Source organism: Ensifer adhaerens, assembly GCF_013283195.1.
Taxonomy (GTDB): Bacteria; Pseudomonadota; Alphaproteobacteria; order Rhizobiales; family Rhizobiaceae; genus Ensifer; species Ensifer adhaerens_G.
Window position 1 is genome coordinate 582,797 of the sequence record NZ_JABEKT010000001.1, and the last position, 55,030, is coordinate 637,826.

56 protein-coding genes, 1 tRNA gene and 1 other RNA gene (1 of these 58 only partly in view) are annotated in these 55,030 nt (G+C 62.2%); 34 read left to right on the plus strand and 24 right to left on the minus strand.

What is annotated here, in order from left to right; genetic code table 11:
• Nucleotides 1–426, minus strand: partial view of a polyphosphate kinase 2 gene (gene ppk2 / locus LPJGGPFB_RS02620; protein ID WP_173418610.1) — the 5' portion only. It extends 420 nt beyond the left edge of the window; the window shows 426 of its 846 coding nt (coding positions 1–426); its start codon is at nt 424–426; its stop codon lies beyond the left edge, outside the window.
• Nucleotides 427–876: 450 nt separating this feature from the next.
• Here ppk2 and LPJGGPFB_RS02625 point away from each other — a divergent pair, with 450 nt between their 5' ends.
• Complete coding sequence (locus LPJGGPFB_RS02625; protein WP_173418611.1) at nt 877–1,479, plus strand: helix-turn-helix domain-containing protein; 603 nt, start codon at nt 877–879, stop codon at nt 1,477–1,479.
• A gap of 159 nt (nt 1,480–1,638) precedes the next feature.
• The gene (locus LPJGGPFB_RS02630) at nt 1,639–2,118 is read left to right on the plus strand and encodes a DUF2721 domain-containing protein (protein ID WP_345790937.1); all 480 of its coding nucleotides are present in this window, start codon (nt 1,639–1,641) and stop codon (nt 2,116–2,118) included.
• A gap of 39 nt (nt 2,119–2,157) precedes the next feature.
• Here the strand turns inward: LPJGGPFB_RS02630 and LPJGGPFB_RS02635 are convergent, their stop codons facing one another.
• Together LPJGGPFB_RS02635 and LPJGGPFB_RS02640 are read right to left on the minus strand one after the other, a co-directional pair.
• The gene (locus tag LPJGGPFB_RS02635) at nt 2,158–2,505 is read right to left on the minus strand and encodes a hypothetical protein (protein WP_234902754.1); all 348 of its coding nucleotides are present in this window, start codon (nt 2,503–2,505) and stop codon (nt 2,158–2,160) included.
• A 73-nt stretch (nt 2,506–2,578) separates the two neighbouring features.
• On the minus strand, nt 2,579–4,345 hold the full coding sequence (locus tag LPJGGPFB_RS02640) for a hypothetical protein (protein WP_173418612.1): 1,767 nt from the start codon (nt 4,343–4,345) through the stop codon (nt 2,579–2,581).
• 488 nt (nt 4,346–4,833) lie between these two features.
• On the opposite strand from LPJGGPFB_RS02640, the gene LPJGGPFB_RS02645 reads away from it, so the two are divergent.
• The 5 genes from LPJGGPFB_RS02645 (at nt 4,834) to LPJGGPFB_RS02665 (ending at nt 7,443) form a co-directional block, all read left to right on the plus strand.
• Nucleotides 4,834–5,112: a hypothetical protein gene (locus tag LPJGGPFB_RS02645; RefSeq protein WP_210264339.1), complete on the plus strand. Its 279-nt coding sequence runs from the start codon at nt 4,834–4,836 to the stop codon at nt 5,110–5,112.
• A 12-nt stretch (nt 5,113–5,124) separates the two neighbouring features.
• Nucleotides 5,125–5,652, plus strand: coding sequence for a Clp protease N-terminal domain-containing protein (locus LPJGGPFB_RS02650; protein ID WP_173418613.1), 528 nt, complete (start codon nt 5,125–5,127; stop codon nt 5,650–5,652).
• 336 nt (nt 5,653–5,988) lie between these two features.
• The gene (locus tag LPJGGPFB_RS02655; RefSeq protein WP_173420931.1) at nt 5,989–6,327 is read left to right on the plus strand and encodes an ArsR/SmtB family transcription factor; all 339 of its coding nucleotides are present in this window, start codon (nt 5,989–5,991) and stop codon (nt 6,325–6,327) included.
• A gap of 1 nt (nt 6,328) precedes the next feature.
• Nucleotides 6,329–6,808 (plus strand): SRPBCC family protein, encoded by a 480-nt coding sequence (locus LPJGGPFB_RS02660; RefSeq protein ID WP_173418614.1) that lies wholly within the window; start codon nt 6,329–6,331, stop codon nt 6,806–6,808.
• Nucleotides 6,809–6,819: 11 nt separating this feature from the next.
• Nucleotides 6,820–7,443: a dihydrofolate reductase family protein gene (locus LPJGGPFB_RS02665; protein WP_173418615.1), complete on the plus strand. Its 624-nt coding sequence runs from the start codon at nt 6,820–6,822 to the stop codon at nt 7,441–7,443.
• A 234-nt stretch (nt 7,444–7,677) separates the two neighbouring features.
• Here the strand turns inward: LPJGGPFB_RS02665 and LPJGGPFB_RS02670 are convergent, their stop codons facing one another.
• The 4 genes from LPJGGPFB_RS02670 to LPJGGPFB_RS02685 form a co-directional block, all read right to left on the minus strand.
• A complete protein-coding gene (locus tag LPJGGPFB_RS02670) occupies nt 7,678–8,607 on the minus strand; it encodes a hypothetical protein (RefSeq protein ID WP_173418616.1) in 930 nt (309 codons plus the stop codon).
• A 30-nt stretch (nt 8,608–8,637) separates the two neighbouring features.
• Nucleotides 8,638–9,441: a MerR family transcriptional regulator gene (locus LPJGGPFB_RS02675; RefSeq protein ID WP_173418617.1), complete on the minus strand. Its 804-nt coding sequence runs from the start codon at nt 9,439–9,441 to the stop codon at nt 8,638–8,640.
• A gap of 166 nt (nt 9,442–9,607) precedes the next feature.
• Nucleotides 9,608–10,798 (minus strand): CmlA/FloR family chloramphenicol efflux MFS transporter, encoded by a 1,191-nt coding sequence (cml, locus tag LPJGGPFB_RS02680; protein ID WP_427858190.1) that lies wholly within the window; start codon nt 10,796–10,798, stop codon nt 9,608–9,610.
• A gap of 382 nt (nt 10,799–11,180) precedes the next feature.
• A complete protein-coding gene (locus tag LPJGGPFB_RS02685) occupies nt 11,181–11,453 on the minus strand; it encodes a BON domain-containing protein (protein ID WP_173418619.1) in 273 nt (90 codons plus the stop codon).
• A 163-nt stretch (nt 11,454–11,616) separates the two neighbouring features.
• Here LPJGGPFB_RS02685 and LPJGGPFB_RS02690 point away from each other — a divergent pair, with 163 nt between their 5' ends.
• Entirely contained in the window at nt 11,617–12,561 is a 945-nt protein-coding gene (locus tag LPJGGPFB_RS02690; protein WP_173418620.1) for an AEC family transporter, read from the plus strand.
• A gap of 83 nt (nt 12,562–12,644) precedes the next feature.
• On the opposite strand, the gene LPJGGPFB_RS02695 is transcribed toward LPJGGPFB_RS02690, so the two are convergent.
• The gene (locus LPJGGPFB_RS02695; RefSeq protein WP_173418621.1) at nt 12,645–13,328 is read right to left on the minus strand and encodes a c-type cytochrome; all 684 of its coding nucleotides are present in this window, start codon (nt 13,326–13,328) and stop codon (nt 12,645–12,647) included.
• Between the two features lie 156 nt (nt 13,329–13,484).
• Here LPJGGPFB_RS02695 and LPJGGPFB_RS02700 point away from each other — a divergent pair, with 156 nt between their 5' ends.
• The 3 genes from LPJGGPFB_RS02700 to LPJGGPFB_RS02710 all read left to right on the plus strand — a co-directional run bounded on the left by LPJGGPFB_RS02700 (nt 13,485) and on the right by LPJGGPFB_RS02710 (nt 15,391).
• Entirely contained in the window at nt 13,485–14,240 is a 756-nt protein-coding gene (locus LPJGGPFB_RS02700; RefSeq protein ID WP_173418622.1) for a 3-deoxy-manno-octulosonate cytidylyltransferase, read from the plus strand.
• A 13-nt stretch (nt 14,241–14,253) separates the two neighbouring features.
• A complete protein-coding gene (locus LPJGGPFB_RS02705; RefSeq protein ID WP_173418623.1) occupies nt 14,254–15,108 on the plus strand; it encodes a prephenate dehydratase in 855 nt (284 codons plus the stop codon).
• A gap of 145 nt (nt 15,109–15,253) precedes the next feature.
• Nucleotides 15,254–15,391 carry a DUF1127 domain-containing protein gene (locus tag LPJGGPFB_RS02710; RefSeq protein WP_065784874.1) on the plus strand — a complete coding sequence of 46 codons (138 nt, stop codon included), beginning with the start codon at nt 15,254–15,256 and terminating at the stop codon, nt 15,389–15,391.
• A 59-nt stretch (nt 15,392–15,450) separates the two neighbouring features.
• Here LPJGGPFB_RS02710 and LPJGGPFB_RS02715 read toward each other — a convergent pair whose 3' ends face one another.
• From LPJGGPFB_RS02715 to LPJGGPFB_RS02730, 4 genes are all read right to left on the minus strand, one after another.
• Nucleotides 15,451–15,819 carry a VOC family protein gene (locus LPJGGPFB_RS02715; protein WP_173418624.1) on the minus strand — a complete coding sequence of 123 codons (369 nt, stop codon included), beginning with the start codon at nt 15,817–15,819 and terminating at the stop codon, nt 15,451–15,453.
• A 128-nt stretch (nt 15,820–15,947) separates the two neighbouring features.
• Complete coding sequence (locus LPJGGPFB_RS02720; protein WP_173418625.1) at nt 15,948–16,658, minus strand: helix-turn-helix transcriptional regulator; 711 nt, start codon at nt 16,656–16,658, stop codon at nt 15,948–15,950.
• 31 nt (nt 16,659–16,689) lie between these two features.
• Nucleotides 16,690–17,670 carry an NAD(+) diphosphatase gene (nudC, locus tag LPJGGPFB_RS02725; RefSeq protein WP_173418626.1) on the minus strand — a complete coding sequence of 327 codons (981 nt, stop codon included), beginning with the start codon at nt 17,668–17,670 and terminating at the stop codon, nt 16,690–16,692.
• Nucleotides 17,671–17,672: 2 nt separating this feature from the next.
• Entirely contained in the window at nt 17,673–18,077 is a 405-nt protein-coding gene (locus LPJGGPFB_RS02730) for an HIT domain-containing protein (RefSeq protein ID WP_173418627.1), read from the minus strand.
• Between the two features lie 107 nt (nt 18,078–18,184).
• Here LPJGGPFB_RS02730 and ffs point away from each other — a divergent pair.
• The 6 genes from ffs (at nt 18,185) to LPJGGPFB_RS02760 (ending at nt 23,490) form a co-directional block, all read left to right on the plus strand.
• An RNA gene (gene ffs, locus LPJGGPFB_RS02735) (signal recognition particle sRNA small type) lies at nt 18,185–18,282 on the plus strand.
• Nucleotides 18,283–18,423: 141 nt separating this feature from the next.
• The gene (locus tag LPJGGPFB_RS02740; RefSeq protein ID WP_173418628.1) at nt 18,424–20,295 is read left to right on the plus strand and encodes a DNA polymerase III subunit gamma/tau; all 1,872 of its coding nucleotides are present in this window, start codon (nt 18,424–18,426) and stop codon (nt 20,293–20,295) included.
• A gap of 46 nt (nt 20,296–20,341) precedes the next feature.
• Nucleotides 20,342–20,665, plus strand: a complete 324-nt coding sequence (locus LPJGGPFB_RS02745) for a YbaB/EbfC family nucleoid-associated protein (RefSeq protein ID WP_029742357.1) — start codon at nt 20,342–20,344, stop codon at nt 20,663–20,665.
• Nucleotides 20,666–20,866: 201 nt separating this feature from the next.
• Nucleotides 20,867–21,478, plus strand: coding sequence for a LysE family translocator (locus LPJGGPFB_RS02750; RefSeq protein ID WP_173418629.1), 612 nt, complete (start codon nt 20,867–20,869; stop codon nt 21,476–21,478).
• Nucleotides 21,479–21,585: 107 nt separating this feature from the next.
• Nucleotides 21,586–22,191, plus strand: a complete 606-nt coding sequence (gene recR / locus LPJGGPFB_RS02755; RefSeq protein ID WP_173418630.1) for a recombination mediator RecR — start codon at nt 21,586–21,588, stop codon at nt 22,189–22,191.
• A gap of 60 nt (nt 22,192–22,251) precedes the next feature.
• Nucleotides 22,252–23,490, plus strand: a complete 1,239-nt coding sequence (locus LPJGGPFB_RS02760; protein ID WP_173418631.1) for a lytic murein transglycosylase — start codon at nt 22,252–22,254, stop codon at nt 23,488–23,490.
• A gap of 84 nt (nt 23,491–23,574) precedes the next feature.
• On the opposite strand, the gene LPJGGPFB_RS02765 is transcribed toward LPJGGPFB_RS02760, so the two are convergent.
• A complete protein-coding gene (locus LPJGGPFB_RS02765; protein WP_173418632.1) occupies nt 23,575–25,209 on the minus strand; it encodes an MFS transporter in 1,635 nt (544 codons plus the stop codon).
• Between the two features lie 275 nt (nt 25,210–25,484).
• Between LPJGGPFB_RS02765 and rimP the strand changes: the two genes are divergently transcribed.
• The 12 genes from rimP to LPJGGPFB_RS02825 all read left to right on the plus strand — a co-directional run bounded on the left by rimP (nt 25,485) and on the right by LPJGGPFB_RS02825 (nt 39,531).
• A complete protein-coding gene (gene rimP, locus LPJGGPFB_RS02770; protein WP_173418633.1) occupies nt 25,485–26,105 on the plus strand; it encodes a ribosome maturation factor RimP in 621 nt (206 codons plus the stop codon).
• A 48-nt stretch (nt 26,106–26,153) separates the two neighbouring features.
• Complete coding sequence (nusA, locus tag LPJGGPFB_RS02775) at nt 26,154–27,770, plus strand: transcription termination factor NusA (protein ID WP_173418634.1); 1,617 nt, start codon at nt 26,154–26,156, stop codon at nt 27,768–27,770.
• Nucleotides 27,770–28,468, plus strand: coding sequence for an RNA-binding protein (locus LPJGGPFB_RS02780; RefSeq protein ID WP_173418635.1), 699 nt, complete (start codon nt 27,770–27,772; stop codon nt 28,466–28,468). Before nusA ends, LPJGGPFB_RS02780 begins: the two co-directional genes overlap by 1 nt.
• A gap of 105 nt (nt 28,469–28,573) precedes the next feature.
• Nucleotides 28,574–31,282, plus strand: coding sequence for a translation initiation factor IF-2 (gene infB / locus LPJGGPFB_RS02785; RefSeq protein ID WP_173418636.1), 2,709 nt, complete (start codon nt 28,574–28,576; stop codon nt 31,280–31,282).
• 73 nt (nt 31,283–31,355) lie between these two features.
• The gene (gene rbfA / locus LPJGGPFB_RS02790) at nt 31,356–31,763 is read left to right on the plus strand and encodes a 30S ribosome-binding factor RbfA (protein WP_173418637.1); all 408 of its coding nucleotides are present in this window, start codon (nt 31,356–31,358) and stop codon (nt 31,761–31,763) included.
• Nucleotides 31,764–31,771: 8 nt separating this feature from the next.
• Nucleotides 31,772–32,707, plus strand: coding sequence for a tRNA pseudouridine(55) synthase TruB (gene truB, locus LPJGGPFB_RS02795; RefSeq protein ID WP_173418638.1), 936 nt, complete (start codon nt 31,772–31,774; stop codon nt 32,705–32,707).
• A gap of 268 nt (nt 32,708–32,975) precedes the next feature.
• Nucleotides 32,976–34,697: a sensor histidine kinase gene (locus LPJGGPFB_RS02800; protein ID WP_173418639.1), complete on the plus strand. Its 1,722-nt coding sequence runs from the start codon at nt 32,976–32,978 to the stop codon at nt 34,695–34,697.
• A gap of 39 nt (nt 34,698–34,736) precedes the next feature.
• The gene (locus LPJGGPFB_RS02805; RefSeq protein ID WP_173418640.1) at nt 34,737–35,078 is read left to right on the plus strand and encodes an SH3 domain-containing protein; all 342 of its coding nucleotides are present in this window, start codon (nt 34,737–34,739) and stop codon (nt 35,076–35,078) included.
• A 170-nt stretch (nt 35,079–35,248) separates the two neighbouring features.
• Nucleotides 35,249–35,518 (plus strand): 30S ribosomal protein S15, encoded by a 270-nt coding sequence (gene rpsO / locus LPJGGPFB_RS02810; RefSeq protein ID WP_025425494.1) that lies wholly within the window; start codon nt 35,249–35,251, stop codon nt 35,516–35,518.
• 357 nt (nt 35,519–35,875) lie between these two features.
• The gene (pnp, locus tag LPJGGPFB_RS02815; RefSeq protein ID WP_173418641.1) at nt 35,876–38,017 is read left to right on the plus strand and encodes a polyribonucleotide nucleotidyltransferase; all 2,142 of its coding nucleotides are present in this window, start codon (nt 35,876–35,878) and stop codon (nt 38,015–38,017) included.
• Between the two features lie 82 nt (nt 38,018–38,099).
• Entirely contained in the window at nt 38,100–39,116 is a 1,017-nt protein-coding gene (locus LPJGGPFB_RS02820) for a class I SAM-dependent methyltransferase (RefSeq protein ID WP_173418642.1), read from the plus strand.
• A 199-nt stretch (nt 39,117–39,315) separates the two neighbouring features.
• On the plus strand, nt 39,316–39,531 hold the full coding sequence (locus tag LPJGGPFB_RS02825; RefSeq protein ID WP_234902755.1) for a hypothetical protein: 216 nt from the start codon (nt 39,316–39,318) through the stop codon (nt 39,529–39,531).
• 67 nt (nt 39,532–39,598) lie between these two features.
• Here the strand turns inward: LPJGGPFB_RS02825 and fabI are convergent, their stop codons facing one another.
• From fabI to fabA, 3 genes are read right to left on the minus strand one after another with little or no spacing between them, the layout of a single operon-like run.
• Entirely contained in the window at nt 39,599–40,405 is an 807-nt protein-coding gene (gene fabI / locus LPJGGPFB_RS02830; protein ID WP_173418644.1) for an enoyl-ACP reductase FabI, read from the minus strand.
• Between the two features lie 4 nt (nt 40,406–40,409).
• A complete protein-coding gene (gene fabB, locus LPJGGPFB_RS02835; RefSeq protein WP_173418645.1) occupies nt 40,410–41,633 on the minus strand; it encodes a beta-ketoacyl-ACP synthase I in 1,224 nt (407 codons plus the stop codon).
• A gap of 46 nt (nt 41,634–41,679) precedes the next feature.
• Nucleotides 41,680–42,195, minus strand: a complete 516-nt coding sequence (gene fabA, locus LPJGGPFB_RS02840; protein WP_077499331.1) for a 3-hydroxyacyl-[acyl-carrier-protein] dehydratase FabA — start codon at nt 42,193–42,195, stop codon at nt 41,680–41,682.
• A 321-nt stretch (nt 42,196–42,516) separates the two neighbouring features.
• Between fabA and irrA the strand changes: the two genes are divergently transcribed.
• Nucleotides 42,517–42,942 carry an iron response transcriptional regulator IrrA gene (irrA, locus tag LPJGGPFB_RS02845; RefSeq protein WP_077499560.1) on the plus strand — a complete coding sequence of 142 codons (426 nt, stop codon included), beginning with the start codon at nt 42,517–42,519 and terminating at the stop codon, nt 42,940–42,942.
• Nucleotides 42,943–42,953: 11 nt separating this feature from the next.
• On the opposite strand, the gene LPJGGPFB_RS02850 is transcribed toward irrA, so the two are convergent.
• From LPJGGPFB_RS02850 to LPJGGPFB_RS02870, 5 genes are all read right to left on the minus strand, one after another.
• Nucleotides 42,954–43,589, minus strand: a complete 636-nt coding sequence (locus LPJGGPFB_RS02850; RefSeq protein ID WP_173418646.1) for a trimeric intracellular cation channel family protein — start codon at nt 43,587–43,589, stop codon at nt 42,954–42,956.
• Between the two features lie 70 nt (nt 43,590–43,659).
• Nucleotides 43,660–44,475 (minus strand): YdcF family protein, encoded by an 816-nt coding sequence (locus LPJGGPFB_RS02855; RefSeq protein ID WP_173418647.1) that lies wholly within the window; start codon nt 44,473–44,475, stop codon nt 43,660–43,662.
• Between the two features lie 78 nt (nt 44,476–44,553).
• Nucleotides 44,554–45,729 (minus strand): TMEM43 family protein, encoded by a 1,176-nt coding sequence (locus tag LPJGGPFB_RS02860; protein WP_173418648.1) that lies wholly within the window; start codon nt 45,727–45,729, stop codon nt 44,554–44,556.
• A gap of 169 nt (nt 45,730–45,898) precedes the next feature.
• Nucleotides 45,899–45,974: transfer RNA gene (locus LPJGGPFB_RS02865), tRNA-Ala, on the minus strand.
• 200 nt (nt 45,975–46,174) lie between these two features.
• A complete protein-coding gene (locus LPJGGPFB_RS02870; RefSeq protein ID WP_173418649.1) occupies nt 46,175–46,567 on the minus strand; it encodes a TIGR02300 family protein in 393 nt (130 codons plus the stop codon).
• Between the two features lie 283 nt (nt 46,568–46,850).
• Here LPJGGPFB_RS02870 and aroA point away from each other — a divergent pair, with 283 nt between their 5' ends.
• From aroA to rpsA, 3 genes are all read left to right on the plus strand, one after another.
• The gene (gene aroA / locus LPJGGPFB_RS02875; RefSeq protein ID WP_173418650.1) at nt 46,851–48,197 is read left to right on the plus strand and encodes a 3-phosphoshikimate 1-carboxyvinyltransferase; all 1,347 of its coding nucleotides are present in this window, start codon (nt 46,851–46,853) and stop codon (nt 48,195–48,197) included.
• A 126-nt stretch (nt 48,198–48,323) separates the two neighbouring features.
• Complete coding sequence (cmk, locus tag LPJGGPFB_RS02880; RefSeq protein WP_173418651.1) at nt 48,324–48,959, plus strand: (d)CMP kinase; 636 nt, start codon at nt 48,324–48,326, stop codon at nt 48,957–48,959.
• 166 nt (nt 48,960–49,125) lie between these two features.
• The gene (gene rpsA, locus LPJGGPFB_RS02885; protein WP_077499319.1) at nt 49,126–50,832 is read left to right on the plus strand and encodes a 30S ribosomal protein S1; all 1,707 of its coding nucleotides are present in this window, start codon (nt 49,126–49,128) and stop codon (nt 50,830–50,832) included.
• 215 nt (nt 50,833–51,047) lie between these two features.
• Here the strand turns inward: rpsA and LPJGGPFB_RS02890 are convergent, their stop codons facing one another.
• The gene (locus LPJGGPFB_RS02890) at nt 51,048–52,655 is read right to left on the minus strand and encodes a midas domain-containing protein (RefSeq protein WP_173418652.1); all 1,608 of its coding nucleotides are present in this window, start codon (nt 52,653–52,655) and stop codon (nt 51,048–51,050) included.
• 418 nt (nt 52,656–53,073) lie between these two features.
• Between LPJGGPFB_RS02890 and LPJGGPFB_RS02895 the strand changes: the two genes are divergently transcribed.
• Nucleotides 53,074–53,406, plus strand: coding sequence for a DUF6665 family protein (locus LPJGGPFB_RS02895; RefSeq protein WP_173418653.1), 333 nt, complete (start codon nt 53,074–53,076; stop codon nt 53,404–53,406).
• On the opposite strand, the gene LPJGGPFB_RS02900 is transcribed toward LPJGGPFB_RS02895, so the two are convergent.
• Together LPJGGPFB_RS02900 and LPJGGPFB_RS02905 are read right to left on the minus strand one after the other, a co-directional pair.
• On the minus strand, nt 53,407–54,180 hold the full coding sequence (locus tag LPJGGPFB_RS02900; protein ID WP_173418654.1) for a hypothetical protein: 774 nt from the start codon (nt 54,178–54,180) through the stop codon (nt 53,407–53,409).
• 172 nt (nt 54,181–54,352) lie between these two features.
• Nucleotides 54,353–54,859: a BA14K family protein gene (locus LPJGGPFB_RS02905; protein ID WP_173418655.1), complete on the minus strand. Its 507-nt coding sequence runs from the start codon at nt 54,857–54,859 to the stop codon at nt 54,353–54,355.
• Nucleotides 54,860–55,030 lie beyond the last annotated feature (171 nt).

Genomic DNA, 55,030 nt, shown 5'->3' on the forward strand with positions numbered 1-55,030 from the left:
GCGTCGCGCCTGCTTGTCCGAACAATAGCCCATGACGCGCTCGACGCCGGGGCGGTTGTACCAGCTACGGTCGAAAATGACGATTTCGCCGGCTGCCGGCATATGAGCGATATAGCGCTGCATGTACATCTGTGACTTTTCGCGGTCGGTCGGCGCCGGCAGGGCAACGACCCGGAAAACGCGCGGACTGACACGTTCGGTTATGCGCTTGATGGTCCCGCCCTTTCCGGCTGCATCGCGGCCCTCGAAGATGATGACGATCCGGGCACCCGCCTTCTTCACCCAAGCCTGAAGGTGCGCGAGCTCCACTTGAAGGCGGGCCATCTCCTTTTCATATCGCTTGCGCCCGTCCTTCCGTCCCTTGTTCTTCTTCGTTCCTTTTGCCGCTGATTCCAGCAGGGCTTCGTCGTCCTCAGATCTGTCCATGACTTCCCACTCCTTTAGTCAGGCAAAGAAACGATGAAATACACTGCGAACAAACTCTGCATCCGAGGCGCGCGGACACGTCAGGGCGTACGGCGCTCAAAGTCCCCGCTCAAACAGGTGTGGCTCCCGCCACTCAGCGAGCGACATGATAACCATCGGCCATCTCTTCGTTGTCAGGCGGTTTCGATAATAACGCCAATCCGCCTTTCTTTCGTTGATCGCAATCAAACGGAAATGGCTTCTTTCGCTGGCGCAAGGTGGCGCGAGGTAAGGAACAGGGGACACTTGGTATGTTCGCGTATCTTACGCCTCACGGGACTGCGGCTGTACTATCATCGCCAACGAGACAATCGATTAAACCGAAGAAACCTCTGGCTGCCAGAAAGGCAGTTGCGATGTGAAATTTTCGAAGCGGCATTTCGAGATCACACCCAACCGTGTTGAGGTCACATGACTACCGGAATTGCAATTACCAGGCGAACAGACCAGCAGCAGGCATCTCGAATCGCGATATTCGCCAACGGCCAGACCATCTACGCAGACGGAGAGAAGTGCGATTGGGCCTACCGCATCGCATTCGGTGCGGTGAGCCTCTATAGGGTGCTTGCCTGCGGCAGGCGACAGATTGTTTCCTTCCACCTTGCGGGCGAGTGGTTCGGAATTGAACAGGGGCGTCGGCGGCAGTTCACCGCGGAGGCCATAGGACCGACAGGGATCCTGTGTGCAAATCTCGCGGCAGATCAGTGCCCGGCCTTGTTGCCCGCCGTGCTGGACGCTCTGTGGTCCGCTCGAGAACATCAGCTGGTCATAAGTCGACAGAGTTCGCATGAGAGGGTTGCTGCGTTTCTCCTGGAAATATCAGAGCGCACGCAGGACAAGCGCAGGTTCGATCTGCCGATGCCGCGGGCTGATATCGCCGACTACCTTGGTTTGACGATTGAATCCGTGTCCCGGGCAGTCACGAGATTGAAGTGCAGCAATGCGATCAGGCTGGTTGGCCCAAGGGGGATCGAGATCCTCGATAGGGACCGATTGAGATCGTTCTGCGACTAAAGCGCGTCGCGATCTTTCAGATTCGCTTGGCGCGCTTTAAGCTCTTGTCTTTGCGTATGTCGTTATCGCAAAACCGCGGCACATTTTGCGCGACCTACTTTAGGCTGCCGATGATGCATCGCGCGTCGTTCGCGGACCAACTGTTTATCGGAGCCACTGGTGGACCCCAACGTCACAACCGTCGTCGAGGCGATCGAAACAGCGCTGACACCGGTGTTCCTGCTTGCGGGCACGGGCGGGTTTCTCAATGTTTTCGTCGCGCGACTGGCTCGCATCTCCGATCGTGTGAACGAAGTCGTCGACATCGTTGCAAGTCGCGAGGGGGAAATCCGTTCACGACAGATCCAGTTGGCCCATCTGCGGCGACGTACCTTGGCCTTGGAAATTGCAGTTATTCTCGCGTCATTGTCCGGTGTTTGCACGTGTATTTCAGTGATAGGATTGCTGGCGGGTGCCATTCGCGAGCACGTCCGCGACCAGTTGCTGTTCTGGTTTTTCGGCGCGGCTGTGGCGGGTCTCATCGGCGCACTGCTCGCCTTCCTGTTTGAAATGCTTGTCGCCGGATACAGCATGATTCGGCAAATGGCCGGCCGCGATGTCTACCACTCTCCACCGAACCGCCAGCACACGCCGGATTGAGCACGCGCCAGGCATCGATCGTTAACGCCTCCGGAGCGGCTAGGTCAGAAACTGCTTCAATTCGTCGGCGAGGCTGACGATCAGTTCTTCGAACTCGCGGCGGCGCTCTTCGCGAACATCCGCCTCGAACGTATCGATCTTTTCCAAAGCTCCCTCGGCCAGCGCCAAATCTTCGCAAAGCCCCCTGAAGCTTTCGCTGCCCAACATGAGTTGTCTGATCCTGAGCGGCTTGTCCGGGAAACGCCTCAAAGCCGCTTGCAGGCCGTCATTGTTCAGGCCGCCCCTGGATTGCGTTTCCATGGCCCCCTCCAGAACCGAGAGCTTTCGCGTTACTGCCATATTACGGTGGAGCTTTGAGTTTGAAAGGTATGTTACGCGACGATACATCAGGTACACGCCAAGCCATGCCCGGCTCCCCGTCGGAAGGGTGACGCCATTTTCAGGTCAGGTCTCGACGATCCTACCTTGGGACAGGCGCTCGACCCGAATCCGCCTCCAGGTCCGCCGGGATCGAAACCCCTGCCTGCCGCAGACCTTCAAGGATATGGTTTTGGTCCTCGTGCCGTCTGATTCGAAGGGCGACTTCGTGTCTTATGTTCGTCAGGTAGGAAGGTGCGTGTGTCTCAAGCCACTGGCGCTCGTGAGCAGCTTCTTCCATTTTTCTCACCTTCCCGAGAATCGCCAAGAGGATCACATGGTAGATTGGATTGGCCTGCAGGTCGGCCATATGCACCCAGCGTTCGGCCGCGACATAGTCATCCTTCATGTAACGACACACGGCCATTGCCGCCTCGAAATATCCAACTGGTCCCGGGTTCAGCGACAGCGTCTTGGAAATCAGCACGCAGCCCTGATCCCATTGGCCAGATAGCGCCAGCCGGAAGCCGTATTCACCCACCAGTTCAGTATCGTTGGGGTTGAGCGCGGCCGCCCGGGCGCCGACGGCGAGTGCGGCGTCCAGGTGGCCGCGAAAGAACAGCACAAGCATTTGCGCCTGGAGGCCCCTCACATTCTGCGGATCGAGTTCGACCGCACGTGCGGCTGCTTGCGAGGCGAGATCCAGCGAGACGGTCGGGGTGCGGCTCGCGCGATACCTGAATCGCATTTCGTCCAGATATGTGAGCGACAGGAGCGCCCATGCGGTCGAGTAATTCGGGTAATGCCTTGTCGCCTGTTCAAGGCAACTCTGGACTGACTGGTGCGTCTGCGAATTCAGGTCACTGCGATAGCCGTAATAGGCGAGCGTGCAGGCATAGGCGTCCCAATTGTCCGGAGCCGAGTTGGTCAACTGCTTGGCATTGGCCTGGAACAGGATGCCGTATGGCTGCGCGATGGCCGTTGCGACCGATGCGGCCGCCTTTTCCTGGAGCCTGATGATCTTCTCAACCAACAAGCTTTCATCGTAGCTTTCGGCCCAAATGACGGCTCCGTCGGATTGGCGCAGTACCCGCACACTCAGCCTCAGTTGCTGGCCTTCTATCCGCACCCTCCCTTCCAGCGCAAAGGTGGATGGGGCATCTGTTGCCGCGCCATCAGGGCGTTCGCTGGCGATGACGGTGATTTCCTTGAACTTTGCGATGTTGCGAACGACCTCGTCCCCGAGACCGCGCGTAATCATCGCGGAGTTCCCGACCGCAGTCAGGTCTTCAAACGTTCCGACGACCAGCGTTGGTTGTATCGGTTGGGGCGCGTCGGCGCCCGCGCGCAGAGACCAAAGCGTTGCCATAGCGAAACCAGCAAGACACCCCAGCAACGCGGCGATGATCAAGTTGATCGTGGTGTGTTTGGAGACATGAGGTACTGCCGGGCTCTGGGCGGAGCGGGGAGCGGCGTTCGTCGAGTTCGCATTGGCGATTGCGTGCCGACTGAAGCTGGGCGCGTAGCCGCCTTTGGGTATGGTAATCAGCACCGGGTCCTCGATCCCGCAAACAAGGTAATAACGCTCAAGGGCGCGACGAACGCGCCCCGCCTCAATCCTTACGACCGGATCGAACTGCGCGTTGAACGATGTGTTCCGGCCAAATACCGTGGTTGCAATCGAATATGCCTTGATCCGTTCCGCTCGACCTGCCAGCGCCTCATGAACGACATATGCCAAGAAATTGCGCGCACGTTCGGGCACGCCGAATTCCGGGCTACGCCGGATACGGTCCAGTTGCTCCAAGATCTCGTCGCTTGTGGGGTCGAAGGTTCCCTCACCTTCAATCCCCTTTTCCACGTCCGCCATGTAGCCCCCAATGCCACAGAAGTCGGCTAGTACGTCGTGAAAGTTGTGCGCAGTCTACCTTTTGAAATCGTACTACCTGTCCGCGCGAACGTCTATTCGTAATACATAATACTTGCGGTGGTCGCGATGCGGACACGTTGCCTGACGAAGCTCGGCGTTTAGGATGGGGGCTTGCTGAAGGTCGATACGGACGCCGTCCCATACCCATATTCAACCTGTAGGTCACGAGGCGTGTTTCAAGGCGTCGCGTACGACATCTTCTGATCCTTGAAGAGCCGCTCTCGATATTTCTGAACCCGGTTCGAATCCTTCCCGCGTGCCGGCAATCGGCTATTCTCCTATGCAATCGAAGATGAGGTGGTTGTTCGGCAAATCCACAATCGCCCTGTCTCGATTAGATCGTCGCCGGCATCGTCAGCGATACGGAGTTGCCCGCAACCGTCTGTGTGTTTGTGCGTGTAACGGAGCGAGGCCGTGTCCGCGGGAAAATGCTCGTCAGGCGTCGTCAACATTGGTTGATGTTTCAGCCGCCGTCAACTAATGTTGACGGTATGATTGATCCCGACGCCTTTCAGCTCTCCGACGATCCAGCAGAAACGCTTGCCACCGTTGTCGCTCTCAGGCGGCTGGCAGATAGCCTGGAGCGCCAGGCCGTCGCATCGGCGTTGGGAAAGGGATGGTCATGGGCGAGGATTGCGCAAGGTCTCGGCATCTCCAAACAGGCCGCGCACAAGCGCTTGTCGGATCTCGTCACAGGCAACGAGTGATAGGATATCTCCATGTTTAGCCGTATCAAGCAGCGCTTCAACGACATGGGCACGATCAAGGCACTTTGCGAACGTGCCGAATATCATGCCTTGCAAGACCAGCAGAGCGAGCCGGGCGCCGAGCACTTTCTGTTGGCTGCTCTCGATCTTCCGGATGGCACGGCGCGCCGGGCATTTGCGCGGGTGGGGGCCGACGCGTCCGATCTGCCGCAAGCCATTGCGCGCCAATACGCCGAGGCGCTTCGTCCTCTGGGTCTCGATCCCCGGCTTTCCGAGCAGCTTGCGCAGGGGCAGGAACCGTTGCCGCGCAACGGTGGAACCTATGCGGCAGCGCCCTCGGGCGACCATGTCATGCAGGCATTGGCTGCCGACCGCGCAAGCCACCGACCGTTGCTCGGTGCCGATGTGGTGGCAAGGGTTGTGGATCTTCGTGAAGGCGTCGCCGCGCGCGCCCTGCGCATGATGGGCGTCGATCCCGATGCACTGAAAGCCGCAGCCGAGGCCGAAGGTGATGCCTTTCGCCAAGCTTCGAAACACTGATCCGACAGCCACGGATCTCGATGGCGGCAGCGCCGTTGCAGCCAGCATGCGGAAGGGGCTGGTGAGGTGGTCGTCGAGGTCGGCGGTAACCTCTGAGGAAAAAGCCGACCCGTCTTCACTGCCTCTCAGTGACACCAGCCCGCCCTGCTTGCCGAAGCGAGAAACGCGATCGATGGCAAGCCGGAAGGGCACAAGTGGAACACAGTGTCCCATAAGGTGGGGCAGCTGGCTGCGTCCCCTTGTGGGGCCGATGCCCACCTTTGCAATGGCGGCGCTGAATTACGAGGGAGGATACTTATCCATTGCGCTAAGTATTCGATCGTGATACTTAGCCTTATGGGACAGTATTCGGATCCGCTCGACGGAATTTTTCAGGCGCTGGCCGACCCGACGCGCCGTGCCGTGCTCGCAAGGCTCGGCAGCGGCCCGGCCAGCATCAGCGATCTGGCAGGGCCTTTCGACATGGCGCTGCCGTCGTTCATGAAACACATCCATTTTCTCGAAGGCAGCGGCCTGATCCGCACGGAGAAGCAGGGCCGGGTGCGCACCTGCACTATCGACAAGAACCGGTTCGCGGCCATCGAAGCGTGGATGTCGGCGCAGCGCCTCCTTTGGGAAGGGCGCACCGACCGGCTTGAGCACTTCGTGATGGCAGCGCAAAACAAGGAGAAATGACATGATCCGATCTCCTGATCCCGATCTCGACCTGACGATAGCGCGCGTGATCAAGGCGCCGCGTTCGGTGATCTGGAATGCCTGGACCGATCCCGCGCGCTTCGAGCAATGGTGGGTGCCGGCGCCGGCCAGATGCCGGGTGGTGGATATGGATCTTCGGCCGGGCGGCGCCTTCGTCACCCGGATCAGCGAAGGCGGCGGCGCATTCACCCCGCATCTGGATGCATGCTTCCTCGCAGTCGACGATCACGAGCGCATCGTCTTCACCAATTCGCTGGTCGCGGGATGGCGCCCCGCCGAGAACCCTTTCATGACGGCCATCATCACGCTCAAGGATCATGCAGACGGCACGGACTATGCCGCCCACGTCATGCACAGGAGCAATGCCGACCGGACCATGCACGAGGAAATGGGCTTTTACGACGGCTGGGGCACGGTGATCGGGCAGCTCGCCGGCCTCGTCGAGGGCAAGGTCCAATAGGGGAGGCGGGTATGCGCAAGATTGTCCTGCAGATGATGACGACGCTCAATGGACGCCTTGACGATCCGCTCGCCTGGATGGGCACCGTCGGTGAAGACCAGTACCGGGCGATCGATCGGCTCTATGCCACCTACGACACCGTGCTCGTCGGCCGCGTGACCTACGAAGAGATGGCAGCCTATTGGCCGGGTGCCCTTTCGGAAGACGTCGGAACCGAAACCAATCGCAAGATGGCGCGCCGGATGAACGACTATCGCAAGCTGGTCTTTTCGCGCTCGGGGTCCGAGATGCTGACCAAATGGAACAATGTCGATCAGGTTGTTGTCGCCGATGACGATGCGCTTGCCGCCTATCTCCTTCAGTTGAAGGCGCAGCCGGGCGGGGATATCCACCTCTCGGGCGGTGCGAGCCTGGCGCGGACTGTTATTGGCCTTGGTCTCGTCGACACCTTCCACTTCTTTGTCTACCCCGTTACGTCCCCGGGCGTCGCCTGGTTTTCCGGGCTTCCGCAACGCTATGATCTGCAACTGATGGGCACGGACACCTATGCGAACGGCGTGGTCGGGCTTCACTACGAACCGCTCCACGGGCAGAATGCGGAGCGGGCTGGCGGCTTTTCCGAGCTGCTCGCTTGACGCTGGCTCGCTCCTGCAGTTGGCCCTGCCTGGGCGAAACCCGCCCGCAGGGCACCTGATCCGGCGTGTCGCAAAAGCCTGATATCATTCGTGCGGTTTGCTACAGTCGATGACGCCGATATCCTTCAGCAACATGGCGGAAAGAGCAGCAAGGACGCAAAGCGAAGACACCCAGCGTCGTTGTCTCGGGGCGCATCTGGCCGGAGATCCACTCGGCACAGTCTTGGAAATGCCTTAGCCGCCGTGCTCCAGCGCCACCTTCAGCCGGTCATAGGTCGGGGCTAGGGCCCGCAAGTTGGCTGCCGCATCGGCGTCCTTTCGTGCCACCAATGGATGCTGCAGCGCGCCGATGAGCCGGGCCTGGTCGTCGGCGATGCGTGCGGCCTGGTGGTAACCGGCCCGTGCAAGGCAGGCGGCGGCGTCGGCTGCGCGGCGCGCGCCGACGCGGACGGCGAAGTGGATCATGTGCGCTCTCAGTCCCTTGTCGCAAGCGGTCTCGATGCGGGCGGCGAGCGTTTCGGCGGCTTCGGCGTTGCCAAGGGTTCTCGGGGGAACGGGCCGGTCCGTTTCCATCGACAACCATTGGATGGCGGCTGGGACCGACGCCCGTATGGTTTCGATCTCCGACATCTCGGCGACACGGACAAAGTCGGTCCGCATCGTGTAGGCATCACCGTAGCTCAACGTGTCGGCGCGCCATGCGGCCATGAAGTTGGCAAGCGGCAGGCGCGCATAGGGGTGACCCTGCGGATCGTGCATCAGCACGCTGTCCTCGTCCATCTCGAGCACCACGACGTAGTGGTCGGCATCGATCGGTCCGCTCATTCCCGGCTGGTGGCGCAGATGCCCCATCTCGACCGGGCCAATCCACACTGGTCCATCCTTGAGGGCTGCGCGCAGGCGGGAAAGCGCATCGTCCGCGTCGCCACCCTTGCTCAGGGTGGATGTCCAGCCGAGGGCCGCAAGCGCACCGTCGAATCCGGCTTCCGGATCCCAGCCATAGGGGTCGAAGAAAGGCAGGGTGCCGCCGATGAGCTGCATGCCGAACGGGCTGCCGGTGGCAAATTCGATCACCGCGGTGGAGGGCGCCTGTGCGCCGAACATCATGGCAAACGAGTTGGCGTAACAATAGGGACCGGAGCCCGTATAGGCAAAATGCATCATGATCGTCTGTCCTGTTGGTCGTCTGTAAAGTCAGGTGATGGGGTAGGCGACATCGAAGGCGGCGCCCTGGCTTCCGGGGTAGATTTCGTAGGGGCTGCCGATGCAATGGACGTCGCTTCGCGCGTCGAGCCAGCTCTCGATGGCGTCGTAGACGCGCAAGATCTGCGGGAAGTTCTCACAAGTCGGCGCTACCGGCAGAAAGACCTCGCGCCGTTTCGCCTGAAAGCGGATGCGCAGGTCTTCGGCAGGCTCGACGCTGCCTTCATAAGCAATGGCGACCTCCACCAGTCCTTCGCTGTCTCGGCTGACGGTCTCGTGGAAATGCACGGTCATGGCACCGCCGTCGGCGACCCCGCAGTCGCGGAGGTATCTTCGAATATTCGCCTCGGCACTTGCCATGAACCCATCGAGCGCCTCGATAGTGAGTTGCCGCTCGCAGGAAATCAGCTTGCAGGCCCCAACCTCGCGCATCGCAATCTTCGAGACCATCCCGGCGCCGCGGTCATCGCTCTGGCGTGCTATGGCATCGACAAGCTCGGTCTGCTCAACTAGTCGCTCGCCTTGGGCTTCGAGCCAGGACCGCAATTCGACAAGCCGGCTGTCCGCATCGAGCTCGATCAATTGGGCAATGCGCGCTATCGGAAGGCCAAGTCTGCGCAGGCGCGCGATCAGCCGCGCCCGGGCTGCCTGCTCGGGCGCATAGTAGCGGTAGCCGGTCGCTGGATCGGTATAGGCAGGCACGAGGATGCCCTGCTCGGCATAGAGCCGCAGCGCCTTCGGCGACAGTCGCGTGGCCGCACCGAAGCGGCCGGCAAGAAGATAAGAATCGCTCATGGATCCGACTGTGGGGCTCGCCCCTGGGGCGAGGTCAAGAGGCATTCTTGGCCGATGTGCTTGTCTCTGACCGGCGCTCCTTTTTACGTCATTGGGTGCGGGCGGAGGAGGGGGTGCCGCAGGGCGTCGCGACATGGCCGGAACGCCCTGTGGCGGTTTCAAGGGATCAGGCTTCCGCAGCCCGTCGCCGTGTCAACCGGCCGAGAGCGATCAGCGTGCCTATCGCCATGATCGACGAATAGCCAGCTAATGGAAATGCACTATCGCCCCCGAGCAGCACCACGGCAACAGTGCCGAGCACCCCGACGATCAGGCTTTGGATGCAGAAGTAGAGTGCGACTGCCGTACCCGCCATGTGGCCGAAGGCCTGCAGCGCTCCATTTGCGGTGACCGAGCCGGTGAAGACGATGCCGACGGCAATGACCCACATTGGAGGCACGAAGCTCCAGAACGACGGCGCGCCCACGCTCTCGCCGGTGACGAGCAGCGCCGCGCCGAGAATGAGCAGCCCCATCCCGCGGGCAAGACTGCCGGCGATGCCCCAGAGCGCCACGAAGCGTTTGGCGAAGCGGGTGGTCACGATCATCACCATCGCTACCGTTGCAAAGACCAGGCTGAAGCCGAGTTCAGAGTAACCCGCCCGATCGATGAGCACGCGCGGCGCCGTCGAGAAGAACACGAAGAACGAGCCCATCGCCGCGCTGAAGCCGAGCGTATAGGTCCAGAACGTCCCGTTCGTGAGGATCGGGCCAAAGGCCCGCCTGTGGCTTTCTGCGCCGACAGGTCGTGTTTCGTGCCATCGCAGCATGGCGTTCGCCGTCGCGACGATCGCGAGAACGCCAAGCGTGACGAAGATCGCTCGCCAGCCGAAGTGGCTGGCCAGAAGCGCGCCGGCAATCGGCCCGAACGCCGGGACGAAGGCGAGCGTCGCGCTGAAGAGCCCGTAGATGGTCACGCCCTCCGGCCGCTCCGCATAGACGTCGCGGACCGTCGCAAAGGTGGCGACAAGGGCCGCCGATGCGCCGATCGCCTGGAGGAGGCGCAGCGCGAGGAAGGCCGGCGCCGACGCGGTCGTGGCCATTAGCAGCGAGGCCGCCGCAAACAGCAGCGCCCCGCCGATCAGTACCGGACGCCGTCCGATGCGGTCGGAAACCGGCCCGAAGACGATTTGGCCGACGCCGAGAACGATCATGTAGAGGCTCAGGCTCAGCTGGATGATTGCCGGGGTGGTGCCAAGAATGCCGGGCATGGCAGGCACTATGGGAAGATAGATATCCATCGCCAGCGAGGCGAGGATGTCGAAGGGTGCCATCAGCAGCAACGCTGCCGGCACCAAATAGGTCCAGGTTGGTGATATATGGTTGGGCACGATGGAACATCCGCTCAAATGAATGACATTCGGCGGCGCTCTGCCTTGGTATCGGTGGTGTGAAATGACCGGACAGACGCCGCAACAACGATTGAAGTGTTGTTGCGGCTTACCTGGTTGCTGACTCGGTGGTCCCCATTCCGGTCTCCAAAGAAATTCTGCGCGCGTTGGTTTATGCGTGACCCGTTTACCAGCCAAGGCAGCAAACGACAACCACTTGCTGTCTCGTGACCATGATCACGACGGCGCCTTGCATCCAGAAGAATGCACGAGGCACGCTCCAGCACGTTGATTCCAAAACATGCTATCCGCCCTGAGCGAAATCACCTCAAACCGCGATACTCTGCTGATGTGTCGCCTCGCGCTGGCGTTATGGGTGTTGGCCCGGTTTCACCGTCAGCCGGTTCTCGACGGTCGTCACACCGATAACCGACCTTGCGGCGTCACCGGCGCAAGCCACGTCGGACTCGCTCTGAACCTGACCCGACAGCACGATCATTTCGCCGAGCGCAAACACGTCCATATCGGTGATATCGATGAAGGTGGCGTAGCGGATGAAGCGCAGGACCTTGCCCGCCAGATCGTCATCCTTCAGATGAGGATCGTCGTCCTGGTGGGAGTAAATGGGCTTCTCTGTTGGCATTGGCTTTATCCCGGTGCTGTTCGGGAACGCCCCGGACAAGGGAATGTTCCGGTCTTCTTGCCCCGGATCTGCGGCCTCGACCGATGCACGCAACGGGTCGCGCAACCTTGCGGGGGTGACGCGAACGGGTCTATTCCTGTCGAACCGTTCCCAAGGTTGACGCATGTCCGATATTTTTCTGAACGTTCTGCCCGTCTTCATCCTGATCCTCACAGGCTGGTTGATCGTCCGGTTTGGCTACCTGAAGCCGACCGTCGGCGATGCGCTCGGCGATTTCGTTTTCCGGGTCGCGGTGCCCGTTCTTCTGTTTCGAACGATCGCCGAGGCGGATTTCAAGGACGGCTCGCCCTGGCCGCTCTGGGTCGCCTATTTCTCCGGCGTCGCCGTCACCTGGACCATCGGCCATCTCGCAGCGACGCTCGTCTTTGGCCGCGATGCCCGCATGGGGGTGCTCGCCGGTGTTTCCTCGGCCTTCGCCAACACCGTCTTCATCGGCCTGCCGCTGGTGTCGCGCATCGTCGGCGAGGAGGGGATCGTGGCGCTCTCCATCCTGCTCTCCGTTCATCTGCCTGTCATGATGATCGCCGGCACGGTGCTGATGGAGCGCGCCGAGCGCAAGGTCAGCGGCAAGCCGGGGCAAAGCCCGCTGACGCTTTTGGGGGGTGTTGCCCGCAACCTGGCGCGCAATCCGCTGGTCATCGGCCTTGCCTGTGGCGCCGCCGTCCACCTTATCGGCCAGCCGCTGGGCGGACCGGTCAAGAGTGTTGTCGATCAGCTTGCCGCCGTTGCCGCGCCGGCCGCACTCGTGTCGATCGGCATGGCGCTCGACAAGTATGGCCTGGTCGGCAATCTCGGTCTGGCGACGGTGACGAGCGTCTTGAAGCTCGTGGTCCTGCCGGGTGTCGTCTTTGTTGCCTGTCACCTGCTCGGCCTCAACGACGACTGGACGGCGGCACTTGTCCTCACGTCCGCAGTGCCGACCGGCGTCAATGCCTGGCTGATCGCCAATCATTTCAACGTCGGTCACGCACTGGCGTCATCGACCATCACGCTGACGACCGCACTTGGTGTGGTCAGCGTTTCGGCGTGGGCCTACCTCCTGATGTAGAGCCGGTCGCCCGGGCGCAAGACAGCAAAAAGCCCGGCGCGATGGCCGGGCTTCTCGAAATCAGATCGATTGCACGCTCTGGCTTATTGGGCCGGTGCGGGCTGGCCTTCCGGAGCAGCCTGGCCTTCAGCCGGCTTGGCTTCCGCTGCGGGCGCTTCGGCCGGCTTCTCGGCGGCGCCTTCGGTGGCCGCAGCGGGAGCTGCTTCCGCAGAGGCGGCTGCATCCGGGAGAGCGGCCGGAGCGTCGGCATGTTCGCGCAGGTAGGCAATCAGGTTGGCGCGTTCGTCAGGCTTCTTGACGCCGGCGAAGCCCATGGCGGTGCCCGGAACGTGCTTCTTCGGTGCTTCGATGAAGAAGCTGAGGTGGTCGTAATCCCAAACGACCTTGCCGCCTTCGGAGAAGGTCTTCATGCCAGCCGAGTAGCTGAAGCCTTCATGCGAGGCGATCGGGCGGTTGACGAGACCCCACAGGTTGGGACCGACCTTGTTGGCCCCTCCCTTATCCACGGTGTGACAGCTTGCGCATTTCTTGAACACGGTTTCGCCGGCTGCAACGTCTGCCTTGAGGAGCAAGGGCTTGATATCGACTTCAGCCTCTTCCTGGGCGCCCGCACCAGCGTCCGCCGTGCCTTCTTCGGCAACGATCGCGAAGCCTTCCTTCTCGGGAGCCTCGGAATGGAAAATGCCTTCCGACGCAATGGATACGGACATCAGAACGAAAACCGTACCCAGAAAGGCACCCACGCCCATGTTCACATATGAGTTCATCTGCAAACGCTCCCTTTGCCACCGGCGTAAACAAAAACCCGGCCCATCTTGAAATCGCGCGGAACCTATGTCTTTTGGCTCTGCGTTGCAACAGAGATTATGGACCCCGAACTGAGACTTTTTGACACCTTCGGCGGGGTTCTTGAAGGCCACATCATGAAACGCGAAAATTCAGGCAAAGCCATCGTGCTCATTCCGGCACGCATGGCCTCCACCCGTCTGCCGGGCAAACCGCTCGCCGATATCTGCGGCCTGCCGATGATCGTCCAGGTTGCCAAACGTGCGGCGGAAGCCGATGTCGGACGCGTCGTCGTGGCCGTTGACGACCAGACTGTGTTCGATGTCGTGCGCGATGCCGGTTTCGAAGCGATCATGACGCGGATCGATCACCAGTCCGGATCAGACCGGATCTATGAGGCGCTGACGAAGGCCGATCCGCACCGTGAGGCGGAATTCGTCATCAACGTCCAGGGCGATCTGCCGACGATCGAGTCCGCTCCGATCCGCGCCTCGCTAAAGCCGCTCGTCGACAATGCCTCGACCGATATCGCCACTCTCACGGTGGCAATCACCGATGAGGAAGAGAAGAAGAGCCCCAACATCGTCAAGATCGTCGGTTCGCCGTTGTCGGCCACGCGCCTGCGCGCTCTCTATTTTACCCGCGCCACCGCGCCCTACGGCGAGGGGCCGCTCTACCACCACATCGGCCTTTACGCTTACCGGCGCCAGGCGCTCGAAAACTTCGTCGCTCTGAAGCCGTCGACGCTGGAAAAGCGCGAATCGCTCGAGCAGCTCCGGGCGCTCGAGGCCGGCATGCGCATCGATGTCGAAATCGTCGATACGGTTCCGCTTGGCGTCGATACGCCGGTCGAGCTGGAAAAAGCCCGCCGCATCCTTTCCGAAAAAGCCTGAGAAGGAAGACAGTGTGACCACGAAGACCAACAGGATCTCCTTCCAGGGCGATTACGGCGCCAACTCCGACATGGCCTGCCGCGACATGTTTCCGTCGATGGAGCCGCTTCCCTGCCAGACATTCGAAGATGCCTTCGTCGCGGTGGAGAACGGCGAGGCGGATCTGGCGATGATCCCGATCGAAAACACCATTGCCGGCCGCGTTGCCGACATTCACCACCTGCTGCCCGAATCGCGTCTTCATATCGTCGGCGAATACTTCATGCCGATCCGCTTCCAGCTGATGGTGCTGCCGGGCGTGACGCGCGACGAGATCCGCACGGTTCACAGCCACATTCATGCGCTCGGCCAGTGCCGCAAGATCGTGCGCGCCAATGGCTGGAAGCCGGTGGTTGCCGGCGATACGGCAGGGGCTGCCAAGCTGGTATCGGAACAGGGCGACCGCTCGATGGCGGCACTGGCGCCGCGGCTTGCTGCCGATCTCTACGGGCTCGAGATCGTCGCCGAGAATGTCGAGGACACGGAAAGCAACGTGACGCGCTTCGTCGTGCTGTCGCGCGAGGAAGAGCGGCTCGCCCGCAGCGCCGACGATGAACTGATCATCACCACCTTCGTGTTCAACGTGCGCAACATTCCGGCCGCCCTCTACAAGGCGATGGGCGGTTTTGCCACCAACGGCATCAACATGACGAAGCTCGAGAGCTACCAGCTCGGCGGCAAGTTTGTCGCCACGCAATTTTATGCGGATATCGAGGGCCACCCGGATGATGTCGGCGTCCGTCACGCCATGGACGAGCTGCGCTTCTTCTCCGAGAAGGTTCGCATTCTCGGCACCTACAAGGCGCACCCGATGCGGGGCGTGCTCTAAGTGTGCCCGAAGCGCGATTGCAGATAAGGCTTACCGGTTGGTTAACCGGCTACGCGTCTGGTGCATGCCTAGTCTGCAATCGCGGCGGTACCTAAATAATGTGCAAATGCCTATTTGACGCTCGTTCACATATGGAGTGTTAAAAATGAAGATCCGTCAGAAGATCGTTGAATATGCAAAAATGCGCCGTGCGATCCGCGAGCTGAATTCGCTGGATGACCACGCCCTGAGCGATATCGGTATTTCCCGTTCGCAGATCCAGGCCGCCGTTTACGGCCGCTAATCAGCACCATTCGCCGTATCCCGCCACCCAAGCTGGCGGGATACGCGCAAACCCTTGATCTAGTCATCGAAGAGGCACACGCGCAGGCGGTGTCCATCCGGGTCAAGCGCCACGAAGGTCGGTCCGAAATCCATCTTCGTCAGCTCCTGCGCAATCGTCAGGCCAGCACCTTTCCACTTTTCATAGTGCTCCCGCACCGCCTCTTCGTCTTTCACCATGAATGCCAGTTCGCAACGGTTGCCCATCTTTGATGGCTCCGGCGTCACCGTGTCCTGCGCCCAAAGCCCGAGGACGAAGCCGTCCTGCAGTTCGAACGACGAAAAGGTCGGGTAGGAGACGAGTGGCTCCTTGTCGAGCAGCTTGCTGTAAAAGCCGACGCTTGCCAGCGGATCGGCGACATAGAGAATTATGAGATTTGCCTTGGCCATGATCTGTCTCCTTTTTGGGAGTTGCAGATTAGCGTGCACCGCTGCCAGTTTCTGTCAGCATTGATTGCCGTCTTCGTTGCGCGTCTTGTCGATGGAAGATGCGCTCCAAGCATTTCGCTCGAAATGCCTCAGGCCGAACCGACACGCCTGCCTTCGGGCGGGCCGATGTTCTGGGTCTCCCGCCATTCCCGAAGCAACACCTGCCGCCGTCGCCCATAGCGCGTCTCGCTGATGTCGGCCTGCCGGATTCGGTCGGTCCGGAAGTGCCGGAACCCCTGGCGTAGCTCGCACCATGCAACCAGCACCCGAACATTCTCGAAGAAGCCGAGCGCAAACGGCCAGACGGTGCGACGCGTCTCGCCGCCATCCGTATCGATATAGCTGAGATCGAGCTTGCGCTCGTGGCGTATCGCCTTGCGCAACAGCGAAACGTCGATGCGATCGGCGACGGGCGCGACTGGCCCGACAAGCAGCGTCGAGGCATCGAGTTCTTCACGAAGATCTGCCGGCAGAACCGCCGCGATCTTGGCGAGCGCATCGCCGGCTGCCGTCGCCAGATGGGTGTCTGCGCGTTTTGCCACCCAGCGTGAGCCAAGCACCAAGGCTTCGATCTCCTCCTGCGAGAACATCATCGGCGGCAGCATGAAACCGGGTTTGAGGACATAGCCGAGCCCCGGCTCGCCCTCGATATCGGCGCCCTGGGCCTGCAGGCTGGCGATATCGCGGTAGAGCGTCCTGAGGCTGACGCCGGTTTTCTCCGCCAGCCGCCGGCCGCTGACGGGCTGACGGTAGCGTCTGAGAACCTGCAGCAGGTCGAGCAGCCGTTCGGAGCGGGACAAGGCAAGTCTCCTCGTATCGGCCGGTCTGTGCTCAGCCGTGCTCGCCCCAGGCCAGCCAGTCGCGCATCAGCCGGTGGGCGATGGCGCCCTTCGGCGGCGGGATATGCTCGTTGCCGGTGTCGGCGACACCCGTCGTGCGCTCCAGCATCGCCGCCGTCTCGTCGCGCGTGAACCAGCGAACGTCTTCGAGTTCCTGCTCGTCGCGCTTGATCACTGTGGATTTCGCTTCGGCATAGCAGCCGATCATCAGCGTGTGCGGCATCGGCCAGGGCTGCGAGGCATGGTAGCGCACGCGGCCGACATGGATGCCGGATTCCTCGTGGGTTTCGCGGCGCACGGCATTTTCGATAGTCTCGCCCGGCTCGACGAAGCCGGCGAGGCACGAATACATGCCGGCGGTGAAGTGCGGGCTGCGGCCGAGCAGGCAGAGGTCGCGCTCCAGATCGATGGTCATCATGATGACGACGGGGTCGGTGCGCGGGAAGACCATGTGGCCGCAGGCAGTGCAGGCCCGGCGATAACCGCCTGATTTGCCCTCCATCGGTCCGGCACAACGGCCGCAGAAGCGGTTGTTGGCGTTCCAGGTGATCAGGCTCGAGCCTTGAGCGAACTGGCCGAGAAGCTCTTCCGGCAGCATCTGCTGACGATAGAGTGTGCGCCCGTCGGCGATCTTGAACGGCTCGGCGACATTGTCCTCGGTCAAGCCCGTCGGCACGGCCAGCCGCGGCTCACCGTTTGGCAGGTAGCCGAGCAAAATGGTCTCGTCGAGCACCGGATCCAGCCCCTCGAGCTCATAGGGGGCAAACAGCGGATCGATGATCTTCTCGTCGTGCTTGACGATCAGCTTGGGTCCGGAAAATGCGAGGAAATGGGCGCCAGGATGCTTGAGCGCAACTTCGATGCAATCGTCGGCGCGGTGCTCCGACTGGCGATCCAGGTGGTTCTCGGAAAAGGCGACGAGGGTGCTCGGCTCCGGATGGGGGCTTCGAAGGTCAAAGATTGATTTCGTCATGTTCAGAGATTTTCCAGAATGCGGGCTGCAAATGCCTGGCGGTCTTTCTCGCCCCAGGGCTCCGACTTGCCGAAGCCCCAGACGGGGCCGGGCCAGTTCGGGTCGCCGTCGCTGCGGGCGATGATATGCACATGGAGCTGCCGGACGATATTGCCGAGCGCACCGACATTGATCTTCTCGGCACCGGTGACTTTTTTCAAGGCGGTTGCCACCATGTTGGTCTCGAATGTCAGCATCGTCTGGTCGAGCGGCGACAGATCGAAAATCTCGGAGATACCCCCGCGTTGGGGAATGAGCACCAGCCAGGGCCAGCGGCGATCGTTCATCAGGCGCATTTGGCAGAGGCCGATCGAGGCGATCGGGATGCCATCGCGTTCAAGCCGCTCGTCAAGGGTGAATGTCGTCAAGAAGGTCTCCTTGGGCCGTGAGCGGATTCGCCTTGTTTTGCATATCGATATCAGTTTTTTGATGGCTTGGCTTGCATTTGCTTGCGATATTGCCGATATGGGAGCCGGGAGGTTGGTGGTGGACGAGCCACTCGCCAACCGGGTCAGGTCCGGAAGGAAGCAGCCCTAACGAGCCCCGGCACGGGTCATCGTGCCAGCCTCCCACCTGCCTGATTGCTGAGATCGAAACCGCTCTCAGCAATCAGGCAGCACCACACGCTGTTGCGGTGACCAGGCGCATCCCATGCGACGCGCGGTGCCGTAAATCCGTCCTGTCGGGACACGAATTCATTAAGCGGCAGGGTCGATGAGCGACGAAACGTCCATTTCATCCGAACAGAAACCAGCCGCCTACCGCGTTCTGGCGCGCAAGTATCGCCCCAAGGATTTCTCCGACCTGATGGTCGGTCAGGAGCCGATGGTGCGCACGCTGACCAACGCGTTCGAAACCGGTCGTATCGCGCAAGCCTATATGCTGACCGGCGTACGCGGGGTGGGCAAGACCACCACCGCCCGCATTCTCGCCCGTGCGCTGAACTACAAGACACCCGACATCGATCGACCGACCATCGACCTGCGCGTGCCCGGCGAGCACTGCCAGGCGATCATGGACGGGCGCCATGTCGACGTCATCGAGATGGACGCCGCGTCGCATACCGGTATCGACGATATCCGCGAGATCATCGAGCAGGTGCGCTACCGCCCGGTTTCGGCGCGCTACAAGGTCTATATCATCGACGAAGTGCACATGCTGTCGACGCAGGCCTTCAACGGCCTCTTGAAGACGCTCGAAGAGCCGCCGGAGCATGTGAAGTTCATCTTCGCCACCACCGAAATCCGCAAGGTGCCGATCACGGTCCTGTCGCGCTGTCAGCGTTTTGACCTCAGGCGCATCAGCGGCTCCGACCTCGTCGGCCTGTTTTCTACCATTCTCGGCAAGGAAGGCGTTTCCTTTGACCCGGAAGCGCTGGCAATGGTGGCGCGTGCGGCCGAAGGCTCGGCGCGCGACGGCCTGTCGCTGCTTGACCAGGCGATCGCCCATGGCGGCGGTTCCGTCGAGGTCGAGACCGTCCGCTCGATGCTCGGTCTTGCCGATCGCGCCCGGATCGTCGATCTGTTCGATCATATCGTCCGGGGCGATGTTGCCGCAGCGCTTGGCGAGTTCACGGCCCAATACGAGGCGGGCGCCAACCCGACGGTGGTGCTGACCGATCTTGCCGATTTCACCCATCTCGTCACCCGGCTGAAATACGTGCCGGATGCCGCCAGCGATCAGTCCCTGAGCGAGATCGAGCGGACGCGCGGCGCGGACTTTGCCGGCAGTGTCGCCGTCAGCACGCTGTCGCGCATCTGGCAGATGCTGTTGAAGGGCATTCCCGAGGCCGAGAGCTCGTCGCGCCCGGCGGGTGCTGCGGAAATGGTGCTGATCCGGCTTGCCCATGCGGCCCATCTTCCCTCGCCGGAAGACGCGGCAAGACGTGTGCTCGAACTGTCGGGCAGCGATGGCGGCGGTGCCCGTCCGGCCCCAGGTGGCGGCAATGGCGGCGGCATGCAGGCGTCAGTCGGTGCACCCGTGCAGGCACAGGCCATCCAGCCGGCATCGATGGGACGACCGACCGGCAACGGCGCAACGATGCTGCGCGCGGTTCCCGATGTCAGCCCTCAGCCGATCAGCGTCGGACAAATCGAAGAGCGGCCCGCCATCGCGCCTGTCGCCAAGGCGCAAGCCTCGGTGCCGGTCAATTCGGTCAGCGACATCGCCGACCTCTGCGGCAAGAACAAGGACATCAAGCTGAAGACGCTGGTGCGCGGCTTCGTGCGGCTGGTTCGCATCGAGCCCGGGCGTCTCGATGTCAATGTGACCGATGATGCGCCCAAGACCTTGCTCGGCGAACTCGCCGTCAAGCTCAAGGAGTGGACCGGCATTCACTGGATCGTCAGCTACAGCCGCGAGCCCGGCGAGCCGACCCTGATCGAAGCCGAGCAACGGGCCCAGGAGAAGCGCGTCAGCGACGCGCGCCAGGATCCTGATGTGGCGGCCATCCTCGCCCGTTTTCCGGGCGCCAAGATCACCGACGTGCGCATCCGCGCCGTCGAGGAAGAGGAGGCCGAGAGCGTTGCTCCGGCCACAGCCGAATCTGCCGATGGCGATATCGTCCCCGGCGACGATATCGAATAGTCCGTCGGACGAACGACCGGAAATTTCTAGAGAACAGGAGACGACGATGCGCGACATCATGGGGATGATGGGCAAGGTCAAGGAAATGCAGGCCAAGATGGAGAAGATGCAGGCGGAAATCGCCGCGCTCGAAGTCGACGGCACCTCCGGCGGCGGTCTCGTCACCGTCCGTCTCGATGGCAAGGGCACCCTGAAGAGCCTGAAGATCGATCCGTCGCTGTTCAAGGAAGACGACGTCGAGATTCTTGAAGACCTGATCGTCGCAGCACACAAGGACGCCAAGGACAAGGCCGAGGCAGTGCAGGCCGAAAAGACCCGCGAACTCACCGCCGGCCTGCCGATCCCGCCCGGCATGAAGCTGCCGTTCTGATCGCCTTCTTCGTCTGGCGTTGAATGGCGACCGCCGCTCACCGGTATCGGTGAGCGTCTGTTCGCATCTCGCGATCCATGTGCTTTGCAATGTGCCGGCGGCTCGTCCGCATGGCGCATTGGTGTCTGGCACTTCGCGTCGGCCCGGACTGGCGCCGGCTGCAAAGCATGGTAAATTGCCGCCTCCCGAGGAGGATCGCGCATGACCATGACGTCCCTGCTTATCTTTGCCGGCGCCTTGCTGGTTGCGGCCGGATCGCCCGGGCCGAGTGTCGCAGCGCTTGTCGCACGTGTGCTCTCGAAGGGCGCGCGCGACGTGCTGCCCTTCCTCGTGGCGCTCTGGATCGGCGAGGCCATCTGGCTGTCGTTTGCGGTGGCGGGTCTCGCAGCGATTGCCGAAAGCTTCCATCTGCTGTTCGTCGCCATCAAGTGGTTGGGCGTCGCCTACCTTCTCTATCTCGCCTGGAAGATGTGGACGGCGGAGCCGGATATGCCCGGCGACAGCCTGCCGCAGTCGCGCTCCGCCTCCAAGCTGTTCTTCGCCGGCCTGACGGTCACGCTCGGCAATCCCAAGGTGATGATGTTCTACGTTGCGCTGCTGCCGTCGATCATCGATCTGCGCTCGGTGACCCTGATCGGCTGGATGCAGCTGGTTGCGACCATGCTGGTGGTTCTGGTCGTGGTCGATCTCGGCTGGGTGACCATGGCTGCCAATGCCCGAAAGCTGCTGAAGAGCAAGCGCGCCGTTCGCATCGCCAACCGTGCCAGTGCGGGAACCATCGCCGGCGCGGCTGTCGTCATCGCCACCCGTTGAGTTCTGCTTCGACGCATCTTTCGGCCCCTGTGCTATCGCGGCCGGAAGCCGCGTCATATTCCGGCAAGGCGATTCCGTTTGTCGGCGATATGGGCTAAAAGCGCCGGATGGCAAAGCGAGTCACCGGTCCCGAAATCGAAAAACTGATCCAGCTTCTGGCAAAGGTGCCGGGGCTGGGGCCGCGTTCGGCGCGGCGCGCGGCACTGCATCTGGTCAAGAAGAAGGACCAGCTGCTCGGGCCGCTGGCGGAAGCCATGGGCGAGGCCCATCGCAAGGTGCGCATCTGCTCGTGCTGCGGCAATGTCGATACGATCGACCCCTGCACGGTCTGCGCCGACGAACGCCGCGACCACACGGTGATCATCGTTGTCGAGGATGTCGCCGATCTCTGGGCGCTGGAGCGTGCCGCAGCCATGAACGCTGCCTACCACGTGCTCGGCGGCACGCTGTCGCCGCTCGATGGCGTCGGTCCCGATGATCTCAACATCAAGGGGCTGGTGCAGCGCGTGGCCAATGGCGGTGTGCGCGAGCTGATCATCGCCGTCAACGCCACCGTGGAAGGCCAGACCACCGCCCACTACATCACCGACCAGCTCGAAGGCATGGCGGTGAAGATCACCCGGCTTGCCCATGGCGTGCCGGTTGGCGGCGAGCTCGACTATCTCGACGAGGGTACGCTGGCTGCCGCCCTTCGTGCCCGCACCTCGATCTGACGCCATGAACGTGCGGGGTCTTCGCCCCGACCGCCCGCGATCCAACCGATAGGGAACCGGATGCTGAGATTTCTATCACTGTCGACCTTGCTGTTCTGCGTTCTCGCGGGCTTGGCCCAGGCGGCCTCCAAGGCTGAGGTCGAGACCCAGTTTCGCCAGTGGCTTCAGCGCGATCTCTGGCCGGAAGCCGAAAAGTCTGGGGTTTCGGCACGCTCCTTCAAGGCGGCATTCGCGGACGTGAAGCTCAACTGGGACCTGCCAGACCTAGCACCTCCCGGTTTTCCCAAGCCCAAGGAGCAGAAGCAGAGCCAGGCGGAGTTTTCCTCGCCCGGCAGCTACTTCTCGGAAAAACGTCTGCAGGGACTGGCGGCAACCGGGCGCAGCCTTGCCTCCACTCACGCCTCCACCTTGAAGCGGATCGAGAAGACCTATGGCGTGCCGGCATCGGTGGTCGTGGCGATCTGGGGTCGCGAATCCGGCTTCGGCCGCGCCAAGATCCCCTATCCCGTCGTCGACGTGCTGGCGACGAAGGCCTTCATGTCGACCCGGCCGGACCTGTTCCGCCGCGAGCTGATCGCCGCCTTGCACATTCTGGAAAGCGGCGACGTCGAGGAGGCATCGATGCGTGGCTCCTGGGCCGGCGCCATGGGGCAGCCGCAGTTCATGCCGTCGAGCTTCCTGCAATATGCCGTCGATTTCGACGGCGACGGTCGCCGCGACATCTGGAATTCGGTTCCAGACAGCCTGGCCTCGATCGCCAACTACCTCGTCAAGAAGGGCTGGCAGCGCGGCCGCGACTGGGGCTTCGAAGTGTCGATCCCGGCTGGCGTTTCCTGTGCGCAGGAAGGGCCCGATCTCGCCCGGCCGATGTCCGACTGGGCGGCCAAGGGCATCACCCGCATTTCCGGCAAGGCGTTTCCCTCGCATGAGCTTTCCGCGCCCTCGATGATGCTGGTTCCGGCCGGCACCCACGGGCCCGAGTTCATCGTCACGCCGAATTTCTACGTGCTCAAGGAGTACAACAACTCCGACCTCTATGCGCTGTTCATCGGCAATTTGGCCGACCGCATCGGCTCAGGCGGTGGTGCGTTCCGCGGCACCTGGGGCGATGTCGGCAACATGCTGCGCTCGGATGTACTGTCGATGCAGAAGGCGCTGGTCGCCAAGGGCTACGACGTCGGCAAGGCCGACGGTCTTGCCGGCTACAAGACCCGCCGCTCGCTCGGCGACTGGCAGGCCAAGAACGGTCTGGCGCCGACCTGCTTTCCCGATGCCTCGCTGAAGGCGAAGCTTCGGTAAGCGGTCACTCTCCTTGGGCGGCGAGCAGTCCGGGCCGTTCGGCTTCGATTGGATGGGACTGCGCCCGCGACCGGGCGCAGTCGGTCAGTGCATGTCGACGTCGACTTGGCGCTTGTAGCGCTCGTAATGGGTCGGAACGATCGTCTGGCGCTCGATCATCCGGTGGACCCGCGGTGGTGCAGCACCCCGATGTAACGCGGTCAGCTTCTCTCCGACCGAGGCGTCAGCCTGGGTGCGCCGCTGGTTGTGGCGCACATACTCCACCCAGGTCGGCACATGATAGGTTTCCGTCCAGGTCGTCGGGATTTCGAGATCCCGCATAAGCGCCCAGTGGCCGGCACCGTCGCGGATGCGGATGCGCCGCCGCTCTGCCATGGTCTCCAGGAACTCGGGAATGTCGGCATCGTCGATCTCGTAATCGATCATGATCACGATCGGTCCGCTGCGGGGTTTCAGGTCCAGTTCGAGCAGCGGCTCGTTGAAGCGGTTGAGCGGATCGAGGTTGAGCGACTTGAACTCCGGCAAGGGCAGGCGCAGGCCGACGGCCGCGCCCGCCAGCATCAAGAGACAGGAGACGAAAAGCGCGTTGGTGGCGCCATGGAGTTCGGCCGTCGTGCCCCAGAGCCAGCTGCCGCCGGCAATACCGCCAAAGGTCATGGTCTGGTAGAGCGACAGCGCCCGGCCGACCACCCAGCGTGGGGCCGAAAGCTGAACAGTGGTGTTGAACAGCGACAGCGCCAGCACCCAGGATGCGCCTGAGGCCAGCAGCATGAGACAGCTCAACCACGCATAGGGGCTGAAGGCAATGACGAGGGTGCTTAACGCAAAGCCGCCGAAGGCCACGCGCACGATCGCTTCGCTCGACATCATTTCGCGCAATCTTGCGCTCAGCAACGCCCCGCCGATCGCGCCGAGCCCGAAGGCGCCGAGCATCAGGCCGTAGGTGAGCGGACCGCCCTTGACGAGATCGCGCGCCACCAGCGGCAGCAGCGCCAGAATGGCGCTTGCCGACAGGCCGAACAGGAAGCCGCGCACCAGCACCTTGCCGATATTGGGCGACATCACGACATAGCGCAGGCCCGCCGTGATCGCCCGGCCGAGCGTTTCGCGCGGCAGCGGGCTCATGGTCACTTCGCGTCGCCAGCGCACCAGCGCAAAGAGGATGGCGAAGTAGCTGAGCGTGTTGGCGGCAAAGGCGGCCGCCGCACCCGCGGTCGCGACGATCACGCCGCCGATGGCCGGGCCGACGCTGCGGGTGATGTTGAAGCCCATGCTGTTGAGGGCGACGGCCGCCGGCAGGTCGTCGCGCGGAACCATGTCGCCGACCGAGGCCTGCCAGGACGGGTTGTTGAGCGCGGTGCCGCAGCCGATCAGAAATGTGAAGAGCAGTAGCAGCCAGGGCGTGATGATGCCGAGATAGGCGCAGACGGTCAGAAGCGCCGACACCGTCAGCATGAAACACTGGGCCACAAGCATGATCCGCCGCCGGTCGAAATTGTCGGCGAGCGCACCGGAGACCAGCGAGAACATCATGATGGGAAGCGAGGTCGAGGCCTGCACCAGCGCGACCATGTTGGCCGATGAGGAAATCGACGTCATCAGCCAGGCGGCGCCGACCGTCTGGATCAGGCCGCCGAAGTTGGAGGCGAGGCTTGCGATCCAGATGGTGCGAAAGATGTCGTGCTTGAAGGGGGCAAGTGGCGAAATACGGGTGGGCACCTCGTCTTCCCTCTCGTGTCTTTTGATTGCGATATCGAAGCGGTTCGTTGCCTGTTATAAACCTCGAAGACCGAAGTGCCAGCCGCTGAAACTTGCCGTCGCATCGATTGACTGTCGCCCGCACCCCGCAGGCGCCTTAGGCGGCCTCCGGTCGAACACCTTGCAATTTGCGGCAACGAGGCGTATATGGGCCTCAAATTCTTGATCGGTAGATGAAGAGTGGGCCCGTCAGGACCCGCTCTTTTTTATTACCCGGTCCCATGAGGAGACATCGTTTGTCCGATCCGACAACCGCTGAAAATGAACTTGAACCCCGCCTGATCACCGAAACCGGTCTCGATCAGCGCATTGCCGACATCATCGAACCGGTGCTGATACCGATGGGCTATCGCCTGGTGCGCGTGCGCATGTCCGGCCAGAACGGCATGACGCTGCAGATCATGGCCGAGCGCAATGACGGCACCATGACCGTCGAAGATTGCGAAGCGATCTCGATGGCCATTTCCCCGGTTCTCGATGTGGAAGATCCGGTCGACAAGGCGTATCATCTGGAAGTGTCGTCGCCCGGCATCGATCGCCCGATGGTTCGCAAGTCGGATTTCTTCCGCTGGCAGGGTCACCTCCTGAAATGCGAAACCTCGGTGCTGGTCGAGGGCCGCAAGCGTTTCCGTGGTAAGATCGTGTCCGTGGATGCGGATGGTTTCCAGATCGAGCGCGATCAGCCTGCCTATGGCGAGGAAGCGACGGTCACCATTCCGTTCACCACGCTTGCGGAGGCGCGGTTGATCCTGACCGACGATCTGATCCGCGACGCCCTGACAGCCGACAAGAAGGCGAAGGCAGCGCGTGCCGCGAACGAGAATTTCGAAGACGAAGATTCACCTATCGAAGAATAAAAGCCGGGGCGGTGCTTGAGGCCCCCTGCAACCAGACGGAGACATGAGATGGCAGTCAGTGCTAACCGGCTCGAGCTTCTGCAGATCGCAGATGCAGTGGCACGCGAAAAGGTGATCGACCGCGAGATCGTTCTGGCCGCGATGGCCGATGCGATCCAGAAGGCCGCGCGCTCCCGCTATGGTTCGGAATCCAACATCCGCGCCGACATCAATTCCAAGACCGGTGAAATTCGCCTGCAGCGTCTCCTGGAAGTGGTCGAGAAGGCGGAAGACTATTCCACCCAGATCCCGCTCGAACTGGCGCGCGACCGCAACCCGGACGCCAAGCTCGGCGACTTCATTGCCGACCCGCTGCCGCCGATGGATTTCGGCCGTATCGCCGCGCAGTCGGCCAAGCAGGTCATCGTGCAGAAGGTTCGCGAAGCCGAACGTGACCGCCAGTTCGACGAATTCAAGGATCGCGTCGGCGAGATCGTCAACGGCACCGTCAAGCGCGTCGAATACGGCAACGTCATCGTCGATCTCGGCCGTGGCGAAGGCATCATCCGTCGCGACGAGATGATCCCGCGCGAGAACATGCGTTACGGCGACCGCGTTCGTGCCTTCGTCTACGACGTCCGGCGTGAACAGCGCGGCCCGCAGATCTTCCTGTCGCGCACGCATCCGCAGTTCATGGTCAAGCTCTTCACCATGGAAGTGCCTGAAATCTACGACGGCATTATCCAGATCAAGTCGGTTGCCCGTGACCCGGGTTCGCGCGCCAAGATCGCCGTGATCTCGAACGATAGCTCGATCGATCCGGTCGGCGCCTGCGTCGGTATGCGCGGTTCGCGCGTTCAGGCCGTCGTCGGCGAGTTGCAGGGCGAAAAGATCGATATCATTCCGTGGTCGCAGGACCCGGCATCGTTCATCGTCAACGCGCTGCAGCCGGCGGAAGTCGCCAAGGTCGTTCTCGATGAAGACGCAGAGCGCATCGAAGTCGTGGTTCCGGACGAGCAGCTGTCGCTTGCCATCGGCCGCCGCGGCCAGAACGTTCGCCTCGCGTCGCAGCTGACCGGCTGGGATATCGACATCCTCACCGAGCAGGAAGAAAGCGAACGCCGTCAGAAGGAATTCAACGAGCGCACCAACCTGTTCATGGATTCGCTCGACGTCGACGAAATGGTCGGCCAGGTTCTGGCTTCCGAAGGCTTTGCCGCCGTCGAGGAGCTTGCCTTTGTCGATCTCGACGAAATCGCTTCGATCGACGGCTTCGACGACGAAACCGCCACCGAAATCCAGACCCGCGCCCGCGAGTTCCTGGACAGGCTCGAAGCCGAGATGGATGCCAAGCGCAAGGAACTCGGCGTTGCCGACGAACTGCGCACGATCAATGGCCTGACCAGCCCGATGCTGGTCGCGCTCGGCGAGGAAGGCATCAAGACCATCGAGGACTTTGCCGGTTGCGCCGCCGACGACCTGGTCGGCTGGAGCGAACGCAAGGATGGCGAGACCAAGCGCTTCGAGGGCACGTTCTCGAAGTTCGAGGTTTCGCGCGCCGATGCTGAAGCCATGATCGTTCAGGCACGTCTTGCTGCCGGCTGGATCACGGAAGACGATCTTGCCGTCGAGCAGGAAGAAGAAGAGGCGATCGAGGTTGCCGAAGGCGCGGAACAGGACGCCTGATGGCGACCACCGCATCGACTGACGCTGACGCTCTGCCTTCGGACAACGGTCCGAAGGACAAGAGCGGCAGCACCCGGACATGCATCGTCACGCGCGAGAGTGGCTCGCCCGACGATCTGATCCGCTTCGTCGCCGGACCCGACGGCCGCATCGTTCCCGATCTGAAGCGTCAGCTTCCGGGGCGCGGCTGCTGGATCAAGGCGGAGCGGGCGCTGGTTGAAAAGGCCATGGCGAAGAAGCTCTTCGCCCGTGCCTTGAAGGCCGACGTCAAGGTCGATGCGACGCTGGCCGACGACGTGGACAGGCTGCTCGTCGAGCAGCTTGCCGGCATGATGAACATGGCGCGCAAGGCGGCCCAGTTCATCTCCGGCGCAACGAAGACGGAGCAGGCCGTTCGTGGATTGGCGGCGCTTGCCGTCTTTCACGCGAGCGATGCGGCCGCCGACGGCGTCCGCAAGATTGACCAGGCCCGCAAGGCAATGAGCTTTGTGGTTGAAGATGAAACGGAAATACCCGCGTTCCGCCCCTTTTCGGCGGCGGAAATGGAGGGCCTTTTGGGAAGTAATGCTTTTATCCATGCCGCAACGCTTGCAGGGCAGGCGGGTGAGGGTGTAGTGAAGCGCGCAATCATGCTCGAAAAGTACCGTGGATCCGTCCCGGTCCGGGCCGAAGGCGGCGCTGGCAAGCCACAGCAATGACCCGCGTCACCGGCAAAATCCGGCATCGCGTACATTGTTTGAGACAATTTGGAAGACAGGGTCAGGTGATACGCATCCGGCCCTGATCGCTAGGAACGGAACGGAATGACCGACAACAACGACGACAAGACAGGCAGCGCAGCAGGCAAGAAGACGCTGACCCTGAAGCCCTCCGGGGTTTCGCAGGGGACCGTGCGTCAGGACATGGGCCGTGGCCGCACCAAGGCGGTCGTGGTCGAAACCAAGAAGCGCCCCTTCCATCGCCCCAAGGACGAGCGCCCGATCACGCCGGTGGCCGCGGCTCCCGCTGCCCGGCCGGCCGAGCAGCAGCGTCCGGCCCAGCCGCAGCCTTCGGGTCGTCCGGCGCCGCAGCCGCAGCAGCATCAGACCCGCCAGGAAGCCAACCAGGCGAACCGTCCGCGCGTCGGCGTCGTTCTGAACCAGCTTTCCGCCGGTGAGATCGATGCGCGCCGCCGTGCTCTGGCCGAAGCGCAGATCCGCGAAGCGGAAGAAGCGGTCATTCGCGCCGAGAACGAAGCGCGCCGCAAGCGTGAGGAAGAAGCCCGTCTCCTGCAGGAGAAGGAAGAAGCCGCACGCCGCGCCGCAGAAGAAGCGGCCCGCCCGGCTGTCGAGCCGGAAGCAAAGGCCGAAGAGGTTGTCGAAGAGCGCCCCGTGGCTGCTCGCGCACCGGCTTCCCCCGAGCGTCGCCCCGACAACCGTCCGCAGGCCGGAAGGCCCGCTGCCGCGCCGGCAGCTGGAGTTCCGACGCCGGCACCGGCCGGTGCTCTGCGCGGTCGCAAGGTCGACAACGAAAAGGATGACGACCGTAGCAGCCCACGTCCAGGCGCAGGTCCGGTTCGTGGCAAGGTCGTGCGTCCGGAGCCGGCAAAGCCGGTCACGCGCCCGAAGGGTGACGATGGTCGCCGCCAGGGCAAGCTCACGCTGACGACCGCTTCCGACGAGGATGCCGGCCAGCGCGCCCGTTCGCTGTCGGCGATGCGTCGCCGCCAGGAAAAGTTCAAGCGCAGCCAGATGCAGGAGACCCGCGAGAAGATTTCGCGCGAAGTCGTTCTGCCGGAAACCATCACCATTCAGGAACTGTCGCAGCGCATGTCCGAACGGGCCGTTGACGTCATCAAGTACCTGATGAAGGAAGGCCAGATGATGAAGCCCGGCGATCTGATCGACGCCGACCTGGCAGAACTCATCGCCGGCGAATTCGGCCACACCGTCAAGCGCGTCTCCGAGTCCGATGTCGAAGAAGGCATCTTCAACGTCTCCGACGTCGACGAAGAGCTGGAATCGCGTCCGCCGATCGTCACGATCATGGGTCACGTCGACCACGGCAAGACCTCGCTGCTCGACGCCATCCGTCATGCCAACGTCGTTGCCGGCGAAGCGGGTGGCATCACCCAGCACATCGGCGCCTACCAGGTCGAGCAGAACGGTAACAAGATCACCTTCATCGACACCCCCGGCCACGCGGCGTTCACCGCCATGCGTGCCCGCGGCGCCCAGGCGACCGACATTGCCATCCTGGTGGTGGCGGCCGACGACAGCGTGATGCCGCAGACGATCGAATCCATCAACCACGCCAAGGCGGCTGGTGTTCCGATCATCGTGGCGATCAACAAGATCGACAAGCCGACGGCCAATGCCCAGAAGGTTCGCACCGAACTTCTGCAGCACGAAGTCTTCGTCGAATCCATGGGTGGTGAAGTTCTCGACGTCGAAGTCTCGGCGAAGGCCGGCACCAACCTCGACAAGCTGCTCGAAGCGATCCTGCTTCAGGCCGAAATCCTCGACCTCAAGGCCAATCCGAACCGGACGGCCGAAGGTACTGTGGTTGAAGCCGAGCTCGACCGTGGCCGCGGTGCGGTTGCGACCGTGCTCGTCCAGAAGGGCACGCTGCGTCCGGGCCAGATCATCGTTGCCGGCGACCAGTGGGGCCGTGTGCGCGCTCTGGTCAACGACAAGGGTGAACACGTCAAGGAAGCGGGTCCGTCCATGCCGGTCGAAGTTCTCGGCCTGTCGGGCACGCCGGCAGCGGGCGACAAGTTCGCCGTCGTCGAAAACGAAAGCCGCGCTCGCGAGATCTCGGAATACCGTCTGCGGCTCGCCCGTGACAAGGCGGTTGCCCGCCAGTCCGGTTCGCGCGGTTCGCTCGAGCAGATGATGACCCAGCTCCAGACCTCTGGTCTCAAGGAGTTCCCGCTCGTCATCAAGGGTGACGTGCAGGGCTCGATCGAAGCGATCGCCGGTGCGCTGGACAAGCTCGGAACCGACGAAGTGCGTGCGCGCATCGTCCATTCGGGTGCCGGCGGTATCACCGAGTCGGATATCTCGCTCGCAGAAGCTTCGAACGCCGCCATCATCGGCTTCAACGTTCGCGCCAACAACCAGGCCCGTTCGGCAGCCGAGCGTGCAGGCATCGAAATCCGCTACTACAACATCATCTACGATCTGGTGGATGACGTTAAGGCGGCGATGTCCGGCCTGCTTTCGCCCGAGCGTCGCGAAACCTTCCTCGGCAACGCCGAGATCATGGAGGTGTTCAACATCACCAAGGTCGGCAAGGTCGCGGGTTGCCGCGTCACCGAAGGCAAGGTCGAGCGTGGCGTCGGTGTCCGTCTGGTTCGCGACAACGTCGTCATCCACGAAGGCAAGCTCAAGACGCTCAAGCGCTTCAAGGACGAAGTCTCGGAAGTCAACGTCGGTCAGGAATGCGGTATGGCGTTCGAGAACTACGAAGACATCCGCGCCGGCGACACGATCGAGTGCTTCCGCGTCGAACACATCACGCGGACGCTGTAAGATCCGTCCGATTAGAAATTGTGCGGGCGCCGGGTTATCCTTCGGCGCTCGCATTTTTTTGAGGTATTGACCAATGACCAGAGCCACATCCTCTGCCCCTAATCAGCGCATGCTGCGCATCGCTGAACAGGTGCGCGCCGCGATCACGCAGGTTCTGCAGCGCGGCGACGTCCGCGACCCTGTGATCGAGAAGACGCTGATCGCGATTTCCGAAGTCCGCATGTCGCCCGATCTGAAGATCGCCACCGCCTTCGTGACGCCGCTCGGCGTTTCCGACCATGCCGAGGTCATCGAGGCGCTGAACAAGCACGCCAAGTACATCCGCGGCCGTCTCGGCCCGCAGCTGCGCCAGTTGAAGTACATGCCGGAGGTTCGCTTCCGCGACGATACGAGCTTCGACAACTACAAGAAGATCGACGCCCTCCTTCGCTCACCGGAAGTTAGCCGCGATCTCGATCCGAATACCGACGACGAAGAATAGAAGAGTTCATGTCCAAACCGCGCAAACCCAAGGGCCGCCCGATTTCCGGCTGGCTGATCCTCGACAAGCCGCTCGATTTCGGCTCGACCGAAGCCGTTTCCAAGATCAAGTGGCTGTTCAAGGCGCAGAAGGCCGGCCATGCCGGAACGCTCGATCCGCTGGCCTCCGGCATGCTGCCGATCGCCCTTGGCGACGCGACGAAGACCGTCCCTTACGTCATGGACGGCCGCAAGATCTACGAATTCACCGTCGCCTGGGGCGAGGAACGCTCGACCGACGACCTCGAGGGCCAGGTGACGCATGCCTCGGATGCACGCCCGACGGAAGAGGCGATCCGCGCGCTGCTGTCGAACTACACCGGCGTCATCAGCCAGGTGCCGCCACAGTTCTCGGCGATCAAGATCGACGGCGAGCGCGCCTACGATCTCGCCCGCGAAGGCGAAACCGTCGATATCCCGGCGCGTGAAGTCGAAGTGTTCCGCCTGACCCTGCTTGGTGCCACGCCCAATCTCGCCCAGTTCGAGATCGAGTGCGGCAAGGGCACCTATGTCCGTTCGCTTGCCCGCGACATGGGCCGCGATCTCGGTTGTTTCGGCCACATCGCTTCGCTACGGCGCACCTTCGTGGCGCCGTTCGGCGAGGACGACATGGTACCGCTTGCCGATCTGGTGGCGCTCGAAAAGATCGAGAACGAAGAGGAGCGGCTGGCAGCCCTCGACGCCTTCGTCATCGAAACCGGCGAAGCGCTCTCCAGCCTGCCGCATATCGCCGTCAGCGATGACCAGGCGCACCGGCTGAAGATGGGCAATCCCATCATCCTGCGCGGCCGCGACGCGCCGCTGGCGACGCCCGAGGCCTATGCGACAACCCGCGGCAAGCTGATTGCCATCGGCGAAATCGCCGAGGGCGAGTTCCGTCCCAAGCGCGTCTTTGCCGTCGGCTGATTTCTTCGTTCCCCGGCATTTGCGTTTGCCTCATTGCTGACGCATGATCCCGCCAAAGCTCGGGCGACTGCTTCGAACCGGCGCCGTTTCGCCTTCGCAAGCGGGCCCTTGTCGCCCGTCTCGACCGCCGTTCGGCGGTCGCGATTGCCGCATGATTGTCCAGATCGCTTTCGATCTGGTGTCACGATCATGACGCAGTTTTAAGGTGTTGCGGTGGCCTTCGCGCGCTATATTCGACGCGCGACGCTGGAGTTGAGAGGCGGTGCATTTGGCGCAGGTTTCGCAAGAGGGAAGAAAGACTGCCGTCGGTCGCCTGGCGACAGCTCTTGATTTTGTCCGCCACCGTATGACGCGGCCTTTCCGCTTCTATCTGACATCGCTGCTGCTGATCGCCATCGTTCCCGCCTTCATCTTTTCGCTCGTTGTGCTGAAGCGCAGCGTTGATGCGCAGGAGCAGGTGATCACCGCGCTGCTGCAGGCTTCGACCGGATCGGTGACCCGCATCGTCGAGCGCGATGTTGAGGGCATGCTGACGACGCTGAAGGTGCTCTCGACCGCACCGGCGGTGGAGGGCGGCAACATGGAGGCCTTCTACCGCAGGGCCTCGACAGCGCTTGCCGAGACCGGCTCCTACCTGCTTGTCATCGACCGCAAGCACGAGCAGCTCATGAACACCCGGGTGCCCTTCGGCACGCCGCTCGGCAAGGGGTCCGATCCGGAATCCGTCGAGCGTGCCTTCACCAACAATGGCGCACCGTTGGTCTCCAATGTCTTCTTCGGCCAGACGGCCGGAAAATGGGTCTTCAATGTTTATTTGCCGGCGAAGCTTCCAACCGGCGAAGATTATCTGCTGACTCTGACGCAGAACGCCGAGAGCATGGCCAAGGCCGTCAACCGGGAAACGCTGTCGCCCGGCTGGAACGCCGCCCTGGTCGACGGCAACGGCAAGGTCATCATCTCCTCCGACGCCGCGGTCAAGGCGGGTGAACCGTTCTTCCTCGACAAGGTGCCGGCGATCAGCATCGGCGTGCGCAACATCACCGAGAATGGTACGGCCTATCGGGTAGCGACGGAGTTTTCCGTCCTGACCGGCTGGCGGATCATCGCCTGGGCACCGCGCGCCACGGTCGATGGGCCGGCTACGTGGTCGTTTCTCTGGCTGTCGCTCGGTGGCATCATCTTTGCCGGCATCGCCATTGCGGGATCGCTGGCCATCGCAAGGCTCCTGTCGCAAGGCGTAAAGCTCGTCGCACTCGATGCGCGCCGCCTCGGCGCCGGCGAGCGCATCGAGCCGCGCCCGCATATTATCGCCGAAGTCGAAACCGTCTCCGCTGCCCTTGCCAAGGCGGCTGCGTCGCGCACCAAGGCCGAGGGCGAAATCCGCTTCCTCATGCGCGAGGTTGCCCACCGCTCGAAGAACCAGCTGACGGTGATCCAGTCGATGCTGAACCAGTCGGTGCACTCCGCCGAGAGCGTCGCAGATTTCGCCGAATCCTTCCGCAAGCGCATCGCCGGCCTTGCCCGGTCCACCGATCTGATGATCGCCAATGCCGCGCAGGGCGTTGATTTCCGCGAGCTTGCCCAGAATCAGCTGCAGCCGTTCACGCCCGATGATCCCAAGCGCGTGGTCCTGTCGGGTCCGCCCTTAAGGCTGGACACGGAGAGCGCGCAGACGCTCGGCATGGCGCTGCATGAGCTGGCGACGAACGCCACGAAGTATGGCGCGCTTGCCAATACCACAGGCGTGGTCAAGCTCTCCTGGGCGCTGTCCGACGAGGGTATTGCCATCCGCTGGCGCGAGGAAGGGGCAGACATCGAGGCGCCGACGACGCCGCGCCGCAAGGGTTTTGGAACGCTGGTGCTGGAGCGCATGCTCGGCATGGCACTGAAGGCCGAACTCGAACGGATCATGCACCCCGATGGCATCGAGTGGCGGATCAATATTCCGAGGCATGCGAAGGACGGCGACGGAGATGATGCGGAACCTTGAAGCCATTCGGTTTTGAGGGGCGTTTTGAAAGGGGCGGCAATGCAGGTTCGCAAACGTCAATTTGGCATTCTGTCGGTCGCGTTGAGCCTGATGGCGGTGGCGCCTGCAGCGGGCCAGGATGTCGCTTGCGTGGTTGCCGATCCGACCGGAACGCCGCTGAACGTCCGCACGGAACCGAACGGCCGGGTTGTCATGTCGCTGGCCAATGGCAGCAAGGTTCGCCGCATCGGTGAACGCCTGCACGCCGGCAAGCGTTGGGCGCTCGTTTCAAGCGACGCGGGAGAACTTGGCTGGGTGTTTGCCGCCTTTCTCGACTGTGTTCCGGTTGACGGCGACCAGCTGAAGTCGGCACCGATGCGCCCGCGGCCGTCGGGGAATTGAGAGGCGCTCCACCATTGCTGAAGGGCCATTTTCATGACCCTTTCCTTTTTCATCCAATTCGGTTATAGGCACGCCAGCAAAAGGCGCATGCCCATTGCATTCACGGCCGCAGCTGGACGACATCCCGGCTGAAGGCGTCCCTAAATCCTCGAAATCGAAAGGATCATCCGATGTCGATTGCTGCAGAGCGTAAGGCTCAGCTCATCAAGGAATACGCAACCGTTGAAGGCGACACCGGTTCTCCGGAAGTCCAGGTTGCTATCCTGACGGAACGGATCAACAACCTGACCGAACACTTCAAGGGCCACAAGAAGGATAACCATTCCCGCCGTGGTCTTCTCGCGATGGTTTCCAGCCGTCGTTCGCTCCTCGACTATCTGAAGAAGAAAGACGAAGCGCGCTACACCAAGCTGATTGGTGCCCTCGGCATCCGTCGCTAAGCGACTTGCCCGGCGGATCGCATGCGGTCCGCCGGCCTTTTTTATTATGGGCGCAGAGCGCTCGAGAAATGAACTCTCCGCAAGCGCACTAGGCGCGGAAATGGAGAGGTATCCAGCGGGCCGGATGGGCCGGATCCGCGGATCAACCGATGGCCCGTCATGGGGCAGGATTGCAGGATGCTTCGGCGCCTGCTTGCAGAACCCGCTGCGGGGCAGCCAGGTTTTGCACAGCGGAAAGCGGCCGGTCTCTTTTGAAGCCTCCCGTTGTCTTGCCCGTGATGCGCCATACCAGGCGGTTTTCCGACCACCCGCGCTGCAACAGCCGCGGAAAGGTCTGCCGCACACGAAGGACAGAACATGTTCGATACCCATAAGGTTGAAATCGAATGGGCTGGGCGTCCGCTCAAGCTCGAAACCGGCAAGGTCGCCCGTCAGGCTGACGGCGCCGTTCTCGCCACCTACGGCGAAACCGTCGTTCTCGCCACCGTCGTTTCGGCCAAGGCGCCGAAGCCGGGCCAGGACTTCTTCCCGCTGACCGTCAACTACCAGGAAAAGACCTATGCCGCCGGCAAGATCCCGGGTGGCTACTTCAAGCGCGAAGGTCGTCCGAGCGAAAACGAAACGCTGGTTTCGCGCCTGATCGACCGCCCGATCCGCCCGCTCTTCCCCGATGGCTACAAGAACGACACCCAGGTCGTCGTCACGGTCATGCAGCATGACCTCGAAAACAATCCCGACATCCTGTCGATGGTTGCAGCTTCCGCTGCGCTGACGCTGTCCGGCGTTCCGTTCATGGGCCCGATCGGCGGCGCGCGCGTCGGCTACATCAACGGCCAGTACGTCCTCAACCCGCATCTCGACGAGATGGACGAATCGACCCTCGACCTCGTCGTCGCCGGCACGCAGGAAGCCGTGCTGATGGTCGAGTCGGAAGCCAAGGAACTGGGCGAAGAGATCATGCTCGGCGCCGTCGTGTTCGGCCAGAAGGGCTTCCAGCCCGTCATCGACGCCATCATCAAGCTCGCTGAAGTTGCTGCCAAGGAGCCGCGCGACTTCCAGCCGGAAGATCATTCCGCGCTCGAAGCCGAAATGCTCGGCATGGCCGAAGCCGAACTGCGCGATGCCTACAAGATCACCGAGAAGGCTGCCCGCTACGCTGCCGTCGACGCCGTCAAGGCGAAGGTGAAGGCACACTTCTTCCCGGAAGGCGCAGAGCCGAAGCACACTGCCGAAGTCATCGGCGCCGTCTTCAAGCACCTGCAGGCCAAGATCGTTCGTTGGAACATCCTCGACACCAAGAGCCGTATCGACGGCCGCGATCTGGAAACCGTTCGTCCGATCGTCTCGGAAGTCGGCCTTCTGCCGCGCACGCACGGTTCGGCGCTGTTTACCCGCGGTGAAACGCAGGCGATCGTCGTTGCCACGCTCGGCACCGGCGAAGACGAACAGTACGTCGACAGCCTGACCGGCATGTACAAAGAACGCTTCATGCTGCACTACAACTTCCCGCCCTACTCGGTCGGTGAAACCGGTCGCATGGGCTCCCCGGGCCGCCGCGAAATCGGTCACGGCAAGCTCGCATGGCGTGCTATCCGCCCGATGCTGCCGGAAGCCGAGCAGTTCCCCTACACGCTGCGTGTCGTTTCCGAGATCACCGAGTCCAACGGCTCCTCGTCGATGGCGACGGTCTGCGGCACCTCGCTCGCACTCATGGATGCAGGCGTTCCGCTCGCAAAGCCGGTTGCCGGTATCGCCATGGGCCTGATCAAGGAAGATGAGCGCTTCGCTGTTCTCTCCGACATCCTCGGCGATGAAGACCACCTCGGCGACATGGACTTCAAGGTTGCAGGCACCGACGCCGGCATCACCTCGCTGCAGATGGACATCAAGATCGAGGGCATCACCGAAGAGATCATGGGCATCGCGCTCAACCAGGCCAAGGGCGGCCGTCTCCACATCCTCGGCGAAATGGCAAAGGCCATCTCGGAAAGCCGCGGCCAGCTCGGCGAATTCGCACCGCGCATCGAAGTCATGAACATCCCGGTCGACAAGATCCGTGAAGTCATCGGTTCGGGCGGCAAGGTCATCCGCGAAATCGTCGAAAAGACCGGCGCCAAGATCAACATCGAAGACGACGGCACCGTGAAGATCGCCTCTTCGTCGGGCAAGGAAATCGAAGCGGCCCGCAAGTGGATCCACTCGATCGTTGCCGAGCCGGAAGTCGGCCAGGTGTACGAGGGTACTGTTGTCAAGACCGCCGACTTCGGCGCCTTCGTCAACTTCTTCGGCGCCCGCGACGGCCTCGTCCACATCTCGCAGCTCGCCTCCGAGCGCGTTGCCAAGACCACCGACGTCGTCAAGGAAGGCGACAAGGTCTGGGTCAAGCTGATGGGCTTCGACGAGCGTGGCAAGGTTCGCCTTTCCATGAAGGTTGTCGACCAGGCGACCGGCAAGGAAGTTGCTGCAGAAAAGAAGGGTGACGGCGAAGCCGCTGAATAAGCGGTCTCTGCCCGAACGCATTCGGGGCGCGGAGCGGATCGCTCCGCGCCCTTTTCTTGTACGAGATCGACGGAAGAAACCGATGAGCCGAGATGCATTGAAGACCCTGTTCCACCCGTTCGAAACCGGGATTATCGACCCGCCGGGCGAGGGCGAGCGTGTGCTCTTCCTCGGCGCAGAGGCGGGCTACAGGCTGCCTGAGGGCTTCGGAGCGTCGATCGCCGCCGTCCAGCCGCTAAGGCCGCTCTATCGCGCCCTGGAGGCCCAGCGTGCCGATGTGGCACCTGTTGTCACCGGCGAGGACTATGACCTAGCCCTGATCCTGTGCGGCAAGCACAAGGGCGAGAACGAGGACCGCATCGCCGAGGCGCTGAAGCGCACCCGCGACGGCGCGCTCATCGTCATCGCCGGCGGCAAGGAAGATGGCATCCAGTCGTTGAGGAAGCGCGTCGCCAAGTTCGAATGGGATGGCGATCACCTGCCGAAGTATCACGGCGTCGCTTTCTGGTTCACCCGGCCGGAAGATGTCACCGATGCCGTGCAGAAGCTTGCCAAGGTGCCGGTCCGCGTCGACGGCCTGTTCGAGGCGTCTCCCGGGATGTTCTCGCACGATCGCATCGATGCCGGTTCGGAGCTGCTGGCCTCGCGCCTGCCGCGCGACTTCAACGGCCATGCCGCCGATTTCGGCGCTGGCTGGGGCTATCTCGCGGTCAAGCTTGCCGAGGCGTCGCCGGGCACCAAGGGCATCGACCTGTTCGAGGCCGATCACGATGCGCTGGAGGCCGCCCGCGTCAACATGATGGCAAACGCGTCACGCATGCCGGCGCGCTTCTACTGGTTCGACCTGACGAGCGAAGAGCCGCGCGACAAATACGACCTCATCGTCATGAACCCGCCGTTCCACGAGGGTCATGCCGCCGAGCCGTCACTGGGCGTGGCGATCATCAAGGCAGCGCACAAGGCGCTGAAGCAGGGCGGCAAGGTCATGCTGGTCGCCAATCGCGGCCTGCAGTACGAGCAGACCCTTGCCGAGACCTTCAAGGAATATGGCGAGACCTGCCGCAACGCGCGCTTCAAGGTTCTCTGGGGCAAGCGCTGAGCGCCCAGCCGACGTTCTGATCCATTGGAAAGGCCGGGCCAAGCGCTCGGCCTTTTTGCATTTGCAAGGGCTGCAAGACTGGCAGGCAGCGTCCTCAAATCCCATTGCCATTGGTCGCGAACAGGCACACGATAAGGTGTCAGTCGGTATTTCCTATCGGAGGTGCGGTGCTATGCCATTCGGGCCAGGAAGGTCGCCTTTGACCGAGGATGTGGCGGAAGTGATCGCCAAGGATATCAAGCAGGCAGAGGGGCATGGTGCGACGTCGGAAGTACCGATGCCGTTCCTCAGAAGTCTTTATCGCCTGCCGCTGATACCGAACCCCATTCGCAGGACGCATGTATGCCTGATGAGCGCTGCCGTTGCTGCAGCCTTGGTCGCTATCCTGCTGCTTTCGGGGCTGCTCAGCGTCTGACGAGGCGCATGAAAAAGCCCACGGACCGGGATGATCCATGGGCTTTCATGAAAGGTTGTGGCCGGGTTTACTCGGCGTCGGCGGTCCTGAGCGCGTCGAGTGCCGGCATGGATGTGATGTTGTAGCCCGAGTCCACATAGTGGATTTCGCCGGTGACGCCGCGCGACAGGTCGGACAGCAGGTAGAGCGCCGAGCTGCCGACATCGTCGATCGTGACCGTGCGGCGAAGCGGCGAATTCTTCTGCTGCCAGGACAGCATGGCGCGGGCATCGGAAATGCCGGCACCTGCAAGCGTACGGATCGGGCCGGCCGAAATCGCGTTGACGCGGATGCCGCGCACGCCGTAGTCGGCAGCCAGGTAACGCACGGAGGCTTCGAGAGCCGCCTTGGCGACGCCCATGACGTTGTAGTTCGGCATCACCCGCACCGAGCCGCCATAGGTCAACGTCAGCATCGAGCCGCCGTCGTTCATCAGTTCGGCGGCCCGCTTGGCGATCTCCGTGAAGGAGAAGCAGGAGATCACCATGGTGCGGCTGAAATTGTCGCGGCTGGTGTCGGCGTAAAGGCCCTTCAACTCGTTCTTGTCGGAAAAGCCGATGGCATGAACGATGAAGTCGAGCTTGCCCCAGCGCGCCTTGATGGCCGCGATTACCGTATCGACCGACGCAATATCCTCGACGTCGCAAGGCAGCAGGAAGTCGGAACCGACTTCGGCCGCCAGCGGCTTCACGCGCTTGCCGAGCGCTTCACCCTGGTAGGTGAAAGCCAGTTCCGCACCTTGCGCTGCCAGCGCCTTGGAGATGCCCCAGGCAATGGAGTGGTTGTTGGCCACACCCATGATGAGGCCACGCTTACCGTTCATCAGTCCCGTCATGGTGTTATCCGTTGTGGCGCTGGAAGACGAGCGTTGCGTTGGTTCCGCCGAAGCCGAACGAGTTGGAAAGAACCGTATCGATCTTGGCGTTGTCGATGCGCTTGCGCACGATCGGCACACCGTCAAATTCCGGGTCGAGTTCGGTGATATGGGCGCTTTCGCCGATAAAGCCGGCCTGCATCATCAGGAGACCGTAGATCGATTCCTGGACACCGGCTGCACCCAGCGAGTGGCCTGTCAGCGACTTCGTCGACTGGATGTGCGGGATCTTGGAGCCGAACACTTCGCGAATGGCGCCGATTTCCTTGCTGTCGCCAACCGGGGTCGATGTGCCATGCGTGTTGATGTAGTCGACGTCGCCCTTTACGGTCGACAGCGCCTGACGCATGCAGCGGATCGCACCTTCGCCAGACGGGGCGACCATGTCGTAGCCGTCTGATGTCGCGCCGTAGCCGACGATTTCGGCGTAGATCTTGGCGCCGCGCGCCTTGGCATGTTCCAGCTCTTCGAGCACCAGCACGCCGGCGCCGCCGGCAATGACGAAGCCGTCACGGCTGGCGTCATAGGCGCGCGAGGCAGTCGAGGGCGTGTCGTTGTACTTCGACGACATCGCGCCCATGGCGTCGAACAGGTTGGACATCGTCCAGTCCAGGTCCTCGTGGCCGCCGGCGAACATCACGTCCTGCTTGCCCCACTGGATCATCTCCGCGGCATTGCCGATGCAATGTGCCGAGGTCGAGCAGGCCGAGGAGATCGAGTAGTTGACGCCGTGGATCTGGAACCAGGTCGCAAGCGTGGCAGACGCCGTCGACGACATCGCCTTCGGCACGGCGAACGGGCCGATGCGCTTGGGGCTGTTGTTCTTGCGGGTAATATCCGACGCTTCCACGATGGTGCGGGTGGACGGACCGCCCGAGCCCATGATGATGCCGGTGCGCTCGTTGCGCGAGATCATCGCTTCCTCGAGGCCGGAATCGGCAATCGCCTGCTTCATCGCCACGTGGTTCCAGGCGCCGCCCTGCGACAGGAAGCGCATGGCGCGCCGGTCGACGAGATCGGTCGGATCGAGCGTCGGTGCGCCCCAGACCTGGCACTTGAAGCCGTTTTCGGCAAAATCGGGAGAAAACGTGATGCCCGATTTGGCGTCGCGCAGCGATGCCGTGACTTCGTCGGCATTGTTTCCAATCGAGGAAACGATCCCGAGGCCCGTGACAACAACCCGTCTCATGGTAATGACCTTTTCTTTATCTCATTCGGTGCGGAGAACCCGCGGATTATTCGGTCTTTTCCTTCGACAGACCGACACGTAGGTCGGTTGCCTGGTAGATGGTCTCGCCGTCGGCCTTCAGCCAGCCGTCGGCAGTGCCGAGCACGAGGCGGCCGCGCATGACGCGCTTGAAGTCGATACCGTACTGGAGCAGCTTGGTGTGCGGGCGAACCATGCCCTTGAACTTCACTTCGCCCGTCGACAGCGCCATGCCACGACCGGGCTCGCCGAGCCAGCCTAGGAAGAAGCCGGTCAGCTGCCACATACCGTCGAGGCCGAGGCAGCCGGGCATGATCGGGTTACCCTGGAAGTGACAGGGGAAGTACCAGTCATCAGGGCTGACGTCGTATTCAGCGCGGATGAAACCCTTGTCGAAGGCGCCGCCCGTTTCGGAGATTTCCGTGATGCGGTGAACCATGAGCATGGGCGGCAGCGGCAGCTGCGCATTGCCTGGGCCAAACAGTTCACCTCGGCCGCAGGTCAGGATTTCCTCATAGCTGAAGCTTGATTGTCTGGTCGTCATCAATGGTTGTTTCCCCGAGTAACATAAAGTGTTGTCAGACCTGCTTTAGAGCAAGTTCGCTGTGAAATGAAGCGCATCAATGGCCGTTTTCGATGTTTCCGACGCCGGCTTCGCCCATTCCGGTGGCGATATCGTTCTGCCGTCGCTTACAGGATCAATGTGGGCCCGACCAGAGTTAAATACCAGCCTTTGCCGAAATAGGCCGGTTTTTCAGGCATTCCAGCCTTTCTGCACCTTAGAATCTATTGAAAGAACAGCGCGCAAAAGTTATATCGCAACGAAAGTATTGTAAATTTTACGGGATCCATGGAACGCTCCTTGATGACGAAAGCAACCGAAGTGAGTTCGGAAGAGAGATTGCGCAGCTCGGGCCTGCGCCCGACGCGTCAGCGCGTCGCGCTTGCCGATCTGATCTTCGCCAAGGGCGACCGTCACCTGACCGTAGAAGAGCTGCATGAAGAGGCTGTTGTCGCCGGCGTGCCGGTTTCGCTGGCAACGGTCTACAACACGCTGCATCAGTTTACCGAGGCCGGAATGATCCGCGTGCTCGCGGTGGAAAGTGCCAAGACCTACTTCGACACCAACGTTTCCGATCACCACCATTTCTTCGTCGAAGGTCAGAACGAAGTTCTCGATATCCCGGTCAGCAATATCGAGATCGGCAACCTGCCGGAACCGCCCGAAGGCATGGAGATTGCCCATGTCGACGTGGTCATCCGGCTCCGCCGCAAGCGCGAACGCGCGTAAAGCGTTTCTTCCTACATCACATCGTCGGGGTCGCGGCCGGGGCTTGCCTTGCCGATCGGCAGCGTCCAGCCGTATTTGAGCGCGCCGGCGCGTATGGTGAAGGCTGACATCACGCCAAGCGCCGAGGTCGCCACCAGCGGCAGTCCGATCATGGTGGCGACGACAAAGACGCCGGAGCCGATCAGGGCGGCCGTCACATAGACTTCCGGGCGCAGCAGCACCGAGGGCTCACCTACCAGCAGGTCGCGAAGGACGCCGCCGAAGGTCGCCGTCAGCATGCCGGTGACAAGGGCGACCGCGGGCGAGCCTGTTGCCGCCAACCCCTTTGCCGCGCCCATGACGCAATAGGCCGACATGCCGATGGCATCGAGCCAGACCAGTACGCGGTAACGCGAATAGAACAGGTGCGCCGTGAAGAACAGGACGACGCTGACCGAGGCGCAGACGAGCAGGTAGTTCGGCTTGAGCACCCAGAACACCGGCGTTGCGCCAAGGATGACGTCGCGCATCGTTCCACCGCCGATGCCGGTGACCGAGGCAAGGAAGAGATAACCGATGATGTCGAGCTGTTTGCGCGAAGCCGAGAGCGCGCCTGTGGCCGCGAAGACGGCGACGCCGGCATAATCGAGGATTTCGAGGATCGTCATGGCCGCTCCGTTGAAAGGCGCATCGCGGAAGTCTGTCGCATCGCAAGCTGGAGCATCCGGGGCCGTCGCGTCAACGGGGTGACGCGTTGGGCGGTGAGACGCCGGGAAGCAGGCTGTCCGTGCGCCCGCCGAAATAGTAGGCCGCCAGTCCGATCCATTCGCGCACCGCTGTCGTTGTCAGCTGGGCATTGAGAGATGGCTGGGTAAAGTCCAAGCCTGGTTTGACCATGCCGCTAGTGCGGTAGTCCGTTGGCCAGGGCGTGACCTTAAGCCCGAGCTTGTGGAAAAGCCCGACCGAGCGTGGCATATGGAAGGCCGACGTCACCAGCGCGCAGTTGGCAAGGCCGTTTGCTTCAAGCAGCCCATGCGTGTTGCGTGCATTTTCGAATGTCGTTCTCGACTGCTCCTCGCGGATCAGCCGATCGGGACCGATGCCGAAGGCGGCAAAGAAGGCGTCCGATGCCTTGGCATCGCCGTCATAGGCGCCGCTGAACGAACCATCGCCGCCGGACACCAGAATGCGCGCCTCCGGGTAGCGCTTGGCCAGCATGGCCGTCTCGACGAAGCGGTCGGCCGCCTGGTTGAACTCGATGCCGCCACGGCTGGCCATCACTTCGTTCTCGAAGGCGCCGCCGAGCACGATGATGCAGGAGAGGGCTACGGGTGGCTCAGCCGGCCGAGGGAAGCGGTCCTCGAGCATCTGGAGGAAATAGGATCCCGTCGTCGTGAACAGGCTGATGAAGAGCACGAGCGCGCCGAAAAGGCCGAAGGCGACGCCTATACGCCTGAGTCCCGCCGTCGTCATGATGAGGCCGGCAAGGGCAGCAAAAAACGCCAGGGAAAGGGGCTGCGCGATGAGCCAGAAAATCTTGGAAAGCAGAAACATCAGGCCCGTGTTCTTCCCTGCGATCCCTTAATATTTCGCAAAGGCATGGGGTCGGGCGTCCACCGCCCAACCCATTCGTCAGGCCGTCACGCCAGCGGCGAGCGGTTTCGGCTTGCCGGCACGAAGATAGCCGATGCCGAAGGCAACGAGCGCGCCGACGGCGACGATCGCCAGCGACAGCAGCGGGCGATAGGCAAACCAGGCGATGGCGATGACCAGGGGGCCGATGATGAGCGTCAGGATCGCCGCGATGATGCCAGTGCCAAATGCGACCACTGAACCAAGGACCGGAATGACGTCGGCGATGATGGAAAACAGCGACAGCATCAGCGTGAAGCCGATGAACAGGCCGATCAGTCCGCCCACGCGAACCAGCCAGGTAATCAGCGTGTTTTCGCTCTGGGCTGCGTCGAACATCTCGGCGGCGCTGGCAATGCCGGCCGAACTCAGGAACAGGTCGCGGCCGTTCGAAGTGCGATAGGGGGCGAGGCTGCCGCCTTTCTGCGCCGCGACGAAGCTCGCGGTTTCCGTGTCTTCGCGGGTAAAGCCGATGCGCAGATCGCCGACGGCTGGGTTCTGGCGGTCAGCGGAGACGAAGATCGTCTGGCCGTCGGTCTTGACAGGGCGGTTGGTGTCGAGCGCATCGGCCACGCGCTGCAGATCGGCGTCCGCCATCTTCACCGGGCTGTCGCGACCGAGGTCGGCTACGGCCCTGCCGTCGACCGAAAACGCGCCGAGCATCGCGCGCTCGACCATGAAGCGCTCGCTCGAAAGCGGCATCTCCGGGTTCTGGTGCCCGTTGCCGTCACGGAAATCGGCCGAATCAGCGCGGTCGCTGCGCCACTCCTTGGCGTAGGAATAGGTGGTGACCGTTTCCTCGCCGCCACCGAGCGTCTTGCGCGTCTCGCTCTTCTTTTCCTCGACCCATTGGTACATCTCGACCGAGCGGCGCAGACCCGCAGCGCCATTCGCAGACACTTCCAGCAGGCTATCGGTGGGCGTCCCGACAGGGTCGATCCGTCCGGCGATGTGGACCAGCTTGCCCTCGTTGCCAGCCTCGACGGCACCGCTGTCGACATCGACAACCGCACCGGCGCCCTCGACGAGCGCCCGATACGTCTTGACCGAACGGCCCTCGTTCCAGGCCAGCAGCCAGATCATGCCGAAGACCAGGATGAGCCCGATGAAGATGCCGACGACACCGTTCTTGAGGCGCGCAAACCACGACGTTCTGGTCGTTTCGGTAAAACTCATCTGATCCCCCGGCACGTGAATTCAATCCGGTTCACCAAGCGACCGGTTCGGTTTTCCCCGTTGGTAGCAGAAAAAAAGCGCAAGGGAATATATCGGCCGGACGGCGCAGACGATTGGCCCAAATATGGTGAAGGCCGTCAGTTCAAGGTGCTGTATTCGATGGGAAGTTTGGTGGAGCTAAGCGGGATCGAACCGCTGACCTCTTGCATGCCATGCAAGCGCTCTCCCAGCTGAGCTATAGCCCCATATCGGGTCCGGCGAGGCCGGTTCCGGGAAACTTGTCGGGCTGTTGTGCCCGGCGAGTGGCGGCTTATTACTTCTGCTTTTCGCGGATAGCAAGCCGAAAATGTCAGGCCGGTGGAAATAATTTCTGGACCGGCCCAATTTCCCCCCGTCCGCGCCAAAGGGCTGTGGACGGGAGGCATTCGCGTATTATTCTAAACCCTTAGACGTCGTCGTCGTCGTCGGACACGCCGATGAGGTCGCTCATGTCGTCGTCATCGTCTTCGTCGTCGGTCTGCAGGAAGGTATCGTCGTCGTCGTCGCCGTCGATCTCCACTTCGTCGTCGCCCAGATCCGGAATCTCGTCGCCGCCGGCTGCTTCGTCGTCAGCTTCCTCGAGCGATACGAGTTCGACTTCTGTGTTCTCGGTGTCGACTTCAGCGACCTCCTCTTCCTCTTCCTTCTCGAGCACCTTGGCAACCGAGGTTTCTTCGAAGAAGGACAGCGGGTAGGACTTGCCGGTGTAGGGGGAAACGATCGGATCACGGTTCAGATCGTAGAATTTGCGCCCCGTTTCCGGGTCAATGCGCTTTGTTCCGAGTTCCGCTTTTGCCACAGTCAAAGCCTCTTGAATGGCCGGCCGAGCCGGCGCTTGCCGGAAAGCCGGCGGGTGGAAAGGATATCAAGCCTATGATGATTAGCCGGTCCCCATAATCATCTTGGCCGCATCTGTCAAAGATAAAACTCGAAAGCCCTGCGCCGCCTGCTTTTTCTTCGTCCGGGATGATGATCGTGCAATCGCATTGTGTTAGGCAGCGGCAGCGCAGGATGGTCGCGCTCCGTTGCCGTTTCGCGGGTCGCGTTCCGGGCGAGCGGCCGCAGGTTCAAGGAAGGTTTGTATGTCCGCTGGCGTGATCGCAAAGCCTGCCGTTGCGCGCAGATCCGGGGCACTCCGTGGAGAAGTGCGTATCCCCGGCGACAAGTCGATGTCCCATCGCGCCCTGATGCTCGGCGGGCTTGCGGCCGGCCAGACGCGCATTGGCGGCCTGCTCGAAGGTGAGGATGTCTTCAACACTGCAAGGGCGATGCAGGCCCTCGGCGCCACGGTGCGCAAGGAGGACGGCAGCTGGATCGTCGACGGTGTCGGCAACGGTGCGTTGCTCGCGCCCGAAGCGCCGCTCGATTTCGCCAATGCCGGTTCCGGTTGCCACCTGATCATGGGGCTCGTCGGCGTTTATGATTTCGCGACGACCTTCGTCGGCGATGCCGCGCTATCCAGGCGACCGATGGACTGTGTGCTCGATCCCTTGCGCCAGATGGGCGTTCAGGTGACGTCGGCCGAAGGTGGCCGGTTGCCGGTGACGCTGAGCGGGCCGAAGACGGCAAATTCGGTGAGCTACCGCTTACCGATAGCCTCGGCCGAGGTGAAATCCGCCGTGCTGCTCGCAGGCCTGAACGCGCCCGGCATCACCACGTTGATCGAGCCGGTACCGACCGGCGATCATACGGAAAGAATGCTGCAGGCCTTTGGTGCCAACCTGACAGTCGACGCGGGTGCTGAAGGCGAACGCATCATTCGGCTCGAAGGGCAGGGCAGGCTGACCGGTCAGGACATCGACATCCCCGGCGATCCGTCCTCCGCTGCCTTTCCATTGGTGGCGGCGCTGCTGGTTCCGGGTTCCGACGTCACCCTTCTCAATGTGCTGATGAACCCCACCCGCGCCGGACTTATCGTGACACTGCAGGAGATGGGCGGGAAGATCGATGTGCTGAATGCGCGGATCCAGGGCGGCGAGGACGTGGCCGATCTGCGCGTCCGTTCTTCCGAGTTGAAGGGCATCACCGTGCCGGAAGACCGCGCCCCCTCGATGATCGACGAATACCAGGTGCTTGCCGTTGCGGCGGCGTTTGCCGATGGGCACACGGTGATGCGTGGTCTTGAAGAACTGCGCATGAAGGAATCCGACCGCCTTGCCGCGGTCCTATCGGGACTGAAGCTCAACGGCGTCGATTGCGACGAAGGGCCAGCCTCCCTCGTCGTCCACGGTCGCCCCGGTGGCAAGGGCCTCGGCAATGCCGCCGGGGCTGCCGTTGCGACCCGCCTCGACCATCGCGTCGCCATGAGCTTTCTCGTCATGGGGCTCGCATCCGAACATCCGGTCACCGTCGACGACGCGACGATGATCGCCACCAGCTTTCCCGGTTTCATGGAACTGATGGCGGGATTGGGTGCGACGATCGAGTAGAGTTCCGGGTCCGCGCAATCCAGCGGCGTTTAGAGCGGCGATTATAAAGGCGCGTTGTTGACGCGTGGATTCCATGTCGGTTTTGATTTATCTGGCTCAATGAGATTATCGATTGCAGGACCAACCATGATCACCATCGCTATCGACGGACCCGCAGCGGCAGGCAAGGGCACGCTCTCGCGCCAGATCGCCGAGGAATACGGCTTTCACCATCTCGATACCGGGTTGACCTACCGCGCGACGGCAAAAGCCCTGCTCGACGCCGGCCTGCCGCTCGATGACGAGGCGGTGGCCGAGCGCATGGCGCTCGAGGTCGAGCTTTCCGGCCTCGATCGCTCCATCCTGTCGGCGCATGCGATTGGCGAAGCGGCGTCGAAGATTGCCGTCATGCCGGCCGTGCGCCGCGCACTGGTCGAGGCGCAACGGGCGTTTTCGAAGAAGGAGCCGGGCACCGTGCTCGATGGCCGCGACATCGGCACCGTCGTCTGCCCCGATGCGGCGGTCAAACTCTACGTCACTGCGTCGCCGGAAGTGCGGGCGAAACGCCGCTTTGACGAGATCGTCGGCAATGGCGCCGTCGCCGATTATGCGGCGATCTTCGACGACGTGAAGAAGCGCGACGAGCGCGACATGGGTCGCGCCGACAGTCCTTTGCGCCCCGCCGATGACGCGCACTTGCTTGATACGTCTGAAATGAGTATAGAGGCGGCGTTTCAGGCCGCGAAATCTCTGATCGATGCGGCCCTGATCAAGAAGATCTGAAGAAGAGCCTATCCCCGACGCTGTCAGGATCGCTCTTCTTGCATAAGCCTGAAATCCCGTCCACGCGCCGGATTGTCCCTTTGATGGGACGGACTGGGTTCAGGCCTTTTCAACACCAACCCCCGGCGCATGTGTGTCTCCATTTGAGATGCATGCAGGAGATTTCATGTCTGCTACCAACCCAACCCGTGATGATTTCGCAGCGCTTCTCGAAGAATCCTTCGCGAAGACCGATCTGGCCGAAGGCTATGTTGCCAAGGGCATCGTCACGGCCATCGAAAAGGACGTCGCCGTTGTCGACGTCGGCCTGAAGGTCGAAGGCCGCATCGCTCTGAAGGAATTCGGCGCGAAGGCCAAGGACGGCTCGCTCAAGGTCGGCGACGAAGTCGAAGTCTACGTTGAGCGCATCGAAAACGCGCTCGGCGAAGCTGTTCTTTCGCGCGAAAAGGCTCGCCGCGAAGAAAGCTGGATGCGCCTGGAAGTGAAGTTCGAAGCCGGCGAACGCGTCGAAGGCATCATCTTCAACCAGGTCAAGGGTGGCTTCACCGTCGATCTCGACGGCGCCGTGGCCTTCCTTCCGCGCTCGCAGGTCGACATCCGTCCGATCCGCGACGTGACCCCGCTGATGCACAACCCGCAGCCCTTCGAAATCCTCAAGATGGACAAGCGTCGCGGCAACATCGTCGTTTCGCGTCGTACCGTTCTCGAAGAATCCCGTGCCGAACAGCGTTCTGAAATCGTTCAGAACCTTGAAGAAGGCCAGGTTGTCGAAGGCGTCGTCAAGAACATCACCGATTACGGTGCGTTCGTCGACCTCGGCGGCATCGACGGTCTGCTCCATGTCACCGACATGGCATGGCGTCGCGTGAACCATCCGTCGGAGATCCTGAACATCGGCCAGCAGGTCAAGGTTCAGATCATCCGCATCAACCAGGAAACCCACCGCATCTCGCTCGGCATGAAGCAGCTCGAGTCGGATCCGTGGGATGGTATCGGTGCGAAGTATCCGGTCGGCAAGAAGATCTCGGGTACCGTCACGAACATCACCGACTACGGTGCGTTCGTCGAGCTGGAGCCGGGCATCGAAGGCCTGATCCACATCTCCGAAATGTCCTGGACCAAGAAGAACGTACATCCCGGCAAGATCCTGTCCACGAGCCAGGAAGTCGACGTTGTCGTTCTCGAAGTCGACCCGACCAAGCGTCGCATCTCGCTCGGCCTCAAGCAGACGCTCGAGAACCCGTGGCAGGCATTCGCGCACAGCCATCCGGCTGGCACGGAAGTTGAAGGCGAAGTCAAGAACAAGACCGAATTCGGCCTGTTCATCGGCCTCGACGGCGACGTTGACGGCATGGTGCACCTTTCCGACCTCGACTGGAACCGTCCGGGCGAGCAGGTCATCGAAGAGTTCAACAAGGGCGACGTCGTTCGCGCCGTTGTTCTCGACGTCGACGTCGACAAGGAGCGCATCTCGCTCGGTATCAAGCAGCTCGGCAAGGATGCAGTCGGCGATGCCGCCGCTTCCGGCGAACTGCGCAAGAACGCTGTCGTTTCGGCCGAGATCATCGCCGTCAACGACGGTGGTATCGAAGTGAAGCTCGTCAGCCACGAGGACATCACCGCGTTCATCCGCCGCGCCGATCTGTCGCGTGACCGCGACGAACAGCGTCCGGAGCGTTTCTCGGTTGGCCAGGTTGTCGACGCTCGCGTCACCAACTTCTCCAAGAAGGACCGCAAGATCCAGCTGTCGATCAAGGCTCTGGAAATCGCGGAAGAGAAGGAAGCCGTTGCTCAGTTCGGTTCGTCCGACTCGGGCGCTTCGCTCGGCGACATTCTCGGTGCCGCTCTGAAGAACCGCCAGACCAACGAGTAATCGTTGCCTGACGTCTGAAATAAAAGGCCCGCGGAGAGCGATCTCCGCGGGCTTTTGTTTGGGTGTATTTCGCTCGGCTGCAGCATGGCTGCATGCAGCGCATTGTCCTTGCAATTGATCCGGTCGAGCGCATCCGACTTCAGGTGATCAAATTGCTGGAGCGTCGCCGTTGTGTTCTTCCGGGCGCACGGCGCTCTGAACGTTCAATGTAAGGGTCAGCCGAGACCGCCGAGCTTGCGATAGAGCTCGTAGACATCGGGCTCATCGGTCTGTTCGTCGCCCGTTTCGCCTCCGCCGTCTTCCGTCCGCTGCCCGTCCCGCGTGGCTTCGTCCTGCGTTGCCTCGCCGTCGTCCTGTGCGCTCTCGCCGTCGCCTCTGCCTTCTTCCCGTTCGCTCTTTTCCGCCTCGTTCCTCACGTCCTCAACTGAGATCGGATAGGGGATCATCGCAAACGGGATCGCTTCGCGCGGCAGGCCGTTCTCGATCAGCCGCGCGATTGCCTGCTGCATTGCCTGGTCTTCAACCGCCTTCTGGGGGCGCTGGGTGGCCGTGGCACCCGCGGGGCCTGATTGCTCCGTATCGTCGTCCGCAACGCTCAGAGCGGCAAGCTCGGCGCCTGCAGTCGCGTCGCGTGGTCGCAGCGGGTTTGGGCGACCCGTCTCTGCGCCCTCCGCCTCTGGGAGGCTAGCCGCTGCCTTTGCTTCGGCGCTTTCGAATTCGGATGGGATCGTTTCGGGCGCATCTGCACCTGCAGGTTCTCCGGGCAGACCCAGCGCGTCGCGCACGATCACCTTCAACGCGTCGGAAAGCGCACGATCCGTGCGGCTCTGGTCGCTGCGTGTCGCTGCCCTGTCGTTCTGCAGATGGTCCTCGCCATCGGGGTGCGGGCGATAGGTGCCGTCCGGCTCCTGGTCTTCGTCGGCGTGACCCGCCTCGCTGCCGGCATCCGTCCGCGCAGCGCCATTGCGTGCCTCCGCTTCTCTGGCCTTTAGCGGCAAATCGCCGTCGTCGGCGGCCGTGGCAGGCTGCGCTGGCGCATTTTCCTCTTCACCGAGCCGAGCCTTGTCGGCGCCGGCCTCCGGATCGACGACGTCGGGATCGGTCTCTCCATTGATGGTGGCGGTCAGGGATTCGATCTCCGGGCCGTCCAGTGATGGCGGTCGGCCGGGTATTGTTCTCGGCTCCGATCGCTCCGGCACGGTCTGTCGCCGTGCCGTTGCCTCGCCCTCGGCAGGCAGCTTCGCCTCCGCCTCCTCGGTCACCAGGCCCGACGCGTCATTCTCGCTGCCGACCCCAAAGGTCTTCTTCAGCACGGACTGCAGCAACGCGACCTCGCTTGCGACCGGGCTCCGGGCGGCGGCGAGATGCAGCGGAATGGCCGGCTGCAAGGGCGGGTTGCGGAGGCTGGGCAACGCAGCGCCCGTGGGCGGCGATGCTGCGCCGTTTCGGATGGCCGGCAGATCAGCGAGGATACCGACTCGCAGCGCCAGGTTCCGCCCGCCCAGCTGCCGCTCAAGCGCCACGCGTTCCGGCATCGGCATGGATTCGAGAAAAGTGACGAGTCGACGCACGAAGTCGCGTCCGCCCTCCTGCGGCAGCGGCGGAAATTTCAGAATGCGGGCGAGGTCCTCCATCAGCCGCACGAGGGCGTCCTTGGAAAGGATCTCGCGGCCGGCCAGATGCCGGGTCAGCGCATCGAGGATCTTCTGTATCGCTTCGCCCCGTTGTGCGGCCGTAAGGGGGGCTGACGGCTGCTGGGGCCGCGTGCTCGCCTCTTCGGCTGGCCCGGTCGCGGTTCTGACCGTGAGAATGGGTGTCAGCATTCTGGTCTCCCTCTCGCTTGACCCTCGGGTTGAAGCGCCACCGTCGGCAGGCGGCATCCAGATTCCATGCGTTTCGACGGACCAATTCGATATCCGCCGTAGAGATTGGCTGTTCTATTCGGGCTGGCGCCTCATGCGCGTCTCGGCCAATCGGCCAGACTTGCCGCAGCTTGGCTGCGGATACGGGAATCGGCATGATGCTTCGACGTTAGGTGAGATAAGTTTATAAAATCTTAACCATGCAACGAGGCAGCCCATGCCCTTGGGAAGCCTTGTAGAGGCCATCGCCGCCAGCCAGGGTCGTGCACGATCCCTTTGCATCGGGACCGATCTGGCGGCAAGATCGGGCACTGCCGTCGCCATTGTGCACCCTGGTCGGTGCGCAGCGCTATCCCAAGTCCATGCCATGGAGTTTCGGATGACTGTTCGCCCTCCAAAATCGCTCAGCCCATCCCATTTCGCTTCCGGCGCCATCAGCGCTCTCGAATACGAACTGCTATCGGAGCGCGCCGACGCGCTCGGGCGGCACGGCCTCAAGGTCGAAAAGGCGATCGCCGCCTTGCAGGCGGTCGCGGGGAAGGAAAGCCCACCGGAATTGCGCGAGCGGTTGCTCGACGATGCGGCTGACGCCGTCTGGGCGTTTTTTATCCAGCGCGAGATCTGCGGCCTGCGCGACAGTCGCGATGCTGTGCGGCGCTACGGCATCCCCAAGGCGGTGATGGCGAGATTGGGGATTGTCCGTCGAAAGTGATCAGGCGGCGAACAGCGCCTGGCTGGCGAGACTGTAGAGGCCGATCTCGTCGATCCGGACTGGCAGCGGGCGCTCGGCTTCGGCCTCGCGGGCGTCACGCACGTCTTCCAGATTGTCTTTGGCCTCGAGCGCTTGCAGTTCCTTCTGCTGCTCGGCCAGAGTCTCCGCGTCGGCAACGCGCGTCGGATCGCTCGTCAGACTGTCCAGCTGCAGCTCATCCAGCGACGTCACCTCCGCCGCATCCGCAAGGCGTTGGATCGCCTTGGCCGCGTCGCTGCTGTGGCCGGCCTTTTGGGTGCCCTTGCTGTCGAGCGCGTCCTGCAGCTTCTTGCCCTGGCTACCCTGCGGATCCTTGATCGCATCGACGAGCTCGGTCAGCGAGATGTCGATATTCGTCAGTCCCAGCTGCTTCTCGATGTCGCGAAGCATATCCGTCGGCAGCTTTTCGACGATCTTTTCCAAGGCGCTGCCGAAGGCGAAATCGGACTTGAAGTCCTCACGCTTCAGATCGAAGAACGCGCCGACTTCTCGGATGAGCACCATCCGGTTGCTGTTGGCATCGTTTCCAGCCTGATTGAAGAAGTGATCGTTGATCTTGGTGTTGGCCGCTTTCTGGGCGTCGTCCGATTTGACCTGAGCCTTCAGGATCTTGTCGTCCTTGGTGCCCTTGGCCTTCTCTTCCTCTTCCGCCTGACGCTTCTCGATATCCTTCAGGATCGAACCGACCAGATTGGTCGTTGCGGTGGCGCTGGATTGCTGGGTGGGCAGCAGCATCGTTTCATTCCGGCAAAAGTTGCGAACGTTATGAAACGGTAAGATGGCGAGGTTAATTGCAGCTTAACCTGTCATTCCCAGATATCGGCCCAGATATCGGCCAAGAAATCGGCCACTATGCCGGATCGGGGGGAAGCGGCGCAACGCGGTCGCTGCGCCGCCAGGGCGTGAGCTATCGATAGGGCGAGTAGCAGGCGCGATAGACGCCGCTGTAGGTAAGGAACCGGTTGGTTGCCGGATTGTAGGAGCGATAGCGCGACAGGCACCAGTTCACATGGGCGCTATAGCCGCGGCGAACATAGTTGTCGCGATAGTAGTAGCGCTCCCGATAATAGCGGCGTGGATAGTAGTCGTCGTAGTAGCGGGGGTAGTTGTTGTAGTAGCCGCCGTAGCTCTGCCCGAAATAGAGGCTGAAGCCCGGCCGGTAGTAGGAGTTCCATCCACCGCCGTAGTAGCCAGGTCCCCATCCGCCGCCCCAACCGCCGCGGCCCCAGCCGTTGGGATACATGACGCCTCCGTATCGCCTGTACGGATAGTATTGTGCGTTCTGGACGTCGCCTTGCACCTTGATCTGAACGTCGCTTGCTTGCAGCGGCATGGCCCGGGCGGGTCCGGCCGGGGTCGCCAGAGAGGCGGCGGCCAGGGCGCAGCCGATAACGAAATTCCGAAATCCCGTCATGCTTTCCTCACTTTCCGAAAGGGTTGCTTTCAGGTTGTGTCCCTGCTTCACATTACGTGTCTTTTTCTTGGTTTATTCATGGCGAAACCGAGCGGATCCGTTTGGCCAGCCGCCGGATTTTTACTCCTTCTGTCTTCGGATGTAGGGTGCGCCGGAACGTTTGCCATGTCA

What these genes read in the sequence shown, in the direction of transcription:
- LPJGGPFB_RS02715 (WP_173418624.1), bottom strand. Translation starts at nt 15,819, where the DNA reads ATGGCCAAGGCAAATCTCATAATTCTCTATGTCGCCGATCCGCTGGCA.
- truB (WP_173418638.1), top strand. Translation starts at nt 31,772, where the DNA reads ATGTCCAAACCGCGCAAACCCAAGGGCCGCCCGATTTCCGGCTGGCTG.
- irrA (WP_077499560.1), top strand. Translation starts at nt 42,517, where the DNA reads ATGACGAAAGCAACCGAAGTGAGTTCGGAAGAGAGATTGCGCAGCTCG.
- fabI (WP_173418644.1), bottom strand. Translation starts at nt 40,405, where the DNA reads ATGACGGGACTGATGAACGGTAAGCGTGGCCTCATCATGGGTGTGGCC.
- LPJGGPFB_RS02635 (WP_234902754.1), bottom strand. Translation starts at nt 2,505, where the DNA reads ATGTATCGTCGCGTAACATACCTTTCAAACTCAAAGCTCCACCGTAAT.
- LPJGGPFB_RS02820 (WP_173418642.1), top strand. Translation starts at nt 38,100, where the DNA reads ATGAGCCGAGATGCATTGAAGACCCTGTTCCACCCGTTCGAAACCGGG.
- LPJGGPFB_RS02890 (WP_173418652.1), bottom strand. Translation starts at nt 52,655, where the DNA reads ATGCTGACACCCATTCTCACGGTCAGAACCGCGACCGGGCCAGCCGAA.
- LPJGGPFB_RS02740 (WP_173418628.1), top strand. Translation starts at nt 18,424, where the DNA reads ATGAGCGACGAAACGTCCATTTCATCCGAACAGAAACCAGCCGCCTAC.
- LPJGGPFB_RS02745 (WP_029742357.1), top strand. Translation starts at nt 20,342, where the DNA reads ATGCGCGACATCATGGGGATGATGGGCAAGGTCAAGGAAATGCAGGCC.
- LPJGGPFB_RS02895 (WP_173418653.1), top strand. Translation starts at nt 53,074, where the DNA reads ATGACTGTTCGCCCTCCAAAATCGCTCAGCCCATCCCATTTCGCTTCC.
- LPJGGPFB_RS02905 (WP_173418655.1), bottom strand. Translation starts at nt 54,859, where the DNA reads ATGACGGGATTTCGGAATTTCGTTATCGGCTGCGCCCTGGCCGCCGCC.
- rpsA (WP_077499319.1), top strand. Translation starts at nt 49,126, where the DNA reads ATGTCTGCTACCAACCCAACCCGTGATGATTTCGCAGCGCTTCTCGAA.
- LPJGGPFB_RS02860 (WP_173418648.1), bottom strand. Translation starts at nt 45,729, where the DNA reads ATGAGTTTTACCGAAACGACCAGAACGTCGTGGTTTGCGCGCCTCAAG.
- infB (WP_173418636.1), top strand. Translation starts at nt 28,574, where the DNA reads ATGACCGACAACAACGACGACAAGACAGGCAGCGCAGCAGGCAAGAAG.
- recR (WP_173418630.1), top strand. Translation starts at nt 21,586, where the DNA reads ATGGCAAAGCGAGTCACCGGTCCCGAAATCGAAAAACTGATCCAGCTT.
- LPJGGPFB_RS02695 (WP_173418621.1), bottom strand. Translation starts at nt 13,328, where the DNA reads ATGAACTCATATGTGAACATGGGCGTGGGTGCCTTTCTGGGTACGGTT.
- aroA (WP_173418650.1), top strand. Translation starts at nt 46,851, where the DNA reads ATGTCCGCTGGCGTGATCGCAAAGCCTGCCGTTGCGCGCAGATCCGGG.
- LPJGGPFB_RS02675 (WP_173418617.1), bottom strand. Translation starts at nt 9,441, where the DNA reads ATGAGCGATTCTTATCTTCTTGCCGGCCGCTTCGGTGCGGCCACGCGA.
- LPJGGPFB_RS02665 (WP_173418615.1), top strand. Translation starts at nt 6,820, where the DNA reads ATGCGCAAGATTGTCCTGCAGATGATGACGACGCTCAATGGACGCCTT.
- LPJGGPFB_RS02625 (WP_173418611.1), top strand. Translation starts at nt 877, where the DNA reads ATGACTACCGGAATTGCAATTACCAGGCGAACAGACCAGCAGCAGGCA.
- nudC (WP_173418626.1), bottom strand. Translation starts at nt 17,670, where the DNA reads ATGACGAAATCAATCTTTGACCTTCGAAGCCCCCATCCGGAGCCGAGC.
- pnp (WP_173418641.1), top strand. Translation starts at nt 35,876, where the DNA reads ATGTTCGATACCCATAAGGTTGAAATCGAATGGGCTGGGCGTCCGCTC.
- rpsO (WP_025425494.1), top strand. Translation starts at nt 35,249, where the DNA reads ATGTCGATTGCTGCAGAGCGTAAGGCTCAGCTCATCAAGGAATACGCA.
- LPJGGPFB_RS02660 (WP_173418614.1), top strand. Translation starts at nt 6,329, where the DNA reads ATGATCCGATCTCCTGATCCCGATCTCGACCTGACGATAGCGCGCGTG.
- LPJGGPFB_RS02750 (WP_173418629.1), top strand. Translation starts at nt 20,867, where the DNA reads ATGACCATGACGTCCCTGCTTATCTTTGCCGGCGCCTTGCTGGTTGCG.
- LPJGGPFB_RS02805 (WP_173418640.1), top strand. Translation starts at nt 34,737, where the DNA reads ATGCAGGTTCGCAAACGTCAATTTGGCATTCTGTCGGTCGCGTTGAGC.
- LPJGGPFB_RS02685 (WP_173418619.1), bottom strand. Translation starts at nt 11,453, where the DNA reads ATGCCAACAGAGAAGCCCATTTACTCCCACCAGGACGACGATCCTCAT.
- LPJGGPFB_RS02655 (WP_173420931.1), top strand. Translation starts at nt 5,989, where the DNA reads ATGGGACAGTATTCGGATCCGCTCGACGGAATTTTTCAGGCGCTGGCC.
- LPJGGPFB_RS02780 (WP_173418635.1), top strand. Translation starts at nt 27,770, where the DNA reads ATGGCGACCACCGCATCGACTGACGCTGACGCTCTGCCTTCGGACAAC.
- rbfA (WP_173418637.1), top strand. Translation starts at nt 31,356, where the DNA reads ATGACCAGAGCCACATCCTCTGCCCCTAATCAGCGCATGCTGCGCATC.
- fabA (WP_077499331.1), bottom strand. Translation starts at nt 42,195, where the DNA reads ATGACGACCAGACAATCAAGCTTCAGCTATGAGGAAATCCTGACCTGC.
- LPJGGPFB_RS02710 (WP_065784874.1), top strand. Translation starts at nt 15,254, where the DNA reads ATGAAGATCCGTCAGAAGATCGTTGAATATGCAAAAATGCGCCGTGCG.
- LPJGGPFB_RS02690 (WP_173418620.1), top strand. Translation starts at nt 11,617, where the DNA reads ATGTCCGATATTTTTCTGAACGTTCTGCCCGTCTTCATCCTGATCCTC.
- LPJGGPFB_RS02645 (WP_210264339.1), top strand. Translation starts at nt 4,834, where the DNA reads ATGCTCGTCAGGCGTCGTCAACATTGGTTGATGTTTCAGCCGCCGTCA.
- LPJGGPFB_RS02650 (WP_173418613.1), top strand. Translation starts at nt 5,125, where the DNA reads ATGTTTAGCCGTATCAAGCAGCGCTTCAACGACATGGGCACGATCAAG.
- LPJGGPFB_RS02855 (WP_173418647.1), bottom strand. Translation starts at nt 44,475, where the DNA reads ATGTTTCTGCTTTCCAAGATTTTCTGGCTCATCGCGCAGCCCCTTTCC.
- nusA (WP_173418634.1), top strand. Translation starts at nt 26,154, where the DNA reads ATGGCAGTCAGTGCTAACCGGCTCGAGCTTCTGCAGATCGCAGATGCA.
- fabB (WP_173418645.1), bottom strand. Translation starts at nt 41,633, where the DNA reads ATGAGACGGGTTGTTGTCACGGGCCTCGGGATCGTTTCCTCGATTGGA.
- LPJGGPFB_RS02700 (WP_173418622.1), top strand. Translation starts at nt 13,485, where the DNA reads ATGAAACGCGAAAATTCAGGCAAAGCCATCGTGCTCATTCCGGCACGC.
- LPJGGPFB_RS02640 (WP_173418612.1), bottom strand. Translation starts at nt 4,345, where the DNA reads ATGGCGGACGTGGAAAAGGGGATTGAAGGTGAGGGAACCTTCGACCCC.
- LPJGGPFB_RS02900 (WP_173418654.1), bottom strand. Translation starts at nt 54,180, where the DNA reads ATGCTGCTGCCCACCCAGCAATCCAGCGCCACCGCAACGACCAATCTG.
- LPJGGPFB_RS02760 (WP_173418631.1), top strand. Translation starts at nt 22,252, where the DNA reads ATGCTGAGATTTCTATCACTGTCGACCTTGCTGTTCTGCGTTCTCGCG.
- LPJGGPFB_RS02850 (WP_173418646.1), bottom strand. Translation starts at nt 43,589, where the DNA reads ATGACGATCCTCGAAATCCTCGATTATGCCGGCGTCGCCGTCTTCGCG.
- LPJGGPFB_RS02670 (WP_173418616.1), bottom strand. Translation starts at nt 8,607, where the DNA reads ATGATGCATTTTGCCTATACGGGCTCCGGTCCCTATTGTTACGCCAAC.
- cmk (WP_173418651.1), top strand. Translation starts at nt 48,324, where the DNA reads ATGATCACCATCGCTATCGACGGACCCGCAGCGGCAGGCAAGGGCACG.